Source organism: Mucilaginibacter sp. P2_A4 (assembly GCF_056405015.1).
Genome location: NZ_JBFUCX010000001.1, coordinates 460,869 through 518,539 on the forward strand (window position 1 = coordinate 460,869; position 57,671 = coordinate 518,539).

General features: G+C 41.0%; 57 protein-coding genes (2 of these 57 cut by a window edge). 19 read left to right on the forward strand and 38 right to left on the reverse strand.

The genetic code is table 11. The features are described 5' to 3' along the window. Together AC1DYB_RS01735 and purE are read left to right on the forward strand one after the other, a co-directional pair. Window positions 1-149: the final stretch of a four helix bundle protein gene (locus AC1DYB_RS01735; RefSeq protein WP_477431908.1), read on the forward strand. It extends 202 nt beyond the left edge of the window; the window shows 149 of its 351 coding nt (coding positions 203-351); its start codon lies beyond the left edge, outside the window; the stop codon is at window positions 147-149. Window positions 150-181: 32 nt separating this feature from the next. Then, the gene (purE, locus tag AC1DYB_RS01740; RefSeq protein ID WP_477431910.1) at window positions 182-679 is read left to right on the forward strand and encodes a 5-(carboxyamino)imidazole ribonucleotide mutase; all 498 of its coding nucleotides are present in this window, start codon (window positions 182-184) and stop codon (window positions 677-679) included. 272 nt (window positions 680-951) lie between these two features. On the opposite strand, the gene AC1DYB_RS01745 is transcribed toward purE, so the two are convergent. After that, complete coding sequence (locus tag AC1DYB_RS01745) at window positions 952-1,515, reverse strand: YqgE/AlgH family protein (protein WP_295712968.1); 564 nt, start codon at window positions 1,513-1,515, stop codon at window positions 952-954. A 107-nt stretch (window positions 1,516-1,622) separates the two neighbouring features. Between AC1DYB_RS01745 and pdxH the strand changes: the two genes are divergently transcribed. The 4 genes from pdxH to AC1DYB_RS01765 all read left to right on the forward strand — a co-directional run bounded on the left by pdxH (window position 1,623) and on the right by AC1DYB_RS01765 (window position 5,310). Next, complete coding sequence (pdxH, locus tag AC1DYB_RS01750; protein ID WP_295712971.1) at window positions 1,623-2,270, forward strand: pyridoxamine 5'-phosphate oxidase; 648 nt, start codon at window positions 1,623-1,625, stop codon at window positions 2,268-2,270. Continuing rightward, window positions 2,267-2,764 carry an NADH-quinone oxidoreductase subunit C gene (locus tag AC1DYB_RS01755; protein WP_477431912.1) on the forward strand — a complete coding sequence of 166 codons (498 nt, stop codon included), beginning with the start codon at window positions 2,267-2,269 and terminating at the stop codon, window positions 2,762-2,764. The genes pdxH and AC1DYB_RS01755 overlap by 4 nt, the downstream gene beginning before the upstream one ends. A 228-nt stretch (window positions 2,765-2,992) precedes the next feature. Then, on the forward strand, window positions 2,993-3,349 hold the full coding sequence (locus AC1DYB_RS01760; protein ID WP_477393694.1) for a BlaI/MecI/CopY family transcriptional regulator: 357 nt from the start codon (window positions 2,993-2,995) through the stop codon (window positions 3,347-3,349). Between the two features lie 11 nt (window positions 3,350-3,360). Then, window positions 3,361-5,310: a M56 family metallopeptidase gene (locus tag AC1DYB_RS01765; protein WP_477431914.1), complete on the forward strand. Its 1,950-nt coding sequence runs from the start codon at window positions 3,361-3,363 to the stop codon at window positions 5,308-5,310. 138 nt (window positions 5,311-5,448) lie between these two features. On the opposite strand, the gene AC1DYB_RS01770 is transcribed toward AC1DYB_RS01765, so the two are convergent. The 3 genes from AC1DYB_RS01770 to AC1DYB_RS01780 all read right to left on the reverse strand — a co-directional run bounded on the left by AC1DYB_RS01770 (window position 5,449) and on the right by AC1DYB_RS01780 (window position 7,372). After that, window positions 5,449-6,549 (reverse strand): DNA topoisomerase IB, encoded by a 1,101-nt coding sequence (locus tag AC1DYB_RS01770; RefSeq protein WP_477431916.1) that lies wholly within the window; start codon window positions 6,547-6,549, stop codon window positions 5,449-5,451. Window positions 6,550-6,710: 161 nt separating this feature from the next. Beyond that, window positions 6,711-7,001 (reverse strand): DUF3892 domain-containing protein, encoded by a 291-nt coding sequence (locus AC1DYB_RS01775; protein ID WP_295712983.1) that lies wholly within the window; start codon window positions 6,999-7,001, stop codon window positions 6,711-6,713. A gap of 158 nt (window positions 7,002-7,159) precedes the next feature. Beyond that, window positions 7,160-7,372 carry a hypothetical protein gene (locus tag AC1DYB_RS01780; protein ID WP_477431918.1) on the reverse strand — a complete coding sequence of 71 codons (213 nt, stop codon included), beginning with the start codon at window positions 7,370-7,372 and terminating at the stop codon, window positions 7,160-7,162. A gap of 93 nt (window positions 7,373-7,465) precedes the next feature. On the opposite strand from AC1DYB_RS01780, the gene AC1DYB_RS01785 reads away from it, so the two are divergent. Next, a complete protein-coding gene (locus AC1DYB_RS01785) occupies window positions 7,466-7,852 on the forward strand; it encodes a VOC family protein (RefSeq protein WP_477431920.1) in 387 nt (128 codons plus the stop codon). Between the two features lie 21 nt (window positions 7,853-7,873). On the opposite strand, the gene AC1DYB_RS01790 is transcribed toward AC1DYB_RS01785, so the two are convergent. Next, window positions 7,874-9,127, reverse strand: coding sequence for a metallophosphoesterase (locus AC1DYB_RS01790; protein WP_477431922.1), 1,254 nt, complete (start codon window positions 9,125-9,127; stop codon window positions 7,874-7,876). Window positions 9,128-9,433: 306 nt separating this feature from the next. On the opposite strand from AC1DYB_RS01790, the gene AC1DYB_RS01795 reads away from it, so the two are divergent. Continuing rightward, window positions 9,434-9,634, forward strand: a complete 201-nt coding sequence (locus AC1DYB_RS01795; protein WP_295712994.1) for a hypothetical protein — start codon at window positions 9,434-9,436, stop codon at window positions 9,632-9,634. A gap of 103 nt (window positions 9,635-9,737) precedes the next feature. Here the strand turns inward: AC1DYB_RS01795 and AC1DYB_RS01800 are convergent, their stop codons facing one another. The 3 genes from AC1DYB_RS01800 to AC1DYB_RS01810 all read right to left on the reverse strand — a co-directional run bounded on the left by AC1DYB_RS01800 (window position 9,738) and on the right by AC1DYB_RS01810 (window position 11,602). After that, entirely contained in the window at window positions 9,738-10,007 is a 270-nt protein-coding gene (locus AC1DYB_RS01800) for a hypothetical protein (protein WP_295716615.1), read from the reverse strand. A 305-nt stretch (window positions 10,008-10,312) separates the two neighbouring features. Then, complete coding sequence (locus AC1DYB_RS01805; protein WP_477431924.1) at window positions 10,313-10,987, reverse strand: Pr6Pr family membrane protein; 675 nt, start codon at window positions 10,985-10,987, stop codon at window positions 10,313-10,315. Window positions 10,988-10,999: 12 nt separating this feature from the next. Beyond that, window positions 11,000-11,602 (reverse strand): hypothetical protein, encoded by a 603-nt coding sequence (locus AC1DYB_RS01810; RefSeq protein ID WP_477431926.1) that lies wholly within the window; start codon window positions 11,600-11,602, stop codon window positions 11,000-11,002. A gap of 153 nt (window positions 11,603-11,755) precedes the next feature. Here AC1DYB_RS01810 and AC1DYB_RS01815 point away from each other — a divergent pair, with 153 nt between their 5' ends. Both AC1DYB_RS01815 and AC1DYB_RS01820 read left to right on the forward strand, forming a co-directional pair. Next, complete coding sequence (locus tag AC1DYB_RS01815; protein ID WP_477393679.1) at window positions 11,756-11,986, forward strand: hypothetical protein; 231 nt, start codon at window positions 11,756-11,758, stop codon at window positions 11,984-11,986. Window positions 11,987-12,059: 73 nt separating this feature from the next. Then, window positions 12,060-12,554, forward strand: a complete 495-nt coding sequence (locus AC1DYB_RS01820; RefSeq protein ID WP_477431928.1) for a VOC family protein — start codon at window positions 12,060-12,062, stop codon at window positions 12,552-12,554. A gap of 1 nt (window position 12,555) precedes the next feature. Here the strand turns inward: AC1DYB_RS01820 and AC1DYB_RS01825 are convergent, their stop codons facing one another. The 4 genes from AC1DYB_RS01825 to AC1DYB_RS01840 form a co-directional block, all read right to left on the reverse strand. Further along, window positions 12,556-12,765 carry a hypothetical protein gene (locus AC1DYB_RS01825; protein WP_477431930.1) on the reverse strand — a complete coding sequence of 70 codons (210 nt, stop codon included), beginning with the start codon at window positions 12,763-12,765 and terminating at the stop codon, window positions 12,556-12,558. A 7-nt stretch (window positions 12,766-12,772) separates the two neighbouring features. After that, window positions 12,773-12,988 carry a hypothetical protein gene (locus AC1DYB_RS01830; RefSeq protein ID WP_477393674.1) on the reverse strand — a complete coding sequence of 72 codons (216 nt, stop codon included), beginning with the start codon at window positions 12,986-12,988 and terminating at the stop codon, window positions 12,773-12,775. A gap of 98 nt (window positions 12,989-13,086) precedes the next feature. Then, a complete protein-coding gene (locus tag AC1DYB_RS01835) occupies window positions 13,087-13,488 on the reverse strand; it encodes a hypothetical protein (protein WP_477393672.1) in 402 nt (133 codons plus the stop codon). Between the two features lie 23 nt (window positions 13,489-13,511). After that, window positions 13,512-14,084, reverse strand: a complete 573-nt coding sequence (locus AC1DYB_RS01840; RefSeq protein WP_295716603.1) for an RNA polymerase sigma factor — start codon at window positions 14,082-14,084, stop codon at window positions 13,512-13,514. A gap of 373 nt (window positions 14,085-14,457) precedes the next feature. On the opposite strand from AC1DYB_RS01840, the gene AC1DYB_RS01845 reads away from it, so the two are divergent. From AC1DYB_RS01845 to AC1DYB_RS01855, 3 genes are all read left to right on the forward strand, one after another. After that, window positions 14,458-16,875, forward strand: coding sequence for a glycoside hydrolase family 3 N-terminal domain-containing protein (locus AC1DYB_RS01845; protein WP_477431933.1), 2,418 nt, complete (start codon window positions 14,458-14,460; stop codon window positions 16,873-16,875). Between the two features lie 151 nt (window positions 16,876-17,026). After that, the gene (locus AC1DYB_RS01850) at window positions 17,027-17,452 is read left to right on the forward strand and encodes a VOC family protein (RefSeq protein ID WP_477431935.1); all 426 of its coding nucleotides are present in this window, start codon (window positions 17,027-17,029) and stop codon (window positions 17,450-17,452) included. Window positions 17,453-17,811: 359 nt separating this feature from the next. Beyond that, window positions 17,812-19,044: an ROK family protein gene (locus AC1DYB_RS01855; RefSeq protein WP_477431937.1), complete on the forward strand. Its 1,233-nt coding sequence runs from the start codon at window positions 17,812-17,814 to the stop codon at window positions 19,042-19,044. 409 nt (window positions 19,045-19,453) lie between these two features. Here AC1DYB_RS01855 and AC1DYB_RS01860 read toward each other — a convergent pair whose 3' ends face one another. The 5 genes from AC1DYB_RS01860 to AC1DYB_RS01880 all read right to left on the reverse strand — a co-directional run bounded on the left by AC1DYB_RS01860 (window position 19,454) and on the right by AC1DYB_RS01880 (window position 26,889). Continuing rightward, on the reverse strand, window positions 19,454-20,302 hold the full coding sequence (locus AC1DYB_RS01860; RefSeq protein ID WP_477431939.1) for a hydroxymethylglutaryl-CoA lyase: 849 nt from the start codon (window positions 20,300-20,302) through the stop codon (window positions 19,454-19,456). 157 nt (window positions 20,303-20,459) lie between these two features. Next, on the reverse strand, window positions 20,460-21,773 hold the full coding sequence (locus tag AC1DYB_RS01865) for an NAD(P)/FAD-dependent oxidoreductase (protein ID WP_477431941.1): 1,314 nt from the start codon (window positions 21,771-21,773) through the stop codon (window positions 20,460-20,462). Window positions 21,774-22,091: 318 nt separating this feature from the next. Further along, window positions 22,092-25,091, reverse strand: coding sequence for a protein translocase subunit SecDF (gene secDF, locus AC1DYB_RS01870; protein ID WP_477431943.1), 3,000 nt, complete (start codon window positions 25,089-25,091; stop codon window positions 22,092-22,094). Between the two features lie 115 nt (window positions 25,092-25,206). Continuing rightward, complete coding sequence (locus AC1DYB_RS01875) at window positions 25,207-25,689, reverse strand: dihydrofolate reductase (RefSeq protein WP_477431945.1); 483 nt, start codon at window positions 25,687-25,689, stop codon at window positions 25,207-25,209. Between the two features lie 378 nt (window positions 25,690-26,067). After that, window positions 26,068-26,889 carry a thymidylate synthase gene (locus AC1DYB_RS01880; RefSeq protein ID WP_477431947.1) on the reverse strand — a complete coding sequence of 274 codons (822 nt, stop codon included), beginning with the start codon at window positions 26,887-26,889 and terminating at the stop codon, window positions 26,068-26,070. A gap of 175 nt (window positions 26,890-27,064) precedes the next feature. Here AC1DYB_RS01880 and ispE point away from each other — a divergent pair, with 175 nt between their 5' ends. Continuing rightward, entirely contained in the window at window positions 27,065-27,865 is an 801-nt protein-coding gene (ispE, locus tag AC1DYB_RS01885; protein ID WP_477431949.1) for a 4-(cytidine 5'-diphospho)-2-C-methyl-D-erythritol kinase, read from the forward strand. A 288-nt stretch (window positions 27,866-28,153) separates the two neighbouring features. Here the strand turns inward: ispE and AC1DYB_RS01890 are convergent, their stop codons facing one another. The 9 genes from AC1DYB_RS01890 to AC1DYB_RS01930 all read right to left on the reverse strand — a co-directional run bounded on the left by AC1DYB_RS01890 (window position 28,154) and on the right by AC1DYB_RS01930 (window position 39,424). Continuing rightward, a complete protein-coding gene (locus AC1DYB_RS01890) occupies window positions 28,154-29,041 on the reverse strand; it encodes an NAD(P)-dependent oxidoreductase (protein WP_477431951.1) in 888 nt (295 codons plus the stop codon). A 4-nt stretch (window positions 29,042-29,045) separates the two neighbouring features. Continuing rightward, on the reverse strand, window positions 29,046-29,324 hold the full coding sequence (locus AC1DYB_RS01895; protein WP_477431953.1) for a LapA family protein: 279 nt from the start codon (window positions 29,322-29,324) through the stop codon (window positions 29,046-29,048). A 1,020-nt stretch (window positions 29,325-30,344) separates the two neighbouring features. Further along, window positions 30,345-31,247 carry a DMT family transporter gene (locus tag AC1DYB_RS01900; protein WP_477431955.1) on the reverse strand — a complete coding sequence of 301 codons (903 nt, stop codon included), beginning with the start codon at window positions 31,245-31,247 and terminating at the stop codon, window positions 30,345-30,347. Beyond that, complete coding sequence (locus AC1DYB_RS01905) at window positions 31,247-32,350, reverse strand: LptF/LptG family permease (RefSeq protein ID WP_477431957.1); 1,104 nt, start codon at window positions 32,348-32,350, stop codon at window positions 31,247-31,249. Before AC1DYB_RS01905 ends, AC1DYB_RS01900 begins: the two co-directional genes overlap by 1 nt. A gap of 83 nt (window positions 32,351-32,433) precedes the next feature. After that, the gene (gene tgt, locus AC1DYB_RS01910; RefSeq protein WP_477431959.1) at window positions 32,434-33,564 is read right to left on the reverse strand and encodes a tRNA guanosine(34) transglycosylase Tgt; all 1,131 of its coding nucleotides are present in this window, start codon (window positions 33,562-33,564) and stop codon (window positions 32,434-32,436) included. A gap of 503 nt (window positions 33,565-34,067) precedes the next feature. Then, on the reverse strand, window positions 34,068-34,781 hold the full coding sequence (locus AC1DYB_RS01915; RefSeq protein WP_477431961.1) for a hypothetical protein: 714 nt from the start codon (window positions 34,779-34,781) through the stop codon (window positions 34,068-34,070). A 334-nt stretch (window positions 34,782-35,115) separates the two neighbouring features. Continuing rightward, window positions 35,116-35,829, reverse strand: a complete 714-nt coding sequence (locus tag AC1DYB_RS01920; RefSeq protein ID WP_477431963.1) for a hypothetical protein — start codon at window positions 35,827-35,829, stop codon at window positions 35,116-35,118. Beyond that, a complete protein-coding gene (locus AC1DYB_RS01925; protein ID WP_477431965.1) occupies window positions 35,781-38,168 on the reverse strand; it encodes a hypothetical protein in 2,388 nt (795 codons plus the stop codon). The genes AC1DYB_RS01920 and AC1DYB_RS01925 overlap by 49 nt, the downstream gene beginning before the upstream one ends. An 89-nt stretch (window positions 38,169-38,257) precedes the next feature. Beyond that, on the reverse strand, window positions 38,258-39,424 hold the full coding sequence (locus AC1DYB_RS01930; protein ID WP_477431967.1) for an alpha-xenorhabdolysin family binary toxin subunit A: 1,167 nt from the start codon (window positions 39,422-39,424) through the stop codon (window positions 38,258-38,260). Window positions 39,425-40,284: 860 nt separating this feature from the next. On the opposite strand from AC1DYB_RS01930, the gene AC1DYB_RS01935 reads away from it, so the two are divergent. Genes AC1DYB_RS01935 through rsmG form a run of 3 tightly spaced genes read left to right on the forward strand, consistent with a single transcriptional unit; the run spans window position 40,285 to window position 42,621 of the window. Beyond that, on the forward strand, window positions 40,285-41,403 hold the full coding sequence (locus tag AC1DYB_RS01935; RefSeq protein WP_295716571.1) for a glycosyltransferase: 1,119 nt from the start codon (window positions 40,285-40,287) through the stop codon (window positions 41,401-41,403). Continuing rightward, entirely contained in the window at window positions 41,394-41,999 is a 606-nt protein-coding gene (locus AC1DYB_RS01940) for an RNA polymerase sigma factor (protein WP_295713138.1), read from the forward strand. Before AC1DYB_RS01935 ends, AC1DYB_RS01940 begins: the two co-directional genes overlap by 10 nt. After that, window positions 41,989-42,621, forward strand: coding sequence for a 16S rRNA (guanine(527)-N(7))-methyltransferase RsmG (gene rsmG / locus AC1DYB_RS01945; protein ID WP_477431970.1), 633 nt, complete (start codon window positions 41,989-41,991; stop codon window positions 42,619-42,621). Before AC1DYB_RS01940 ends, rsmG begins: the two co-directional genes overlap by 11 nt. Before the next feature lie 91 nt (window positions 42,622-42,712). Here the strand turns inward: rsmG and AC1DYB_RS01950 are convergent, their stop codons facing one another. The 4 genes from AC1DYB_RS01950 to AC1DYB_RS01965 all read right to left on the reverse strand — a co-directional run bounded on the left by AC1DYB_RS01950 (window position 42,713) and on the right by AC1DYB_RS01965 (window position 47,585). Continuing rightward, window positions 42,713-42,958, reverse strand: a complete 246-nt coding sequence (locus AC1DYB_RS01950; protein ID WP_295713134.1) for a hypothetical protein — start codon at window positions 42,956-42,958, stop codon at window positions 42,713-42,715. A 238-nt stretch (window positions 42,959-43,196) separates the two neighbouring features. Further along, on the reverse strand, window positions 43,197-45,086 hold the full coding sequence (locus tag AC1DYB_RS01955) for a M56 family metallopeptidase (RefSeq protein WP_477431972.1): 1,890 nt from the start codon (window positions 45,084-45,086) through the stop codon (window positions 43,197-43,199). Window positions 45,087-45,132: 46 nt separating this feature from the next. Next, window positions 45,133-47,211 (reverse strand): M56 family metallopeptidase, encoded by a 2,079-nt coding sequence (locus tag AC1DYB_RS01960; RefSeq protein ID WP_477431974.1) that lies wholly within the window; start codon window positions 47,209-47,211, stop codon window positions 45,133-45,135. Next, entirely contained in the window at window positions 47,208-47,585 is a 378-nt protein-coding gene (locus AC1DYB_RS01965) for a BlaI/MecI/CopY family transcriptional regulator (protein WP_477399036.1), read from the reverse strand. The genes AC1DYB_RS01960 and AC1DYB_RS01965 overlap by 4 nt, the downstream gene beginning before the upstream one ends. Before the next feature lie 456 nt (window positions 47,586-48,041). On the opposite strand from AC1DYB_RS01965, the gene dprA reads away from it, so the two are divergent. Then, a complete protein-coding gene (gene dprA, locus AC1DYB_RS01970; RefSeq protein ID WP_295713128.1) occupies window positions 48,042-49,139 on the forward strand; it encodes a DNA-processing protein DprA in 1,098 nt (365 codons plus the stop codon). Window positions 49,140-49,256: 117 nt separating this feature from the next. Here dprA and AC1DYB_RS01975 read toward each other — a convergent pair whose 3' ends face one another. From AC1DYB_RS01975 to AC1DYB_RS02005, 7 genes are all read right to left on the reverse strand, one after another. Further along, window positions 49,257-49,733, reverse strand: a complete 477-nt coding sequence (locus tag AC1DYB_RS01975; RefSeq protein ID WP_295713127.1) for a SixA phosphatase family protein — start codon at window positions 49,731-49,733, stop codon at window positions 49,257-49,259. Between the two features lie 82 nt (window positions 49,734-49,815). After that, on the reverse strand, window positions 49,816-50,502 hold the full coding sequence (locus AC1DYB_RS01980) for a porin family protein (protein ID WP_477431977.1): 687 nt from the start codon (window positions 50,500-50,502) through the stop codon (window positions 49,816-49,818). Window positions 50,503-50,561: 59 nt separating this feature from the next. Then, window positions 50,562-51,527 (reverse strand): glycosyltransferase family 9 protein, encoded by a 966-nt coding sequence (locus AC1DYB_RS01985; protein ID WP_477431979.1) that lies wholly within the window; start codon window positions 51,525-51,527, stop codon window positions 50,562-50,564. A gap of 12 nt (window positions 51,528-51,539) precedes the next feature. Next, window positions 51,540-52,043, reverse strand: a complete 504-nt coding sequence (rfaE2, locus tag AC1DYB_RS01990; protein ID WP_477399160.1) for a D-glycero-beta-D-manno-heptose 1-phosphate adenylyltransferase — start codon at window positions 52,041-52,043, stop codon at window positions 51,540-51,542. 62 nt (window positions 52,044-52,105) lie between these two features. After that, window positions 52,106-52,663, reverse strand: a complete 558-nt coding sequence (gene gmhA, locus AC1DYB_RS01995) for a D-sedoheptulose 7-phosphate isomerase (RefSeq protein WP_477431981.1) — start codon at window positions 52,661-52,663, stop codon at window positions 52,106-52,108. 86 nt (window positions 52,664-52,749) lie between these two features. Next, window positions 52,750-53,727, reverse strand: a complete 978-nt coding sequence (gene rfaE1 / locus AC1DYB_RS02000) for a D-glycero-beta-D-manno-heptose-7-phosphate kinase (protein ID WP_477431983.1) — start codon at window positions 53,725-53,727, stop codon at window positions 52,750-52,752. 42 nt (window positions 53,728-53,769) lie between these two features. Beyond that, window positions 53,770-55,452 carry a helix-hairpin-helix domain-containing protein gene (locus tag AC1DYB_RS02005; RefSeq protein ID WP_477431985.1) on the reverse strand — a complete coding sequence of 561 codons (1,683 nt, stop codon included), beginning with the start codon at window positions 55,450-55,452 and terminating at the stop codon, window positions 53,770-53,772. Between the two features lie 248 nt (window positions 55,453-55,700). Here AC1DYB_RS02005 and AC1DYB_RS02010 point away from each other — a divergent pair, with 248 nt between their 5' ends. Further along, complete coding sequence (locus AC1DYB_RS02010; protein WP_477431987.1) at window positions 55,701-56,447, forward strand: ankyrin repeat domain-containing protein; 747 nt, start codon at window positions 55,701-55,703, stop codon at window positions 56,445-56,447. A 500-nt stretch (window positions 56,448-56,947) separates the two neighbouring features. Here the strand turns inward: AC1DYB_RS02010 and sppA are convergent, their stop codons facing one another. Beyond that, window positions 56,948-57,671 carry the final stretch of a signal peptide peptidase SppA gene (gene sppA, locus AC1DYB_RS02015; protein WP_477431989.1) on the reverse strand. 1,049 nt of this gene lie beyond the right edge of the window, so the window shows 724 of its 1,773 coding nt (coding positions 1,050-1,773); its start codon lies beyond the right edge, outside the window — the gene reads right to left on this strand; it ends in the stop codon at window positions 56,948-56,950.

Below are 57,671 nucleotides of genomic sequence, written 5' to 3' on the forward strand. Positions count from 1 at the left end.
GATACTCGTTACGATCAGCGATAGAAGTAGTAAGTTGTCTTTTTATTGCAAAGAGAAGAGTATATATTGATGAAGATAATTTTAGATTATTATATAATGAATACGAGGTATTGGTAAAGAAAATCACAGCACTTAGAAATTCCATCTAATGCGTTTTACCATGAACCATGAACCATGAACCATGAACAATAAAGAACCAAAAGTAGCCATCATCATGGGCAGCAAATCCGATCTGCATATTATGCAGGATGCGGCCGATGTATTAAAAGAATTAGGTGTTGATTACGAAATTACAGTGGTATCGGCACACCGCACACCAGATAGGATGTTCAGCTACGCACGTGCAGCTGCAGATCGTGGTATAAAGGTGATTATTGCGGGCGCCGGCGGTGCAGCACATTTGCCGGGCATGGTGGCGTCATTAACACACTTGCCTGTTATTGGAGTGCCTGTAAAATCAAGCAACTCCATAGATGGCTGGGATTCTATCCTGTCTATCCTGCAAATGCCCAATGGTATTCCGGTGGCTACGGTAGCGCTGAACGCCGCCAAAAATGCAGGTATACTGGCAGCGCAGATATTGTCAACAGCCGATGAGTACCTTGTTAAGAACCTTATTGATTTTAAAGAAGATCTGAAGAAAAAAGTAGAGGAATCTGCAAAGGAAATGGAAGGTTAGCAGTTAGCAGTTAGCAGTTTGCAGTTAGCAGTTTGCAGTTAGCAGTTAGCAGTTTGCAGTTAGCAGTTAGCAGTTTGCAGTTAGCAGTTAGCAGTTAGCAGTTAGCAGTTTGCAGTTTGCAGTTTGCAGTTTGCAGTTTGCAGTTTGCAGTTTGCAGTTTGCAGTTTGCAGTTTGCAGTTTTTTTGAGAGGCCAACCAAGTTAGTCAAAATTCTGAAAATTCTTTAATTCTGTAAATTCTGGTTCAGACAAAATAGACGTTCAACTATCAACTCAGTTTAAAGCCGGGTTTTCTGGAAAGTTGGCAATATGGGCATATCGGTTACCTAAATTAATTACTACCTCTTTCCAAAGATTATGTTCGTCGTTGCTGAAAAGGCTTTCGGCTTTAAATTTATCAGATACTATCCAACTGTCGGCATTGATCTCTTCGTCCAGCTGCTGCGCGGTCCAGCCAGAGTAGCCTGCAAAAAATTTGATCTCGGATTCATTAAGCTGGTAATTGCCAACCAGTTTTTTTACCACTTCAAAATCGCCACCCCAGAATAAGCCTGGGGCAATCTCGATACCGCCTTCAAGCTTTTCGGGAACACAGTGTATAAAATGCAATGTGTTTTTAGCTACCGGGCCGCCTTCATAAACCGGCATTTCTGAATAGGAAACATCGGGCAATACATCACCAAGCATATATTCGCCCTGGTGGTTTAAAATAAAGCCCATAGCGCCATCGGGTGAAAATTCGGTTAGTATAATAACTGATCTTTTGAAGTTCGGATCCATCATAAATGGTTCCGAAATAAGTAAACGCCCTGCGGCAGCCGAAATAAGACTTAGCATAAAGGTTTATATTTAAATGACACAACAATCATAATAAAAATATGTTCATTTATGAAAATGAATTGTATTCAATGTATACGGATTAATTAATTTGTAAGTTTGCACAAATGGATCAGCAGGAATTACAAAATTTAAGGCAGGATTATTCTGCCGCAACTTTATTGGAAAATAGCACCAAAGCCGACCCGATAAACCAGTTTGAACAATGGTTTAACGAAGCCTTAGCCGCAGAATTGCCAGAACCTAATACAATGATACTGGCTACTGCCACATCTACAGGAAAGCCATCAGCAAGGGTACTTTTATTAAAGGGCTTTAATCATGCGGGCTTTGTGTTTTATACCAATTACTTAAGCCGTAAAGGTAAAGAAATCACCAAAAATCCGCAGGGAGCTATAACTTTTTTCTGGGGCGAATTGGAACGCCAGGTACGTATTGAAGGTACTATCGAAAAACTAAGCAAGGAGGAATCTGAAAGGTATTTCCACTCGCGCCCAAAAGACAGCCAGTTAGGCGCTTTGGTGTCGCCGCAAAGCCAGGAGATTGATGACCGTAGCGCGCTGGAGGAGAAAATGACTCAACTGGAAACTGAATATGAAGGTAAGGAAGTGCCAAAGCCATCATACTGGGGCGGTTATATTTTAAAGCCACAAATGGTAGAGTTTTGGCAGGGAAGGCCAAGCAGATTGCATGACCGTATCCTTTATAAAAGAACCGATAAAAAGACCTGGAAAAAAGTACGTTTGGCTCCATGATGTTTAACGATATCAAATTATTACTCATCCAAAAATTTGGTGAGGCTGTAATTACAGGCGAAGAAACTGGCGGGCTGCAACCCGCCTTGCTTATTAATCCTGATGATATTGACATCGTATGCCTGGAGTTGAGGAACAATCCCGAAACCTACTTTGATTTCCTATCAAGCATTAGTGGGGTACATTATAATGATGAAACTAACCGCTACGGCGTGGTTTATCATTTAACATCAATCCCCTATAAAACACAGCTTACATTAAAAATAAGCAAACCACATGACCGCGAAAGTGATCAACTCCCTGAATTTAAAAGTATAACCAGCGTTTATCGAACTGCCGACTGGCATGAACGCGAAACTTACGACCTTTTAGGTATTTTTTTCACCAATCACCCCGATCTGCGCCGCATATTATTACCCGATGAATGGGAAGGTTTCCCGCTTCGTAAGGATTATAAGGCTGCTGAGTACTATAAGGGGATTAAAATAGATTAGCACACTTTTATAATTCTTCTGACCCAGAGGTTGTGCCGAACTTGTTTCGGCACTCTATACAGTACAGGTAATCATTACCTGTATCTTCTCTATTGCATACTTTGCATGTGGGGTGCCGGGACAAGTTCCATAAGTTAGCTATAACAAAAAGCCCGCCTCGTTAAAAATTGTTAAATTATTTTGTTAATTACGAAATGTTCGTAGCTTTACGAAACAATCGTAATTAGTATGGAAAAATTATCTAAACAGGAAGAGGAAGCTATGCAGGCAGTATGGCAAAGCGGTGCTGGTTTTATAAAAGATTTTCTTGACCAGATGGCCGAGCCCAAGCCACCATATACCACGCTGGCCTCAACCATAAAAAACCTGGAACGCAAAAGTTTTTTGAAGAGTGAAAAAATGGGAAACTCGTTGCGTTACAGCGCTGCCATAAAGGAGGAGGAATATAAAAAGCGCTTTATGAGTGGTTTTGTGAGTGATTACTTCCAAAACTCATATAAAGATTTGGTTACTTTTTTTGCTAAAGAAAAGAAACTGAGCGCCAGTGATCTGCAGGAGATTATTAAACTGATTGAAAAACAATAAACCATAAAGCCATGCCAGCATTGTTTGTTTTTTTGCTTAAAGTAAATGTTGCTTTGTTATTGTTTTGCGCTGGTTATTACCTGGTATTGAGGCATCTTACCTTTTATACCCTTAACCGCTTTTATCTGCTTACGGCTATTCTGTTTGCAAGTATTTACCCCAGGATAAACCTGAACGATTTTGTTCAGCAGCACCAGGCTTTGGCCCGGCCGGTTCAACGGGTTGTAATTAACTGGCAGGCTCCGGCGCAGGCGCTGGTAAAACAGGTTGATAACCCAAACTATTGGTTTTATGTAGAAGTAATATTCTGGGTAGGGGCGGCCTTCCTTGCCGTACGGTTATTTATACAATTGTTTTCTTTATACCGGTTATATAAAAGCTCACAACCGGCCACCATTGGCAACCACCATGTAAGGGTGATGGATCAGGATATAGCGCCATTCTCGTTCTGGCAAAGTATTTTTGTAAACCCTGCCAACCACGAGCCAACTGACCTCAAGGCCATATTGTTACATGAACAGGTGCACGTAAACCAATGGCATACAGCCGATATTTTATTGGCCGAGTTCAGCAGTATTTTTTACTGGTTTAACCCCGGTATCTGGCTCATGAAAAAAGCCATCCGCGAAAATATTGAATTCATAACCGATCAAAAGATCCTTAAAAAAGGCATCGATAGTAAAACTTATCAGTATAGCCTGGTTTCGGTAAGTTTTAATAATACCCAACCTGGCATAGTTAATCATTTCAATTTATCAACCATAAAAAAACGTATCATCATGATGAATGCTAAAAGATCTTCAAAAATAAACCTAACCCGCTATGCTTTTTTAGTGCCGGCAGTTGTTGCACTGTTGCTGGTTTTCAGTATTTCAAAGGCCGATTTTGTGAAACCTATTAAAATTACCCTCGCAAATGCAGTTAAGCCATTTACAAATGCTATACACGTCACTATCGCAAAGAAAGCCGATACACTTAAACTCGTTTCAAAACCGGTAAAAGGGGATACTTCAAAAACAACCTTTACTGTAATAACAGACAGCGATACTTCGGTGTACTATATCAATGGAGTAAAGGGAAACGCAAAAAATGTTGATCCTAATAGTATCACGGGCACTTATGTTTTAGATGGTAAGCAGGCTGCGCAATTCATTAAGGAGAAGTATAAGGAAAATGTGCAGGTTGTGTTTATAACTACCAAAAACTCCGTAGCAGGACAAAAATTAAAGGAAAAGCTGGATAGTTATTTAAAGGTTCACCCAGGTGTGGATGTTGCTACAGCTACTAGCTTTCCTGATGTGGACTTAAAGGGAGATGTACAAAAAGTTATGGTTAGCGACTTTAAAATTGTAAGCGATACATTGAAAGATGGCGCTGGAAAAGCAAAAACCGTTTATTATAATTATAACGTTACACCCCGTGTTCCAGGCGTTTCAGGAAAATCAATTACCAAAGTAATTATTGCTGGTAAAAATAATCAGGTAATTAAATCAGATATCAAAATAAATGGGGTTGTTACCAATTCCGTTACCGCCAACACAATTGAGGATGATAACGCTGAAGGCGATATTGCAAAGGTAGTTGGGACTACAGCCGCTGTTTCCAAAAATGTAACCATTACTAAAAGAATTAACGCCAACGGTACTTCAACGGCAACAGTTAGCGGTTGGAGCACCAGCCCGGCAATTAAAACAATTGTAGTAAACGGCAAAAGCGTTAATGATACCATAATGGCGGCGACCAGCCCTCGTGTAATCTACATTCGTAAAACCGCTGATAGCACAAAGGCAAGTCCGCTGATCCTGATTGATGGTAAAGAAGCTTCATCAAAAGGAATGAAAGACCTTAATCCCAATGATATTGATAACGTGAGTGTTTTAAAAGATGATGCCGCAGTAAAAAAGTATGGCGACAAAGCCAAACAAGGTGTTATCATGATTAGCTTAAAGAAGAAAAAATAAAGATCAGGGAGGGGGCCGACTGGGTTAGATTAAGTTGATTTAGGATCAGTTAATAGTTAATAATGAAAGTTCTTTCTCTAAACTTAATCAACCCAGCTGGCCAAATCTAAATCGACATAACTTATTGTAAACAAGAAATTAACTGGCCACGGCCAGTTTTTCTGTTTCAAGGAGTTTTAATAAGGCTTTTTCGGCCAGGTTAAGCTCGGCGGCTTTTACATCTTCCTGCTCATTAATCTCGCTGATATATTTAAAAATGGTTCCCTCTTCGTAACTTTTTATTACCGTTGGGTGTACATAGTATTTTTTACATACAGTACGGGTATTACCCAGGTTGATGGCTACTTCATCTAATACGCTTACTATTTTTTTACGGCATTCAGTTATGCTGTCAAATTCGCCGGCTTCTTTAAATGCATATAAGGCGCTTACACTACCCGCCCATGTACGGAAATCTTTAGCGGTGAAATCTTGGCCGGTTATTTCTTTCAGATAAGTATTGATATCGCCCGAGCCTATACTGCAGCGTTCACCGGCTTCATTATAATATTGGAAAAGTTCTTTTCCCGGTATGTCGCGGCATTGTTTCACCAGTCGGGCCAGCTTTTTACTTTGCAGGGCAACTTTATGAAAAACGCCTTTTTTGCCTTTAAATTCAAATTTAATGTTCGAACCGCTAATGTCAACATGCCTGTTTTGTAAAGTGGTTAAACCAAACGAGCCATACAATTTTTTATATGATTCGTTACCCACACGGATGCTGGTTAGCTCCATTAATCGTACTACCAGAGCCACCACTTTTTCATGATCAAGCTTGTGCCGGTTAAGATCTTTATCAACCTGTTCACGAATAGCGGGCAGATACTCAGCAAAAGTTTGCAGGCGATGATATTTACTTTGGTTACGGATCTGGTTCCAACCTGCATGATAACGATATTGTTTACGCCCGGCTGCATCAGTACCCGTAAACTGAAGATGCCCATTAACATATGGCGAGATCCATACATTGGTATAAGCAGGAGGGATTACCAGCTTTTTAAAGCGCGAAATTAGTTCCGCATCCTTAACCAACGCGCCATCCGCATCATAAAAACACCACCCTTTGCCGGCTTTTTTGCGGGTATACCCCGGCAAGGAGTCTGATACATATCGCAAGCCAACAGCTTTTGCTGTCACTTTGGGGTCACGACCAATTTTTTCGAGTTTTTGTTGTAAACGATCCATGTTCCTGATAAACACGGTGATGGTAATTTAGTTTTATTGGTCCTGAGGCAAAGCATATAACGTTTTAGGAGATTGAACCTCAAATATCATTGCATAAAAAAACACCCGTCAAAACATGACGGGTGTACATAGGTAAGGTTTAGGTGTAAAAAACGAAGGTTTAGGTTTGTTATTAATTATCTTGGTGCCAAAAAATTTAGCAGTTTGTCTGATTTTGTTTCGTCGAGAACGGTCCTTACGTATTTAAAGCCACTTTTTGTTGTGGCAGTAATAAGATTGAATTTATTGCCTTCATCATCAAGAATGTAAGCCATGCCGTTATCATTTATCCAATCAAAAAGTACGTCCCTTGTGGTAATGCCCCTGTTTTGAGTATTATCATCCACCCACATCAATGAATTGATAGACAGGTATGGATTGTCATACTCATTATTAGTTTTGTGAATACCTGTTATTTGTATGGGCATGTTGTAAATATCAAAGGATTGATGACGTCAAATCTCTGAAATATATGAAGCGTGGTCAACCCGTGAAAACACCGTATTTTACACCGTTAAAATACGGTGTAAAAGGTGAATATACCCCTGTGGAATATCAGATTAATTATTATAGTTTTGAATACAGATTAGATTTTGATGATCTTATTGCTCTTACGTTCAGGTTGTTTGTGGTTATCTGGCTTAGGGATGTTTTTAACAATAGTGATTAATGTACTTGCAATTAATCCGGTAGCTTTTAAACCAAAATGAACAAAGGGTTTCATCACTTCCCATGCAGAATGTACGGTTTGTACTTCTGTTTCCTGTTTCCCTATCTTTTTTACGTTGTGAGTTGCCATAATGTTGATGGTTAATTTATAATTATGGAGATAAGCATAAAAACCTTGCCATAAATTAACTTTGTTATATTTGATCAATAAACCTAACCTAAAATGCCAATAAAAAACCAAATCGGCCGAATCGTTATCCTCGTTAATGATTATGAAGATGCCTTAGAATTTTACCAGTTAAACTTTGATTGTAAAGTGTTGGTTGACTATACCACAACAGAAGGCCAGCGTTTTTTACATGTGGGTTTTGATGATGTTTCTGCAACAGGGATATGGTTCTTAAAGTCTGCAGATAACCGGGTTGGCAATCAAACCAATGGAGAGCCTGTATTTGTAATGTATACCAATGCCCTGAATGCGTTATATCAAAAATTAACGACGAATAACGTTAAAATAAAACAAGCTCCTGTTTATGCTGATGATTATAGCTTTTTTCATTGCTATGATCTTTATGGCAACGAAATTATTGTGGCAGAACTAAAAGGATGATCCTGAAAATTCAGGATTATGTTATGCCTTTTTCCTTAACTCAATAACTGTAACCTCGGGCCAGATGCCGAGCCTGCCGGAGAAAGCCAAAAAGCCAAAGCCGCGGTTTACATACAGGTATCGGTTTTTTTCGTTAGCAAGGCCCGCCCAATCAACGTACTTGTATTTAACGGGGCTCCATTTAAAGCCCGGGATCTCTATGCCAAACTGCGCACCATGCGTATGGCCTGATAATGTAAGATGAATGTTTGTTGGGTTGTAACGCACCTGCTCCTCCCAATGGGTGGGGTCATGTGATAGCAGTACTTTAAAGGCATCAGTTGGTACACCTTGCAAAGCCTTATTAAGGTCGCCAACTTGTGCAAAACCACGGCCCCAGTTTTGGATACCAATAAGTGATATTTTATGACCGTCTTTTTCTATGGTCACGTTTTCGTCCAACAGGAGCCGATACCCTAAAGCTTGGTGGTGTTGCTTTAACTTAACAAGGTTGGCTGCTTTTTCCTGTGCGCTGTTCCATTGAATGTAATCGCCATAATCATGGTTGCCCAATATAGAGAACTGGCCGTACGGGGCTTTTATAGCGCCAAATCTATCAATGTAGGGTTCAATTTCTGTAGCAGAATTGTTTACTAAGTCGCCGGTGAAAACAAAAAGGTCGCTTTTTTGCGCTTTAGCCAAATCGATGCCTTTTTGCATAGCCCCGGTATTATCAAAACTTCCGGAGTGGATATCTGATAGCTGGGTAATGGTAAAGCCGTCGAAAGCATCGGGCAGGTCATCAAAATATAACGTGGTACGGTGCAGTTTATAATCGTATTTACCTTTAAACATCGCGTAAAAAAAAGAGGTAAATGGCACTGCCGCCACCAATACCGCTACCTGGCTAATGAATTTACGCCTGGCAGGGAATGGCGATACGCTACCTTTGGCACTTGCCAGGTTAAACAAACCCACAAAAAAACGGCCTATATCGCCCAAAAACAAAACGATTATGAAAACCAGTTTGGTTACAAAAAAGGTGAGGAATAAACTCAGGATCCATTCATGAAAAGGCCGCATGCCACTTGCTGTGCTAAAGGCGCCGAAGCCAATTAACAGAAGTACGGTTACGCCAACAGACGTTAACAGGTATCCCCATAAAACAATATTACGCCAGAGTAGAGATGCCCAGTTGGCGGTTAGGGTTCTCAGCCCGGCAAAAACATACCAGTCAAACAATAAACTGATAGCCGAAATAATTAGAAATACTTTAATAAAACCACTGCCGTGCATAAATATAGGGTATAGATAGGCAATTTAGTAAATGATAGGCAATTGCGGCGGTAAAATTTAGCTTCGATGCCCCATTTCGGTCTGTTTCAAAAAGAATGGAGAGGGAACTGGTTGAGGGGATAGGCCCCGGTTATTGTTAAAGTTTGTTAAACTCAACAGTAATTAATAATACACTTTAAGCTCGTGGCGTTTATGATTTACATTTTAAAGATAAAAGTTAATCAAATGATTAATTTTTACTTTCATCAAACAAAGCTTTAAATACAAACACATATTTTTGATTATCCATTTTAAACATCAATACCCATGGCAATATTAACAATTCAAATCCCCGACAACGAAGTTATTACTATATCAACCATTGTTGAACGCATTGAAGGCAGCATTATTAAAGTAAACGCCGATGAGGACGTTTATACAAACCATTGCCTGCAAAAAGAGGACGATATATTTATTAAAAATAAACTTGGGCCATCATCGCCGTTTAATCATTTCTGGAACGATTAAGCATTATCACAAAATTTAGGTTTAGCCTGTTAATATACCATAAAAGCAAAAAGCCCTGCGTTTTAAAACGCGGGGCTTTTTGCTTTTATGGGCTTCTTTAAAATTACCTGGTAACGGTACGTACAACTACACGTTTGTGCGGATGGTAATAAGCATGCCTAACCACAACCGGCCTGTGCCTAACTACAACTGCTCTGTGATAACGCGGGCGATGTATGGTTCTGGTTACCACAACAGCTCTGTGGTAAGGGCGGTGATAATAATGGCGATGCACAGGTGCACTTACCCTTGTTTTTACTACAACCTGCGCTTTTGCTCCTTCAAAAGTGAACAAAGCTATGATGGCTATCATTAATACTTTTATGGTTTTCATTTTTTATTGATTTATATAGTTTTAAAATAATTAGTTGTTGATAATTACGCGTTCGTGTACTCGTACTTGTTCTTGATGGCGGTGCCTTCTGTGTTCACGGTTTTCCACAGAGCAACTTGTAAGGCCTATTGCTGCCAATAAAAGCAGTGCTATGGAGTGGGATATTTTAGTTTTCATAAACTGTATTTTAACTTTTTAATAGATATACAGATTAAACACAGGCTGATACTCATAGTTTAATTTGAGCAGGTTCATCTACTAAAATGTTACAATACTGTTTTGAAGGGTTTTTAATTAGGGGGATATTAAACCACAGGGTTATTTGATGCAGCCGATTTGGATGATATACTGTTATTAAGGAAAAAAAACACCAAACCAAAAATCAAAAAAGCAATCATCACAAAAGCGGAATTGATTGCTACATTTTGATAACCCAATTTGTCAACATCCAGGAAAGGGTATGGATAAAAGTGATATAGGGAGCCGCGAATAAGTACATAAACCAGGTATAAGAATGGGAACAAAAGCCATTTTAATCCCTGTAACACAATTAGTTTTTCCTTCGTTACAAAAAACAGCCAAAAAATTACAAACGCCAATGGATTAAAAGCATGTGTTAACTCATCCGTAACTCTGAATAAGCCTTTCGGTAACCATAATCCCCGCAAAACAGTATTGTATACCAATCCAACAATGGTTATATAAAGTGCTGTTGCCGTAATCAAGCTGTTGCTTGTGAAAAACTTTTGAAATGCCGACGTTGATTTCAGTGTTATAGCAAAGAGGCATAATCCAACCAGTATATTGCTCAGGATAGTAAAATAGCTAAATATTTGTACAACGGCTCCTCCAAAGGTTCGGCCGTCATGCAGGTATGCCTGGGTGGAGATAAAAAACTGCAAAATTATAGAAAACCAAACTATCAGGGCCAGAATAACTGTATATATAATGGCCGATTGGTTTGGTTTATGCACGTTCATTGTTTAAGGGTATTATCGCTTATTTACACTATCTAACATAGCTTGTAATGATTGCTTGTTTTTACGGAGGCTTTCAATAATGCCGATGTTTGTTTTTACAAATGCGATCAGTGTATCGGTTGGCTCAGTCGACTTGATTTTTTTTGCTGTTTTGATGTTGCTGATCAATGCCTGTGTTGACCTTATAATGCCCCATGGCAATCCCCACCATCCTAACAAAGCTGTAGTAGAGGTACCGCTTTGGTTTGCCTGCTGTAAACAGGTAGGGCAGGCTATCATTAACTTCTTTTTGTATCGGGTTAGCAGTATGAAGCTTTTTACCGTGCCAATTACTGCCGCATTTAACGGCTGATGAGTATTTTTGCAGGCAGGGCAGGGCTGGTTGCGGATAAGGGAAATGTAATCATCAAATTCCTTACTGCCGGTATCAATCAATTGGGCATTTACACTGTTTACAATGTCATTATCCAAACCGCGGCTTTTAATCTCGGCTTGTAATATTTCAAGTGCTTCGGGCCTTAAGCTGGTTGCTTCGGCAACAGCCAGGCGCATTAGCTTATCATCAGGTAAATTTTTATAAGTAATTTTTAGTTGTTCGGTATCGGGTAGCATCATTATAAATGTAAATAAAAACAATTAATATCAAACCGGCCTATTTAAGTTAATTGACAGGCTACCATTTAGCTGAATAAATGCCAGAACATATTTCTTTATTTAAAGTTGTATTTAGAGCAACCAGATACCAATATTACACGTAAACAATAGTATATGAGGGGTTATATCAACATACCAAAAACCATCTGCTGCAAGTTTTGTAAGATATGTGGGGCACGGCCGGTAATTGAGCCGGCAGCAGATGGATTGTATGTTGTTAAATGCCCCAATGATAATGGCCACTACCAAACCCGCGCAGGCTTAATTGATATTGACGATTGGAACACGAATAACACGGTTAATTTTGTACCCGACCTTAATATAACGCAGCAGGTATCCTACTAAGTAATATTTCTGTGTTATTAATCTTAGTGTTACTTAAACACATATCTTTAAGTTTTTAAAACCAAAAACTTAAATGAGCCTTTTTAGTAATCTCCAAAACTGTAATCCCAAAAAAGTTATACTTGGGTTAACCATGAGTATGTTTTTATTGCCTGTTTTATGCTTTGCCCAATCAGGCTCAGATGTGGTGCCTGTGGTTGATCATATTGCAATTTGTGTAAAAGATCTTAAAAAGAGTACCGCCTTTTATACCAATGTTATGCATTTGCAAAAAGTATCAAATCCATTTGCCGATACTGTGCACCAATGGTATAGCCTGGGTAACCATGTGAAATTACATGCCATACAGGGTAATTGCGCAGGTGCGCATATTAAGGCAGAGCACTTGTGTTTTTCGGTTACATCTGTAGCAGAATTTGCTAAAACATTAGATAAGCTAAACATCCCTTACAGTAACTGGATTGGCGATAGCAAAGAGCCAACCTTACGAAAAGACGGTGTGTTACAGTTGTATTTCCAGGATCCTGATGGGTATTGGATAGAGATTAACAGCCCGGCTAAAAAGTAGATTAGCGCATTGGGTTTTTAAATTTACTTTTTAACCAATGCCCTTTCCACAGCCAAAAGGCAGATAGCACAATCATGGGTAAAAATATCCATTTAACCGGCGTTGTTGCGTATAGTCGGTTTTCAATTGGTCCATAAAAGTATCCAAGCACCGGAACACATAAAATAATGAGCACCCAGCGGATTAGTGCACGTTCTAAAGCAGGAGTCATCGCAAATTTAGTATTCAAGCTCCCGGCAATGGATGCCGGCTCTTATTAACAGCCATTCAATGTAACGGGGAGAGAGTCCATCGGATTCTATCCGCAGTATATTGTCACAATCTTCCAGGTCAAAATTCCATTGGGCAATTGCCGGAACTTTGGTGAGCAGGGTGGTTACCTTGCTCACCTGCTTTTTTTCCTTAACATTTGTTGTAAATACCAGTACATCCATAATAGGTAGTTTTTTAGTATCAAGTAAATGGTATCAAGTATCAGTAAGTAAATGTGAGTGAAGAAGCTTGCTGCCCTCCACTCACCATTTACTACTCATTAGTCCTGTTTTTCTTTGCTTTCCTGCTCCGGGTTAAAATTATCCCATGGGCGGCCAAACCGGCCATGGTTATCCCAACCGCAATTACGATCGCGCATTTTGGCTTTAAATCTTTCCTGTTCTTCGGCACTCATGTTTTTAAAGCGTTCTTCCATCCGTTTACGCATCCATGGGTTACCGCCGCCGCCCCATCCGGGCTTGCCTCCTTTGCCAAAGCCAAACAGTATTTTGCATAAAATGAATATGCCCATGGCCTGCCAAAAAGTAATAGCGCCAACATGTAAAATTCCCGGTAATAAATTGTTCCATAACTGCATCACCACAAAGCTGATGAGCGTTAGGAAAGCGGCTATCCCGATGGGTATAAATATGAACCGCCATTTATAAAATGTTCTTTTCATTGTCTTTTAATGTTTTAAATCTTTTAATATTCTGTAATTTCAAGGTATAGCTGCTTAAGCCGCTTACGGAGGTGAAGCACTGCATAACGTTTCCGGGATACTAAAGTATTAATGTTTTGCCCGGTACGTTTAGCGATCTCTTCAAACGGAACATCTTCCAGTTCCTGCCATATAAAAACTTGTTTCTGCTCGTCAGGCAATTCATCAAGTGCTAAAAATAATTCCTCCCAAAATAGGTTGCGCAAGTATTCTGTTTCGGGGGTATTGGTTTCGGCAAACAGGATAGCTTTAAAGTTTTCTGTTTCCTCCTCGTCCTCATCAGTGGCAAGCATATCATCCAACAGCGTCTCTGTTTTCTTTTTATGTTTATCGGTTATTTTATTGCGTGCAACACGGTATAACCAGGCGCTTGTTTGTTCAATAGGCTCAGAATTAATCACCGAGCTGAACTGGTACCATACATCCTGCAGAATGTCTTCAGCATCAGCATCATTTTTTACCCTCCGGCGGATAAAACTCAACAGGCTTTTACCATACGCTTTTATTGTATGTATAATGTGACTGTTTTTGTCTTCGGGCATTACGGCGGTTATCAATTTATTATTCCTTTAAAGATAGAGACGATTGTGAATTGAAAACATTTTAATTTATTTTAATAAATTGATAAAAGATTATCAGACAAAGGACTAATGGACAAAAGACAGAGGATTAAAAGATAGGCATGCCGTGCATTTGAAGATAGATAGTTTGGCTGTGGCCTTTTTTAAAAAAACGCTGTAGCGCCCCATCCCGTGAAGGGGTGCAAAAGTCTAAGAATAATTTATTGTGCTTTTATACACAACGCCAATTAAAAACTCCCCCTTTAGGGGGTTGGGGGGGGCCTCTACATTTTCTCTACACCTTAGTGTTATTTATACAATGCATTATTATAATCTCCTATATTTGAAATACTAACCGCAATTCATCTACATGAGAAAAAAGTATTACCTGCCACGCATCTGCATGGCATCGGCACTGGCTGCCGGACTTTGCCTGACGGCATCGGCACAACAAAAAAATATTTACCATAAGGGTTGGATAGATTTTAATAAGAATGGTAAGATGGATTTATTTGAAGATGCATCACAACCCATTGATAAACGGGTTGCCGATCTGTTAAGCCAAATGAATGTTGAGGAAAAAACCTGCCAGATGGCTACCCTGTACGGCTACAAGCGCGTACTTAAAGATGAAATGCCCATCCCCAACTGGAAAAACGAGATATGGAAAGATGGCATAGCCAATATTGATGAAGAGTTGAATAACCTTACCTCGCATACTGATGATGCGCCAACACAATATTCATTTCCATTCAGCAAACATGCGTCGGCTATAAATACTATCCAGAAATGGTTTGTTGAAGAAACCCGGATGGGCATTCCGGTAGATTTTACCAATGAAGGTATCCATGGCTTAAATCATGATCGTGCAACACCATTACCGGCACCTATAGGCATAGGCAGCACATTTGATAAGCAACTGGTGCGCCAGGCCGGGCAAACGGTTGGTCGCGAAGCAAAAGCTTTGGGATATACTAATGTTTACGCCCCCATACTTGATCCTGCCCGTGATCAGCGCTGGGGCCGTGTGGTGGAGTGTTACGGAGAGGACCCTTTCCATATTGCCGAAATGGGCAAGCAAATGGTGCTGGGGATCCAGGAAGAAGGCGTTGCATCAACCTTAAAACACTTCGCGGTTTATAGCGTACCCAAGGGAGGGCGCGATGGCAGTGCCCGTACCGATCCGCACGTGGCGCCGAGAGAAATGCACCAGGTATACTTATATCCTTTTCGACGGGTAATCCAGGAAGCGCATCCAATGGGCGTAATGAGCAGTTATAACGATTGGGATGGTGTGCCTGTAACCGGCAGCTATTACTTTTTAACACAGTTACTTCGCCAGCAATTTGGCTTTAACGGCTATGTGGTGAGTGATAGCGAGGCTGTTGAGTTCCTGTACTCTAAACACCACGTAGCTGCCGACTACAAAGAAGCCGTTAGGCAGGCTGTTGAGGCCGGTCTTAATGTGCGCACCAATTTCACGATGCCACAAACGTTTATTTTGCCTCTCCGGGAGCTGATCAAAGAAAATAAGATCTCGATGAAGATCATCGATTCCAGGGTTGGGGATGTACTACGGGTAAAATTTCGGTTGGGTTTGTTTGATAGCCCTTATGTGAAAGACCCAAAGGCGGCTGATAAAATTGTACACACTGCAGATGATGCTGCGATGTCGCTTAAAATGAACCGGGAGTCTATGGTGTTGTTAAAAAATGCAGGCGATTTGTTGCCCTTGGATAAAAGTAAGCTTAAAAATATACTGGTGACCGGTCCGCTGGCTACCGAAACTAATTATGCCATTAGCAGGTACGGTCCCTCACATAACCCGGTAACTAACGTATTAAATGGGATTAAAAACTATGTTGGCGCAGGGGTAAAGGTAAACTATACCAAAGGCTGCGATATGATTGATGCCACTTGGCCCGAAAGCGAGATCATTGAAACACCGTTAACCCCGCAGGAGCAGGCAAGTATAGATTCTGCTGTAGTCCAGGCAAAACAATCCGACGTTATTATAGCCGTTGTGGGCGAGGATGTAGATAGGGTAGGCGAAAGTCTGTCGCGCACAGGATTGAACCTTCCGGGCCGTCAGTTGAAGCTGATACAGGCCTTACAGGCTACCGGCAAACCAGTGGTAATGGTGATGATAAACGGGCAGCCGCTTACCATCAACTGGGAGAATAAATATGTGCCGGCTATTTTGGAGGCCTGGTTTCCAAGCGTACAAAGTGGGCAGGTAATTGCCGAAACCCTTTTTGGCGATAACAACCCGGGCGGTAAGCTTCCTATTACGTTCCCTAAAACCACGGGGCAAATTGAGTTTAATTTTCCGTTTAAGCCAAACGCCCAGGCTGGGCAGGGTGGCCAGAACAGCTGGGGCAAAACCAGTGTAAATGGTGCTTTGTACCCTTATGGCTATGGCTTAAGCTACACTAAATTTGAATACAGTAACATTGTAGTATCTCCCGAAAAAGAAAACGCGCAGGGCGATGTGCAGGTAAGTGTAGATGTAACCAACACCGGTGCCCGCGCCGGCGATGATGTGGTACAGCTATATCTTAAAGATGAGATAAGCAGCGTAACCACTTACGAATACGATCTGCGCGGCTTTGAGCGCATCAATCTTAAACCCGGCGAAAAAAAGACAGTGCAATTCACCCTGCACCCGGATGATCTGGCCCTGCTGGATAAAAACATGAACTGGACAGTTGAACCAGGTAAGTTTATGGTGATGATAGGCAGTTCATCGGAAGATATTAAGCTGAAAAAGGAGTTTGAGGTGGAATAGGGCAGATGGTAAAAAGTAAAACACTTTTAGCATCAAATAATGCAGCTTCCTTTTTTATCACTGTGATGAAAAAGGAAGTTGTTATAAAGTGATTCGTGATTTGAAAAGGGGCGGCTAAAAGAAGAAGAAAATGACTTAATTTAAAGTAATAATGAGCACACCAAACCAACAAATAATACCTATGCTGGCCTATGAGGATGGCATAGCCGCCATGGAATGGTTATGCAAGGTTTTTGGTTTTACTGAAGTAACCCGGATGGTGGACGAGAACGGTAGGCTGAGCCATGGTGAGATAGCCATGAGCGACAGTATAATTATGCTGGCCGAACCAACTCCCGATTACCAAAGCCCGAAACATCATATTCAAAATTGCGGTATAGCTGCTAAAGCTTACGGCGTTCCTTACATTATTAACGGTGTATTGGTTTATGTAGATGATGTAAAACAGCATTATGAACATGCTGAAAGCAATGGAGCAACCATTTTATCTGTATTGGAAGAAGGTTACCCCGGCACCCGTTACCGCGCCGCCGATTTGGAGGGCCAGCGGTGGATGTTTATGCAAAAGGAAAAATAAGCTGATGGACAAAATATATAACCTTGAGGATTTGTAAGGTACGAAGCAATCTCTACATAGTTAGAGCGACCTTGTAGAGCCCCTCTGTACAGCTTTGAGATTGCTTCGTACCTCGCAATGACGCACAAATATGTGTTAATGAATCAAATTTAGACAGCCTCTTAGAACAGCTCGAACATGCTTGTATGTAAATTATGAGCGACCAATATCTCCAATTTATTTCATTTGATTATTTTTGCCGGCTAATCAGTTTTACTAACTGTGATATTTACAGTTGTACTATGATACTTTATTTATATTTTTATAAACTTTAATTACTTAGGCTTGGCCTTTTAAAATCATTAACTATTACTTATTGAATGGAACCCGAAAATAAAGGTGTGAGGGGCAGTCAGCTAAAAAACATGATTATCAAAAAGCTTTACTTTAATAAAGCAATGTCATGTGCCGGACTGAGCGAGTTATTTGATAAAAGCATTCCGTCAATAGCTAAAGCTATAAATGAATTGATGCACGAAGGCTTTGTAGTTGAAGACGGTTACGCCCCGTCAAGCGGTGGTCGCAGGCCATTGATGTATTCGGTAAAAGCTAATGCCATGTATATACTGGCAATAGCGCTTGATCAGCTTACGGCGCGTATCCAGCTTTTTGATCTGCTCAACAACCCGGTAGCCGATATGCTTACTTTTGAGTTGAAGCTCCTGAATAATAGTGAGGCTTTGGGACAATTGCTTGAGCAAATCAATATTTATATTAAACAAACAGATATCGCAAAAGATAAAATAGCCGGGATAGGTATAGGAATGCCGGGCTTTGTAAATGTAACCGAAGGTATCAATTACACCTATCTTGATGCCGGTGGACAAAGCCTTACTGAATATTTTACCGATCAAACAGGGATAGATACTTACATCGATAATGATTCGAGCCTGATAGCTCTTGCCGAACAAAAGTTTGGTATTGCCAAAGCTCAAAAAGAAGTAATGGTTATTAACCTGGGCTGGGGGATAGGTCTTGGGATGATCGTGAACGGAAAGTTGTTCAGGGGCCATAATGGTTTTGCCGGTGAGTTAAGCCATATCCCGGTAACTGAGGATGGAGCACTTTGCGAATGTGGCAAGCGCGGTTGCCTGGAGGCTGAAGCATCATTGCTGGTAGTGGCCCAAAAGGCAGTTGCCGGTATTAAACAAGGACGCATTACCAGTTTGAAATACAATATTAATGATCACTCTAAATTGATGGGTGATGCTATACTGGAAGCAGCCAACAATGGTGATCAGTTTGCTATTGAACTGTTATCAGATGCAGGTTATAAAATAGGGAAGGCCCTTGCCATCCTGGTGCATATTATGAACCCCGCTATTATTGTATTAAGCGGTCGTGGTGCAAAGGTTGCCAAAATATTAATGGCGCCTATACAACAGGCTATTCATAAATATTGTATCCCAAGGCTTTCGGCCGGTACAGAACTGCTGGTATCCGAGCTCGGTTTTGATGCCGAACTGATTGGCGCATCGGTACTGGTTATGGAAAATTTTGATAAATCGGTAAAAGCTAAAGTTTCAAAAGCGAAAAAAGCGATTGCGAAATAGGTACGCGGATTTCAGATTCCAGGTGTGCTCCACTAACCGTCATTGCATCGTGCCTACCTATGACAAGTTGTTGAATCCCAGACTTACGAAGTTTTAAAAACTTCGTAAGTCTTTCGCCGCTTGTCATTTCCACCTTCAGAGTCCCTGGATTTCACAACTACCTATGACGTTTTGTAAAAACGGTTGTCATCCTGAACGCAGTGAAGGATCTTTTTCACTATAAAAGTCGGCGAAGAGCAGGGCGAAGAAGATCCTTCGTTCCTCAGGATGACAAACTTTTCAAACGTCATTTTCCTTTCAGTGTTGCCCGGATAGTAAAACTCGCAATGATGGGGGCAGAGAGTTCCAGTAATAAAAAAGCTATTACCCATTTTTTCATCTGCATATCTGCACATCTAATAAATCGTATCTACAAAAACACCTTCCCCGAATAATCCAGGGCTTCCTGTAATTTATCAAAATTAAGCCCCAGGAGCTCGTTTTGTGATTTAAGATATCCAATTAAGTTTTCCGTGGCAATATTGCCTGTAAGGTCATCTTTGGCCATAGGGCAGCCGCCATAGCCTTTTAAGGCTGTATCAAAACGATTGCAACCACTTTCATAAGCTGCTGCTACTTTGGGTTGCCAGGTATCAGGAGTGCTGTGCAGGTGAATGCCAAACTCTGCTTTAGGAAATTGACGGCATAATTCCGGGTAAATACTGCTGATCTGTGTTGCATTAGCAATGCCTATAGTATCAGCGAGGGCTATGTTATAAATCCCTTCGTTTACTAATTTATCAGTCCACTCGTGAATAATGGTGGTGTTCCACTCGTCGCCATAAGGGTTACCAAAACCCATGGAAAGGTAAACCAGCAGTTTTTTATTATTGGCGGTACTCAATTCCTGCATGCGCTTCACGTTATCAAATGCTTGCGATAGCGTGGTATTGGTATTGCGCAGCTGAAAAGTTTCAGATATAGAAAACGGATAGCCCAAATAAGTGATCTCGGGATGCTTTACGGCCTCTTCCGCCCCACGATAGTTGGCCACTATCGCAAGCAGTTTTGACCCGGTATTGTTTAAATCAAGCTTACTTAATACCTCAGCGGTATCCTGCAATTGAGGGATGGCTTTGGCCGATACAAAACTCCCAAAGTCTATCGTATCAAAACCCACCTGTAAAAGCAGGTTGATATAAGCAGCTTTTACAGCTGTGGGGATAAAATGTACAATTCCCTGCATCGCGTCGCGGGGACATTCGGTTATTTTGATCATTTCGGGTTCGTGTTGTGTGGCTCGTGTTGCGGGTAACAAAACATCAATTAATTTAATACAAGATTAAAACTTTTACCGGCAACTCGCAACCGGCGACACGAACCATCAATTTACATTAAAGCTTTTACCGGCAACTCGCAACCGGCAACACAAACCATCAATCTACTGTCTCGGGCAAATGGATGGTGTTAGTAATGCCTTCACGCTCAAACTTGCGGATAATAAGCCTTGTACCACCGTTGTAGTTTACATAGCTAAATACCCAGTTTATAAATACAATCACTTTGTTACGCCCGCCCAAAAGCGATATAAGGTGCACAAACATCCATACCAGCCAGGCAAAAAATCCCTGGAATTTGATCTTACCCAAATCTGCAACCGCTTTATTGCGGCCAATGGTTGCCAATGAACCTTTATCAAAATATTTAAATGGGGCGGTTGGCTCATGGTTAATAAGCTGCACAATTGTTTTACCCACGTGCGCGCCCATTTGAATGGCTACCTGTGCCACGCCAGGGTGGCCTTTAGGTGTTTCATCGGTGATCATGGCGGCCACATCGCCAATGGCGAAGATGTTGGTACTGCCAATCATCCGGCAAATACTATCTACCCTAATCCTGTTGCCTCGTTCAATGTTGTCTTCTTCTATACCTTCAGGAACTACACCCATTACACCCGCGCTCCAGATCACATTTTTAGTGCGGATGGTTTTACCTCCTTCAAATTTTATTTCATCTCCATCGTAGCTTTCAACCTTTACACCCAGCAGCACCTCAACTCCCATACCGGTCAGGAAATCTTTAGCGGCTTTTGAGGCCTGGTCAGAAAAAGGGCCCAATACCTTTGGCAAAAAGTCCACAAGGTATACTTTCATTTCTTCCTTTTTAAGCTCGGGATAGTCTTTGGTCAGTACGTGATTGCGTAACTCGGCCAATGAGCCCGAAAGCTCAACACCGGTTGGTCCGGCACCTACTAATACAAAAGTGAGCAGGGCTTCCCGCTCTTGTTTGTTCGGTTTAAGCAGGGCTTCTTCAATATTTTGCAAAATAGAATATCGCAGGTTTAATGCCTCAGGAATGGATTTCATCGGCATTGAGAATTTTTCAATCTCTTTGTTCCCGAAAAAATTGGTGGTTGATCCTGTGGCTATCACCAGGTAATCATAGGCTATTTCGCCTATGGTGGTATCTAATGTATTGCTTTCGGCATTTATTTTTAATACCTCGGCAATCCTAAAACGGAAGTTTTTTTGACCCGAAAAGTTTTTTCGCAATGAAAAGGCAATCGACTCGGATTCGAGGCTACCCATGGTTACCTGGTATAGCAGTGGCTGAAAGGTATGGTAATTATGCTTATCAAGCATTAAAATGTCAACAGGTTTATCTTTCAGCTTTTTGGCTACCTGCAGGCCGCCAAAGCCGCCACCTATTATAACTACTAATGGAAATTTTGCGCTATCTGATGTGTTCATATACAGATTATTAGTGTTTTGTAGAGACGCCTGTTTGCGCGCCCGTGATTATCTATAGGAAACGCAAGCGTGCGTCTCCTCTTGTATACCATAGCACAATACCTATGCCGATGGCAGTGTTTGTTGTTTTATTTTACAATGCAATTATACCTTTTTGTTATCTATCAGCAACCCCGTCTGTCGGTGATTTTGAGGCTTTTAACAATCTGCCAAAAGGGCTCAACATCCTTTTTCTTTGGAGCCTCACGGGCGATGCGCCTGTAAAACAAAAAAGGCCCCAAATGTTCTTTGGAGCCTTTTAATAATTCAGATTATTTTTTATTTGAGGTCTTTTTTTCCAAAGTCAACTATCACCGGTGTTGCCACGCAGATAGACGAATATGTACCGAAAATAACACCGATCAATAATGCGAACGAGAAGCCCTTGATCACATCACCACCAAATATGAACAATACAATCAGTACGAAAATTACTGTCAGAGCGGTGATAATGGTACGGCTTAATGTACTGTTGATGGCCTGGTTGATAACTTCTTCCTGCTTGTCATCTTTTGAATGATGGAGATTAAGGAACTCACGGATCCTATCAAACACTACCACGGTATCATTAATAGAGTAACCAATAACGGTAAGGATAGCCGCAATAAATGCTTGGTCAATATCCAGTGAGAAAGGTAATATTCCCTGGAATAAAGAGAAGAATGATAATACCAATAACGCATCATGCGCCGTGGCAATCATCGCTCCTAAGCTAAATTGCCATCTTCGGAAACGGATAAAGATGTACGCCGAAATTACTAATATGGCAATCAATACCGTATATACTGCCGAAGTCTTTAACTCATCGGCAATAGTAGCACTTACTTTCGCGCCACCTAAAATATCACTATCGGCAATTTTGGTTTCTGCTTTAGTACCCAAAGCCTCAATAAGGGTGGTTCTTACCTTGGCATCAGCCGCGGTGGTATTCTCCCTGATCAGGTAGTTGGTAGTAATGCTGATCTTATCGGCACCCAATGTTTTAACCTCGGTACCACGACCTAAAGTAGCATCAATGGCATTGTGAATAGCGTCGGTAGTTACTGTTGTGTTAGGGAACTTAACGATATAGTTACGGCCGCCTTCAAAGTCAACACCATAACTAAAGCCACGCACTACAATTGATATTATGCCGGCAGTAATAAACAAACCAGAGAAAATGTAAAACTTAAAACGGTTTTTTACGAACGCGTAGTTTGCATTTTTAAAAGTATGTGAACTCCATGGGTTGCTGAATTTAATATCCCATCCTTTATCAAGCATCCACTCAAATATAACCCTTGAGATAAGCAATGAGCAGAATAATGAAGTTATGATACCGATCATCAACGTAGTTGCGAAACCTTGTATCGGTCCAGATCCGAAGATGAACAGAATTAAACCTGTTAAGAAGGTACTGATCTGTGAATCGAGGATAGACGGCAGCGCGTGTTTAAAACCATCGGCTACGGCTATCTTTAATGATTTACCTAAAGCAAGCTCTTCACGTACGCGCTCATATACCAATACGTTGGCATCAACCGCAATACCCAACGTAAGCACGATACCCGCAACACCAGGAACTGTAAGTACAGCACCTAAGCTGGTAAGTACGCCCATTAAAAAGAATATGTTGATAACAACGGCAACCACCGCAACTGTACCTGCACGGTTGTAGTAAGCGATCATAAAGATAAGCACTACTACTAAACCCAGCACACATGACAGTAAACTTGCGCTAATAGCTTCTTTTCCTAAGGATGGACCTACAATTTCTTCAGACACAATATGCGCAGGAGCAGGTAAACGACCGGCCTTTAACACATTGGCTAAATCCCGTGTATCTTCCTGGGTAAAGCTACCTTCAATTGATGATACACCACCAGAAATTTCGTTTTGAACGTTAGGAGCAGAGTATACATTGTCATCAAGAACAATAGCGATAGCTCTCTTGTTGGTTGCAGCAGCTGCCTCGGCAGTAACTGTACGCCATTTTTGAGCACCTTCTGAGTTCATGATCATCACAACCTCAGGACTGCCTTTTTGATTTACATCAGCACGGGCATCGGTAATTACATCACCGGCAAGTACAGGGCCGTTTTCGGCACCGCTCAATTTAATGGCGTATAATGCAAATGCTTTAACCTTGGCATCCTTTAAAGGTTTTACATCCCAAAGGAATTTCATGTTGCGCGGTATAATTGATTTTACAATTGCACTGTGCAGGTATGAATTAACTTTAGCAGTATCTTTTAATGCGGCATAACCAACAACCGGGCCCTGGCCTAATTGCGGCTGACCACTTTGGTCGCGACCAATGTTTGGTTCTAATACAGCGAACAACGGGTGTAATGACGCCTGTTGTGCTTTGCTGCTTAAAGCTGCAGCCGAAGTATCTTTTTCTGCATTTTTTTGAACCTTGCTCAATAATGATCCGGCTTTGGCAGCGGTATCAGCTTTGGCAGGAGCTGTTTTAGTAGCAGCAGTTGCAGTCGTTTTTGACGTGTCTGTTTTTGCTGTTTTGTTTTTAGCAGCAAACAGGTTGTCAATACTACCAAGGTATTGGTAAGCTTCGCTGTTATCAAAAGTTTGATAAAATTCCAGCTTGGCTGATCCTGATAATAACTTACGAACGCGTTCTGGTTCTTTAACACCAGGAAGCTCAACCAGGATACGGTTTGAACTTGCCTCTAACTGGATGTTAGGTTGGGTTACACCAAACTGGTTGATACGGGTGTTTAAAACGGTGAACGATTGTTTTACCGCGGTGTTGGCCAAATCTTTCAAATAAGATTCAACTTCGCTGTTTGAGGCGTTGAACTTTAAGTGATCCTGGTTATCTTTTGTTGAAAAGATAGCGGCCAGTTTACCATCCGGATTTAGTTTCTCATACTCACTTACAAATAACGCGATGTAATCTTTCTGACTGGTTTTTGCATCAGCCTGTAATTTGTCGGCATTTGCTAAAGCCTGGTTGAACACAACATCAGGATTGTTGTTAGAGATTTTCTTCACTAACTCATCAAGCTGAATTTGCATGGTAACGTTCATACCACCTTTAAGGTCGAGACCCAGTGCAAGTTCCCTTTGCTTTACGTAAGCATAAGTGTGTTTTAATAACGGATATACCGGTTGTGTAGACATTGAGTCCAGGTAAGCCTTTTCTTTATCTGTGCTTCCCTTTGCGTATGCCTTGGCATCACTCTCAACTTTTTGGGCCACCCATGTAAAAGACAGTTGGTATAAGCATACAACTGCCAGCAGAATGGCGAAAAATTTAATAACCCCTTTACCTTGCATCGAATTTGTAATATGTAATTAATTAGTTTATAAGCTATTTTTAATAAGACGGCAAATCTAATAAAATTTCGCAAGGAGAAAATTTTAAATTAAAACAAATTGATGACAAAAAATGTTAGCGGCGTTCAAGCGTAATGAACGAATAGCTGTACTTGTTTTTCTCATCAGGTTCAAAATTTTCTCGCTCTGTTTCTTTCCACTCCGCTGGGTTTAATTCAGGGAAAAAGGTGTCGCCATCAAAATCCTGATCAATGAGTGTTAGATAAATGCGATTGGTGAGATGTAAGGCCTGTCTGTAAATCTCGGCACCGCCAACAATAAAAACTTCTGCTTCATCTGCGCAAAGTGCTAAAGCGGCCTCAATGGTGCTTACTACCTCGCAACCCTCAATAGTGATAGCTTGTCTTGTAATCACAATATTGCGGCGCCTTGGTAAAGGCTTGCCCACAGAATCAAAAGTTTTACGGCCCATGATTACCGTATGCCCGCTGGTAACATCTTTAAAGTGCTTAAGGTCATTAGGCAGGTACCAGAGTAATTTGTTGTCTTTGCCGATAGCGTGGTTTTTGGCAGTTGCCACTATTATTGATGTTGTCATTGTTTTTAATTGTCTGAACCGGAATTCATCGAATTAATGAATTTTTTGAATTCAGGCTGTAAAATATTCATAAACCGTCATTTCTAGTACGAAGCAATCTCTAATTATACAGAGCGGATCCGCTTATCGGGGATTGCTTCGTGCCTTATATGTCGTACTTGCTAAAGCCCCTTTTGTCATCCTGAGGAACGAAGGATCTACTCTCCAGCATGCTTCTTCGTCCTGTACAGTTTGCGAATAGATCCTTCGTTCCTCAGGATGACAAACCTTTTAACGTCATCTCTCCTTCAGAGTACCCCGGGTTTTATCACTCGCAATGACGCGTGGTGTTTGTTTTGTAAGATTAGTGAAATTTTAATCCTTCGGAAAATTTCTGGTTCAGACAGCCACAGCTGCTTTAATGTGCGGCCAGGGTTCATAGTTTTCCAAAGTGAAATCTTCAAACTTAAATGCGAAGATATCTTTAACTTCCGGATTAATTTTCATGGTAGGCAGCGGGCGAGGCTCACGACTTAATTGCAGGCGAGTTTGGTCCATGTGGTTATTGTACAGGTGGGCATCGCCAAAGGTGTGGATAAAGTCGCCGTAATCCAGATCGCAAACCTGGGCCATCATCATCGTGAGCAGCGCGTAGGACGCGATGTTGAAAGGGACCCCCAAAAATATATCGGCACTGCGTTGATAAAGCTGACAAGATAATTTGCCTTTGGTTTCTCCCTTTGCCGGGTTGGCTGGCTCCACGTAAAACTGAAACAAGCTATGGCAAGGTGGCAGGGCCATCTCGTTTACATCGGCAACATTCCAGGCCGATACGATCATGCGGCGCGAGTCGGGGTTGTTTTTGATCTGATTAACCACCTGGGTTATCTGGTCAATGTGCCCTCCATCTGGTTTTGGCCATGAGCGCCACTGGTAACCATACACCGGGCCAAGGTTGCCTTCGGCATCGGCCCACTCATCCCAGATGCGTACGCCGTTTTCTTTCAGATAGCGGATGTTGGTATCGCCGCTTAAAAACCATATCAGCTCGTGGATGATAGATTTGAGGTGCAGCTTTTTTGTGGTCACCATCGGGAAGCCATCTTTCAGGTCGAAACGCATCTGGTAGCCAAACACACTTACGGTACCGGTTCCTGTCCTGTCGTGCTTTTGCGCGCCGGTTTCCAATACATGTCTCATCAAATCGAGATACTGTTTCATTTTGTTATTTAAGTTGATTTGGTTGATCGGGTTGAATTGAGTTGATTGAGCCCGAAGAGGCTAATGAACCAATGAACTAATGAACCAGTGAACATTTTCAAAAGGCAAAGAAAAATAATCTAATTTTGGTATCCTAACAGATGTGTAAAAATACAAGCAGTGTTAGCTTTTAATTATGATCATTTTTCCGAACGCAAAAATAAACATTGGCCTCAACATTACCGAACGCCGCCCTGATGGTTATCATAATCTGGAAACCATTTTTTATCCCATCAATTTAAAAGATGCATTGGAAGTGGTGGCGAGCGATAAGCTGAGCTTTACTTCTTCGGGACTTGACATACCGGGGACGGAGGAGGATAACCTTTGCGTTAAAGGTTATCATTTGCTAAAAAAAGATTTTGACCTCCCACCCGTAAATATCCACCTGCACAAAAATATTCCGATAGGCGCGGGCCTGGGCGGAGGCTCTGCCGATGCTGCTTTTTTTATCAGGCTGATGAACGAAGAATTTAAACTCGGTATCTCTATTGATGACATGACTGACTACGCGCGCCGCCTTGGTGCCGACTGCGCTTTCTTCATCGAAAATAAACCCGTCTTTGCTTTTGAAAGAGGGGATGAGTTTGAAACGATAAAGCTCGATCTGACGGCCTACAAAATTGTGTTGGTAATGCCCGATATTCATATCTCCACTTCTGAGGCTTTCGGCGGTATAAAACCTACCCCGGTAAAAGACTCTCTGCTGGAGCTCATCACCGAGCCGATCACCGAATGGAAGAAGCATATCAAAAATGATTTTGAAACATCGGTATTCAAAAACCATGTAGAAATCCGCGGCGTTAAAGCAGCCCTGTACCAGGCCGGTGCAATCTACGCCAGCATGAGCGGGAGCGGGGCATCAGTGTTTGGGATTTTTGACCACACCCCCGACCTGGGATTTTTGGAAGGAGAGAACGAAGTTTTCTATTTATAATTTCGGATGTGCCAACTTGATGTCATTGCGATCCGTTAGCCAACGGAGGCAATCGCGAACCATACAAGTCCGCCCGGTATAGTTCGCGATTGCTTCGTGATTAACTATGACGCTTTAAAAAAAAAAACTTTTTGTCATCCTGAACGCAGTGAAGGATCTATTATTCGCCATGTTTCTTCGCCCTGTAAATCTGCGAATAGATCCTTCACTGCGTTCAGGATGACAAATCTTTTAAAACATCAATTCTTCTTCAGAGTTCACAGATTTTATACCTCAATGACATGGTGACTAAACTCCCGCGTCTTCACTCACCCCTCTGCCAAAACCCTCCACCCAGTCCCTGTCACCCATTCCCTTTGCAACGGCGCTTAACAAGCGGCTGTGTACGGCGTTTACGAGTGGTAAGGGTGTTTCACTCGCCTGCGATAGTTTAAATGCAAGGCGCGCGTCCTTATAGCCTAATTTGGCTTTGAAACCCACCGGCTCGTATTGCTTGTTGGCAATTAGCTTCCCGTAGTTTTGATAGATGGGAGCATTGAATAAAGTCGAGCCAAAAAAGTTGGCTACCTGTACGCGGTCCAGCCCACTTTTTTCTGCAAGGGTGTAGGCCTCTGCCATCATTTCCATTGAAGCCATGATCATGAAGTTGCCGGTTATTTTCACCACGTTGGCAGCGCCTGTTTCTTCGCCAAAATCATGAATTGCCTGGCCCAGGCAATCAAGCACAGGTTTGGCCAAATCTTTTATATGCTGTGGACCGGAAACGCAGATGAAAAGTTTCTTAGCAGCAGCAGCCTCTGGCCTGCCAAACACGGGGGAGGCCAGGTAATGGCTGCCCGCTTTTTGGTGCGCTGTAGCTAACTCCACAGCCAGCTCTGGCGAGATAGTGCTCATGGATATGTGCACAGCATTTGGCTGTAGCGTTTTTAAAATTCCGTTGTCGCCTGTAACCGATTCTCGCAGGATCTCATCTTCTGATAGCATGCTCACCACAATGGATACCCCAACGGCGGCATCGGCCGGGGTTAGGCATTTGGTGATGTGGCTTGGGTCGAGCCCGTCGGCTTTTGAAAGGGTGCGGTTATAAACTTGTAAATGGTAGCCTTCGCTGATGAGGTTTTTGGCCATGTTGATGCCCATGTTGCCAAGGCCGATAAATCCGATTTTCTTTTCCATAGTGTTAGCTGATGTAGTCTCTGTCTTCGTCACTTAGTGTATTATTGTCTTCCTTTTTTTGAATGCTGTCGTGATAGCCGCCAATATCATATTTTGGCTTTTTGGGCCGGCCTACCATGAAACCTAAAATAAAACCGATCACGGTCATCGTGATCATGAGGGCAAGTTTGGAGACTCTGAAATTCATGAATAAAAATGCAAATGTAACCTCGTCGGTATTTTGGGCGAGCGCTGCGGTAAGCAAAATTGTGATGACGATTATGGTGATGGTTTTTATGCTCATGGTGATTTGATTTAACAGTTGATACAATATGAGGTTTTTAAATGTTTATTAAAAATACATTTTGATGGAAGCATTCGTGAGACCAAAAAAAGAGAGGGGATTGCATTTGAAAATGATTGATAAAAATCATAGCGGCGGATGTAAATTCTTCCCATTATAATTTCCCGATTTCCTAAATCAATAACTGTTCATCAGACCAACTCCCAGGGCTTGTAGAAATGATGCCGACGTGCCAATCTTAAAAAGTGAAATCATTTGATTTTTAAAACCCATTTATAAAAATCAGGATGCCATGTTTTTTTTCGAGAATAGTTTTTGAGGCTGAAAAATGTGGGGATTTGCTTTTGTGAGAATCAAATTTTTTCACTCATTTTTTTGGTCCTGTATACAAAGGCGCTGGTTGCCGCCATTTAATTACAATTCTCATTTTTTAACTCAATACACTTTGAGTTGACTGCTCATGAAGATTGCTTAAATGTATTTTTGCATTAATTAATAACTTCTATTTGCCTGAATTATAGTAATTTATATATGTATATTTTTATCTATATCTAATCGTGCTAATTTTTTTAGTTTTTTACGTTTTTAGTTAGCCCGATTTTGTTTGATTTTTACTTTTGGTAATCTTTATAAATATCAGATTTTTAGGTAAATAAAATTGTTATTTAAATTGATATTTTGACTTTTTTTATTCAAAATAAATCAGGTTTTAGAGGGTGTTTGGTATTTTAACCTGGTTTATGAAAATGTTAATTTGATACACTAACTAAAAATTGAATTTTGGCTCTGTTTGGCGCAAATGCGCGGAAAGGTATCGGAGCACCCCTAAAATTTAAAGTGGCTCACAGGGCTTAAAAGCGGTTTGTTTTGAGGTGGGTTTTTATCCCCTATTCAGCACCCAATTTGATATGGGCAAATGAAACGGTGGGTAGATTTAATGAGATAAGGGGAAATTGTCATCACCGATAAATGGTAAAACAAATCGCTACCAGGAAGAGAGATTAGAAAAAATGAAGAATATTAAGCCCGGTTTTTGCGCCTGGAAATTTGTTTACGCGCCACAGGATACAGGAAGATTGTTGATAGAATGAGGACAGATCCTGCCCAGAAACCTACAGACATTTTCTTCATATCGCCAAAGAAAATAAAAGCCATGATGATGCCGTATACAGGTTCAAGATTAGTGATGAGCGCTACGCGGAAGGCCGAAAGCTCGCGCATTACAGATACCCCTGCAACGTAGGCAAGGGATGTGCATACGGTTCCAAGTAGTACCAGGTAGCCAATGTCGGCAGGCTTTAATATCAGTTTATCGTTATATCCATTGGTTGCAAAAAGGTATATGGATATCCATAAAAACGCGCCGCTTAGTTCATAAAAGGCAATGATAGGAGCTTCACTTTTTTGTACAAACCTGGAGTTGATAATAGAAAAAAGACTGGCGCAAACTGCGCTTACCAGGCCGGCTATGATACCCTTAGTGTATTGTGTTTCGAATTTGAAAATTAAAACGATGCCGCTGATGATTAATAATCCGGCCAGGATCTCGAGTTTGGAGATTTTGGTTTTGTTGATAATGGGCTCAAAAATTGCCGTAAATAAAGTGATGCTGGATAAGCAAACTAACGCTACCGGAACGGTTGAAAGCTTGATAGAAGCAAAGAAAAGAATCCAGTGACCGCCTACAAGAGCGCCTGTAAAAAGCATTTTTAGCAATGTTTTATGGTCAACTTTAAAGTCGGTTTTGCTGAATCTGAAGTATAAAAATAATGAAACAAAGGCAATAAGGACCCTATACCACACCAATTGCACGGCAGAAATGGTGATTAATTGACCTAAAATGCCCGTAAAACCCCAAATAAACACCGTAAAATGTAGTATAATCAGGTTTTTATTTAAGGTATTTGAGGGATTTTGAGCCATTATTTTGGTGCTTTTAAAAGTAAGTAATAGCCAACTATGCCAAATATGGTGTTAGGAATCATTACCGTTAATAGGGGCGGTACGCCCCCTTTTATGGAGAATACAATGGAAAATTTCTCTAAAATTATATAGGTAAAACAAAGCAAAATACCTATCCCCAACGGTAAGCCCACGCCTCCGCGCACCTTGCGGGAGGACAATGCTACCCCCAAAATGGTTAAAACATAGGCAGACAAAGGGTACACAAAACGGTGAAATTTTTCATAATAAAGGTTGTTTAAAACCTCTGGCCGGCGTAGTTTTTCCTTGTCAATATTCTTGTTCAGGTCCTTTAATGACATGGCTGCATATACGTTATCATACACAATAAAGTCGCTTGGATGCATATCCAAAACCGTGTCTTTTTGGCCCAGATTATGGATGAATTGCTCCTTTAAGCCCCTTACATATTTTACTGAATAATCCTTTAATGACCATATTTTTTTCACGGAATCATAGGTTACCTGCTGGGCAATTAGCTTCTCGCGGAGGGTATCACCATTGAATTTCTCCATGATAAAAGTATAACCTGTGTGGTTTGTGGGGTCGTAATTTGACAGGTAAACAAAGGTATGCTTATCAATTTGCATGTGAACCTGGCTCTTGGTAGGGTCATTATCTGTTATACCATTGGCGTTTTCAAAGTCGTTTTTTAGGCGATTTGTATAGGGTATCAGGTACACATTGGCAAAAAAAGAAACCACGAATATTAAAGAGGCAGCTATAAAATAGGGTCTTAAAAATCTGTTGAAACTTGCTTTGCCACTTAAAATAGGTACAATTTCTGTTTGGTTGGCCATCTTGGCCGTAAAGAATATTACCGCTAAAAAGTTGATGAGCGGCGACAGTAAATTGAGATAAAAAGGAATAAAACCGGCATAATACCTGAATACGATATCATGCAAAGTTGCATGTTTATTGGTGAAATTATCCAGCTTTTCTGATACATCAAACACAACGGATATCACTGCAAAAATTGCCATTGTGAATGCAAAAGTGCCCAGGTATTTTTTAATAATAAACCTGTCGATAACCATCAGGTACCGGTGTATAAAAGTCCTCATCGGCAGATTATTTGTTTTTTAAAGCCACGGTTTATATTATGTAAGCAACGCTTATATCCTTTATTTATTTGATTGCAGGAGTATTATAATCGTTGCCCCAGGCGGCCAACCATCATGTTTTTCCATGCATAAAATTCACCGGAAATGATCTTTTTACGGGCTTCTTTTACCAGCCAAATATAAAAATGGAGGTTATGAAGAGTGGCAATTTGCGCTCCCAGCATCTCGCCGGAGTGGATTAAATGGCGCAAATAAGCCTTGCTATAATCTCTATCTGCAAACAATTCACTATCATCTTCAATGGCCGAAAAGTCGTTTTTCCACTTTTCGTTCTTGATATTAATGATGCCGTTTTTTGTAAATAGCATTCCATTGCGGGCGTTGCGGGTAGGCATTACGCAGTCAAACATGTCAATTCCTAACGCTATATTTTCCAATAGATTAATAGGAGTGCCTACGCCCATTAAATAACGTGGCTTTTGTTCTGGCAAAATATTGCACACAATCTCTGTCATGGCGTACATTTCTTCGGCCGGTTCGCCTACAGACAGTCCGCCTATGGCATTGCCTTCACGCTCAAAAGAAGCGATAGCTTCTGCCGATTTCATACGCAAATCCTTGTAAACAGACCCCTGTACAATAGGGAAAAGCGTTTGGTTATAACCGTATTTTGGCTCGGTGCTATCAAACCTGTCGCAGCAGCGTTTAAGCCAGCGATGTGTCATTTCTATAGAACGGCGCGCGTAGTTATAATCGCATGGATAGGGGGTACACTCATCAAAAGCCATGATAATATCGGCCCCAATAATGCGCTGTATGTCCATCACGTTCTCTGGTGTAAACAGGTGTTTTGAGCCATCAATGTGCGATCGGAAGGTAACACCTTCCTCCTTTATCTTGCGTACTTCGGTTAATGAATATACCTGGTAACCGCCGCTATCTGTTAAAATAGGACCCTCCCAACCGTTAAATTTGTGCAGGCCACCGGCGCTTTCCAGCGTGTTGAGGCCTGGTCTTAAATATAAATGATAGGTATTTCCTAAGATGATTTGCGCCTCTACATCACTTTTAAGCTCCCGTTGGTGTACTGCTTTTACTGTGCCGGCTGTACCAACAGGCATAAATATAGGGGTTTGTATGGTGCCGTGATCTGTAGTAATTTCACCTGCGCGGGCTTTTGAAAGCGGATCTTGTGTTGTTAATTTAAATTTCATTTCGAAGGGGCAAAATTAACAAAAAAAGGCTCATCCGGGCCCTCTCCAAAGGAGACGGAGGTAAAAAAGATACAAAAGATCTAAATTTTTCGGAATCAATAAGCTGAACATTCAGGGAATCGCATTTAAAAGAAAACCAGAAGGTTATGACGTCCGCTTTTATAGGCATTAATGAGCTCCTTTTAGTCGGGCTGTCTTTGTATCATTTAATGGTGTTGTTGTAAGTGGTTTATTATCAATATACTTTAATGTTTTATGCCTTATGTTATTGTGAGTGAGCACCAGCAAGCTGAAAAAAACAGTAATGGCATAATTTTAAACGCCAATTTGTAGAGATGTATAATCGCGTCTACCGCAGGACAATCAGGATTTGGAGGCCGATTTGCAAGGTCGATTTGCAGGCGGGAGACGCAATTATGCGTCTCTACATTAAAAAATTCAAAAAAATAGTGGGCGAAGGCCTCTGTGCGATACTCAGCAACGACTCACAGATCTATGTCAGCTCATCTTCCCATCAATGCATTGAGGAAAGCTAAGTCAATAGTTTCGTTCACTTTTTTAGATATGTCGGCAAACGAAACAGGCCGTTTAACATCCTCATCGTCAATATAAATAATCTCACCATCCTTCTGGCGAAGCTTGTCAATAACTGTATCGATGAACCAAACGCAATTGGCGTTGATAGCGGGGTTATTTTTTTGATCTTCGGTAAAAAAGGTTAATATGCCAACGTTTAGCCCAAGTATCTGTACCGATTCTGTGGTAGTGGCCAGGTACAAATTATCAGCATTTTTTAAATAAAAAAAGCAGGGACTCTGTTCTACATAGGTTAAAGTGAACTGATTACCCCGGTTCACATCTTCCGTATTAACAGGAAGATCAAAGTTATTTACTTTAACTGTTTGGCAAATGTTCGGGTACTCGCTACAAGTCATTACATGGGTTTTGCCTGTTCGCGGGCTATTGCAGGTTAGCATAAATTTATTATCAGTTAGCTTGATAAACGACCATTGTATACAATCGCGAATTATATTATTGCTGATAATATCTGTAATCCTATCTATCCTGAGATCTACCCGTTCTACGGGCGGTATATAACCAGGCCTGGGCCGCCAAATGATAACAGCATCCTGAAAAAAACCACTTAAACTGCCTTTGCCTTGTGCCAGTGAAAATAGTTTTCCCTGCATGGGATTAGCATAGTTAATTGAGGCCATGATTTTGTAGATTGAATTGGTTTGTGAAAGTGAAATGTGGTTGTAATACGTAAAGTTTTTCGAGTTTAGCGGCATTCAGCTTTGTAACATGAAATCGATTTTAATAAATTGATAACCATTTGATTAGTTTTTAAATTAAAAGCAAATAGGAGGCACCTACGGAGCCCGGCTTTTGGTTTTATTGTGCTATAAACACGTGACTCCTACGGAGTCAATGATACAGAACCCATTTTCAACTCCAGCGGAGTTACGTGTTTATAGCGAAAAAAATGTCTCGTTTTTGGCTCTGTAGGTGCCTTCTTTTTAAAAGCGATTTCCCTGGCTTGATAACCGTTTATTGTGATTTCAAAAACGCATCACACTCTGTTTGAAGCTGATCCCATGCCGCTATGGCTGCAGAAAGGTTTAGGTCGGCAATGAAGGGGAAAGTAAAATCAACCGGGCTTGTTTTTGCAATGGCTTCCAGATCATCGGCAAGTGCCGACCATGCCCCCCGGATACTTCCGGTGGCATGGTCAAGCACGGCTATGCTTGCGGTTATTTCTTTCATAAAACCAAATTCACTACAGGCAATATCACTATCAAGTTCTTGGTTGGCTTTATTAAAGACCTGGATCTGATTTACAATATTGATAAAAGAAGCAGAAAGAACCTGGGTTGATTTATTTAAAGCTGCTACCACTACTGTTGCCTGTTGCTGCACTGTAAGTGTTATATCTTGCTGATTGTTAACTAATTGCTGTACTGCAATATACAGTTCCGAAAAATCAGTCCTGGCTTTTGCGGCATACCCCATCAGTAAATTACATTGAACCTTCATTTGCGGCGCAATATTAAGGTCCCAGAGGTACGCGGCAGCAAGCGCATCAGAAAAATGAGGAAGGTGCTGCTTGATGGTGTCCTCAATAGCTGCTCCCTGTTTGCAGGTTTTTACACGGGCTTTAATGGCATCCATATCCGTTTGGGGTATGGTAAACAACGCACCCATATTAAACACTATCAATGATCTTCCTGTAGTTCCCATGTTTTTAGGTGATTTTTTTTCCATGATTTTGTAAATATGGCAGAGCCTGCAAATGACAGCGTTATTTTGTTCACCTGGTTTCGGGGCACCTTTTTATCTACTGAGATAGTCCATTCTGTAAAAGGAGTGGGCTTAAAGTAAGCGGCTTTTAGTTCTTCGGTTATGGCGCCTTCGGTATCTATGATGATTTTGCCATCCTCATTATGGTACGCGAATGTCAGTTTTGTAGGGTTGCTGCTAAAACTAAAATTCTCTTTTTGGTACTCATCGGCATATATACCAGAAGTGCGGATGCTTACTTTAAGCATTTTAGCAACGTTGATGCCATGTATCCAAGCCCGTACTTTAGTTATCCTAACCCGTTCCAAATCCTGAAACACCTCGGTATCCTTGTCAACAAGTACAGTAAGTTGTCCGTCTTCGATAAACGACTTAATCGCATCCGGATCGGTAATATTTACACTGAAACCTTCATCTGATATTTCAAAATCCTGTGGCTTCGGTTCAAATTTTTTCAAGGCATCAGCATAATCGGTTTTCATCGTGGCCACATCTTCTGTAAGCTCCGCTGCTGATTTTAAAATTGATGGAGTGACTAAGGATTTACTCATGGCCCAGTATTTATAAGCCCGGGTATAATTCCTGATGGCCATGTACATATAGGTTTTCATATTCATTTGCAATACATAAACGTTATGCAGGGTGTTTTTATCTATTGCGATATCTCCTTCAAGCGCTTTAAGGTAATCTTTATAGGAGTTGATCATATTTATGCTCACCTTTTTTTGCATGTATAGCCTTGCCAATTCCTGCGTTACCTGTACCATAGTAGCCTGCGCGGTTGATTGCGCTTTTCCGTATATAGATAAGATATCCAGCTGTTGCCTGTAGTCTGCCGCGCCGGCAATGTTTTCACTTTCTGCGCCCTTCATCATATCATCCACCTGTAAGCGAAAAATATCCCACTCAGCCTGGCCCGAAATGTCGCCGGCATCCGGTATCTCAAAATCTGTAACAGCCTTGGTATAGTCCATTTTTTTAGCAGCATCCCTGAGTGCACTCATGAATTTAAAAGTGTTCTGCAGCATTTTGGCTATGTTTTCGAGTTTTGACATAGCCTTGGATAGGTTACCTATTGCTGTTGCAAATTTTGATACGGTTGTTGCGGAATCTGCGGCGGCGCTGGCGGCTGCTCCCGCTTTGGCTACCGCGCCGGCGGCCGCACCCGCAGCCGCTGCATCGCCAACACACATAGCACCTATAGATGCTGCAAAAGTGCCAACGGCCATACAAATCTCAAAAGCGGCTTTTAATGCCTGGTCCTGCTTCCATATCGCGACGCCGATCTCGAAATCGGTAGCAGCCCGCATACAGGCTATGCTTGTGAAGGTCATATTGGCTTGCGCCTGCCCATAGGCATTTGTTGCGGCATCCAGATTTGATACAGCCTGCGCTATCAAACTATCTGTAAATGCAGCGGTATTGTTAAAATAAGTAAGCATTTGATTCCCGGCCTTTATCTGATCGGCTTTGCTGGTTGAATCCCGGGTTATCAGATTGTATTGGGTTTCATAATTACCAACAGCGGCTAAATAGGCTCCTGCAACTGTTTCGTAAATGACCGGACTAAGCAGCGGCACAAAATTTAAATTACTTGCTTCAAGAGTAAGTTCACCCAACAAGGCCGAACTTTGATAATAAAGATCTGCAAGTACAACATTATTTTGGGATGCAGCCTTAACCCAGCCAAGTATAGCTCTTGCCGCGGCCGGTTCTGAATCTACCAGTCGTGTACTAAACTGGTAAAGAGAGGAAAGCGTGAGCTGTAGCTCTACACCAGGTAGGGGATGCACCGGATTATTTGTAATAAGTTTAAGGTGCTCTGAGTTCAGGTTAACCAATTCGGTTTTAAAATCCACGTGTTTAACATGAATACCTAAGCCCGGAAAATCTGTCAAGGCAAATTTCTTTGCTTCTTCCTGTGGGCCGCAGGTGTTTATTTTTAGTTCGCCGCTAATTTCTGTGGCAAACAGCATAAAAGTTGCCGCATTATTTGATTTAAAATCCATGGTAACCACGGATGAACTGCAAACCAGCCTGCGGCTGATGATAAATATCCCACGGTTAAAGAGCTGAATATCTGCAATGGGCATATTTACAATATCCGCAATGATGTATACAATAGCCGATTTGTGCTTATCCGCAGTTGCCAATACTTCATCCATATCCACAACCAGGTCGCGGAAAATAAGCTGACCGTTAAAGGGTATCGTAGCGGTGGTGCATGGTATTTTATTGGAGGTATTCTGGGCGCTTTTATAATAATCGGCCCAGTCTTTTTTGTCATTTACTGAAATTGCCATTTTGAGGGAATTAAAAAGTGAAGTGTAGATTAACGTTTACAGGCCGGATGTTTCATCCGGCCTGTATTTATGAGGCTTCTTGTTCTTTATTATGCTAACACAGGCTCGGGTTGGTGTATACTCACCCTGTTTTTCCGGTCCAGCGCTATTTTAAGTTCATTTGTAGCTTGGATAGCCACTGTTGGGTTGGGTACAATAGTAATATAGGCGTTAATGCGATAATCATTAGCCTCATCAGCTACTTTTTGCCATAATACAATAGCCTCCTCAATTCCGAGGCCTGCAATAAATGATGGCATATCTGCAATTTCGCCATTAATAGTGGTCAGGATGCTGGAAAGGTCATCCTTTAGCGCATTCCACATACCTTGTATTTTCTGAATGGCGGGAAGGGCGCCATCTATTTTTTTGGTAATGCCGGTGATATCGGTATTAATGCGGGTTAAGTCAAGCACAAGTGTGGCGTCGGCGGCAATTTTAGCCTCAAGGTTGTTCACCAATTCGCCAAGCGCCTCTATTCTTGCTTTTGCCTCGGTTGCTTTTTTGCCATAAATTCCAGCCACAATGCCTGCGGCAACAGTACCACATGGCCAAATCCAGGCGTAGCTTGCTGATGTGGCGGCTACAATAACGTCATGCTTATATTCGTCTTCCGCGTCAGAAAGGTCAGCCTTATCCTGTGCCAGTTGGGCTTGCATCGTTTTAATTGTTCCGCTTGTTCCTGATATCTTGTCGCTATAAGTTTTAAACAATGTGCCGATAGCAGCTTCATTAACTGATGTATCTAAAGAAAATTTTTGCATCGCCGTTGCAACATTGGTAGCATGGGTTGAAAAAGCCTGCGCTTTGTTTATCATTACCTGCAGCGTTTGTTTAAGCTGATTAATTGATACGGTATCTGCTGGGTTTGCCTCAATTTTTAACAGCAATGCCAAAATAGCCCGGTAAAATATCGGGACTGAAACATTGTAAGCAATCAAATCTGAAGCGCACTTTACGCTGTCGGGTTTGGTAACGGTGTCGAATTTATCGCAAATATCATATAAACTTTTGTACCCATTAACCAGAGGCTCAAATTGCTCAATTCCACCGGATGGCACGCCAGGCAGGGTTTTCTGCAATAGCGCCGTGGTAGTTGGCAATAACATGGCACCGGTAACAAATACCTGTATTGATAACCATTCATTGGATGATAATGCGAAAGTGGTGCCTTTGGCCAGATCGCGCGGTGTAAGATCGATTTTTGTGTTTGACATAAAATTGTAGGTTAAATTTGATTTTAAAATAGATATGGTTTATTGATTATATTAATTGTTGTGTTGAAAATGCTTACCAAGACCTGCTGCTAAAAACAATACTCAACAGACCAGACAATGCCCGAGCCCTTTGAATTATTTGTTTATAACCCCGATATTGGGAGTGATTTCGTTACGCAAGTTCAAGTATTTGCTAAAAGGAAAGCAGGGTTAAAAAGGCTTTTGTTTGAGGGGCTTTTTAGCTGAGAAAACCTATATAACCAGGTGGGATTTTTGAATATTTCAGGGGTGTTTAATAGGAGGATATCGGTGATGTTATCTCAGAGGCTGTCTGAAAATAAATAAACCGATTGTTATTGCTTCGTGCCTACACATGACAAGTTATAAAAACGGAAGTCGTTCCGAACTTGTTTCGGAATCCCACAGGACAGGTGACCAGCTGGAAGTCTACTTAGCAAGTGGGGTGCCGAAACAAGTTCGGCATGACTTTGGGATAAATCGTTTGTCATTTCCCTCTTCAGGGCCCTCCGGTTTTTAAAACTCGCAATGACGCGTGGATATGCACTTCATTAGAATTATAAAAAATTAATAAATCAAATTTAGACAGCCTCTTAAGTATAACCTTGTATTTATAATCTGTTGGCGTTTTGTATTTAAAAACAAGCTAAAATCTGTTGTGGTAGACGCTTAGTTTTATTTTGGTTACCATCTATCTGAGTGAAGCGTTATCCACACAAATCCCCTTCATCCTAAAAGTGTGGAAAAATACCTTATGCTATGTCCTCTAAATCTTAAATTTACGCCAATTAAGGTCTTTAAATTCGTGTAATTTTAACAACTTTGCTGATTATTACTGTTCATTGGAAACTTATATACAAGACATACTCTTTCTGCTTTTTCAGCTTTGTTTTATTGTTCAGCTGTACTATCTGGTTAGCAACCACAGTCGCCTTGCCGGCTATCATCCCCTGGAGGAATTGCCCAAAGTGCTGATTCCTGTTTCTGTAGTAATTAGCGCGCGTAACGAGGCGCAAAATCTGCAGGAAAATCTCCCATCTATATTAGCGCAAAACTATCCCGATTTTGAAGTTGTGGTGATAAATGATTGCTCATATGATGCATCGAATGAGGTACTGGAAGATATGCAGCGCCAGTATCCACACCTTAAAGTGGTTACCATTACCGAGCATGACCGGTTTAAAACCGGGAAGAAATTTGCCCTTACGCTGGGAATAAAGGCATCAAAAAACGAATATTTAATATTCACTGACGCCGATTGTAAACCGGCTTCGGTAAACTGGATAACCCGTATGGCCGCTAATTTTGGTACCGGCGCCGAGATAGTTTTGGGTTATTCGCCCTATTATAAAACCAGCAATTTTTTAAATAGGTTTACCCGGTTCGAAACCGTTAAAACCGGGATGAACTATTTGTCATGTGCTTTAAACGGCGATCCGTATATGGGTATCGGCCGTAACCTGGCTTACACAAAATCGTTGTTTTTTAGCGCTAAGGGTTTTGCATCGCACATGCATGTAATATCTGGTGATGATGACCTGTTTGTAAATCAACATGCCACTGCAGACAATACGATAATAGAAATTCATCCGGAAACCTTTACTTATACCAGTGCAAAAACTACGTTATCATCATGGTACAGGCAAAAGAAAAGGCATGCAGGTGTGGGTAAATTATACAAGAATAAGCACCGCCAAATGCTTAGCTTTGATGCCGTGAGCGGGTTTTTGTTTTACCTGTTGCTCGTACTTTGCCTGGTTTTAAAGTTTGAGCCCTTATTGGCATTGGGGTTGTTCATTTTTAGGTTGATTGTGCAGTTGATAATATATAGTAAGGTATTTAAAAAATTAGATGGTAAAGACCTTATTTGGTATTTGCCATTTTTTGACATAGTATATTATATGTATTTAAATGTATTTGGCTTAGTTGGGGCCTTTTTTAAAACCACCCAATGGAAATAAACGCGAATTTTACCGAGAACGCTAAAAATGATTTTCACCTGGTGGTGAGGGCGCGTACAGGCGACCAAAAAGCGTATGCCGATTTGATGCACCGTTATAAAGATTCTATCTATTTTATGGTGTTAAAAATGGTGAATAATAAGGAAGACGCCATGGACCTGACCGTAGAAACCTTTGCCAAAGCATTTGAAAAACTGGAGAAATACCAGCCGGATTATGCGTTTAGCACCTGGCTTTTTAGGGTAGCCACCAATAATTGTATAGATTTTATCCGAAAGAAAAAGCTTAATACACAATCTATCCACGGGATGACAGACGAGGATGGCGACGAAAAACCGCTGCAAATAAAGGCAGATGTATTAAACCCGGAAGAAACATCTATCAAAAAACAACAAACCCAGGAACTTAAATTACTCATAGAAAGCTTGCCACCACGTTACCGTAACTTAATCACTTTACGTTATTTTGACGAATTATCCTACGAAGAAATAGCCCAGCAGCTTGATTTACCATTAGGTACTGTTAAGGCACAATTGTTTAGGGCCAGGTATTTATTGGGCAACATCATAAACCGTTTTAACAGGGATGACATCTGATATCGTTTTTAAATATTTTCCAGATCTGACAGATCAGCAACGTTCCCAGGTGGAGCAGCTGCCAGAATTATATAATTTATGGAACAGCCAGATCAACGTAATATCACGTAAAGATATTGATCTGTTATATGAGCGCCATGTATTACACTCCCTGGGTATAGCCAAAATAATGTCTTTTTTACCTGGCGAAACTGTGCTTGATGTAGGTACAGGAGGTGGGTTTCCGGGCATTCCGCTGGCTATTTTATTCCCAAAAACACAGTTTCATTTGGTTGATTCCATTGGTAAAAAGATAAAAGTAGTGCAGGAAGTTGCCAAAGCTTTAGGCTTAACCAATGTAGAAGCAACGCATGCCCATGCAGAGCAGATTGACGAAAAGTTTGATTTCGTGGTATCTCGTGCTGTAACTCAGTTGAAAGATTTTTATCCATGGGTACGTACCAAATTCAAAAAGCAATCTGGCAATACGTTACCCAATGGTATCCTATACCTTAAGGGGGGCGACCTTGATCAGGAGATCAAAGAATCGGGCCTAAAAGTGCAACAATATCACCTGACAGATCATTTCAGTGAAGAGTTTTTTGAAACCAAGCAGGTGATATATGTAAAAGCTGTGGTTTAATATCACTGATTTGAATTGATTTTGCCCGGTTTTTCCCTTTTTACATTCTGCAAGACTAACCGTTCATCATACATAAAACAGCTTATTGCTGTTATATAGCATGGTGATCATGGCTTTGGTTATTTGTGCGCGATGCTGCGTAAAAAACCAAACCGATAGCAAATAAGGCACCTCCCCAAAAAACTGGTAGCTTAAATGTCCAGCTGCCTTTAGGGCCGGTTACAATTGTGCTACTGCCAGAGCTATCTACAGCATTAACAGTTTTTTTGTAAAAGAAGTTACTTGTAATAAAAAGAGCAATACCCACAATAATTAAGGTAATTCCAAACTTTTTCATGATAATTGATTTAAATGAGACACCCAATTGGTATTATGGCGCTGTATATCAATTGAGTAATTGGTTTATAACAAATTTAACAAACAATATGTTCATATGTTAGTATATAAACCAATTATTTAAAAATAGTTTTTGGAACAATTGGGGGGATTAAAAAAGAGAAGGGTTTTACACAGAAAAATGCCGAAGCGGGTTTAAGCCGTTCAGCAATTTTATCTCAATTGGGATTTGAGATAATTTAATTGATGGTTATTTTGTTTGCTCCGGATATTTCAACAACACCGTTTTTGGCTCTATCCCCCGATCGGTTAATTTGTGTTGCATTGTCGCCCTGGTAAAATAGGATTTTATTTGCTGCTATATTTAAGTGTTCGCCTTTGTTGAGGTGCTTTGTAATTGGTTGATTATTAACAATTAAAACAGGCAGGTTATCATTGCCGCTACCGGCAGTGATAGACATGTTTGTAGATTGGATAACATTTGCCCCTTTGTAAAACTTACCTGTTGAACTTTTCATCACTATAGAATTACGCTGAGCCGGTGATGGGTTTTGCTCCTGTGTAGTAGGCTTTACATTAGCAGGAGCAACAGCCGGCGCAGGAGTTGCCTGGGTTTTAGGCTCTCCGATAATAAAAACATCAACTGCTTTTACGGGTGCCGTTTTCAAATTTAACTTTTTAAGCTGTTTTGCAGAAACCGGGCGTGCGGGCACTGGCATTGCAACAAGGTCTTTTGAGCCAATAGGTTGAGCGGGTGGTGGTGGTGGCGGCATTTTGTTAATGTCTTCTGCACCAATTGGTGACGCAGGCGGCGGTGGCGTTTTGTCGATGTCCTCTGAACCAATTGGAGGTGCAGGCGGTGGCATTCTATGAAGCTTTTTGGCGCCCTTTTTTGGTGCGGCTGGTGGAGGAGGAGGCATTTTATCTATATAGGTCTGCAATCCAGGGCCCTTTGGTGGTGGTGGTGGTGGAAGTTTAGGGAATATCACCATTTTAGGAAATGAATAGCCGTATTTTTCTTTTAGCATCGCTATTTCCCCGGGTTTTGCTTTGCTTTTATAGTACTCTTTTTGCTCGCCGTTCTTCTCGGTAATAATCACTCTGAAATCGCTTTTCTTATTAATAAGGTAGCCGGTTTCTTCATATTTATAACCTTTCGCGGTTATTGCTTTTGCTTTGATCTGTGTTTTGGCCGAGGTGTCAGCAGCCAGATTTGCAGATTTGCTATTGGCGGTGGGCACTAATTTGTGCTTTGGCGCAAGGTCAACCCAGCCATAATTTTTACTGAAAGCTAATGTAGATGCGCAAAGCATCCCCGCACAAATGGGTACGGCCACCAGGTATTTTAGCCTTGCTAAATTTCCCGAACGTTTTTGGTTTAACATAATGATCCTCTTTTTTAACAAATTATAATTGAAAAATGAATGTGTAATGGATGAGCCATTAAGGCCATATGCATTATTAACAAGGAAGGCAGAGTAGGCGAGGGTGTCGTTTTCAAGCGCTGCAGTTTGCTCATCGGCTATATATTCATGTACGGTTTTAAGGCTTATCTGCATCAAGTAAATAATTGGATTAAACCAATTGATGATCCTGATCAGTTCCAAAAAAAGAATGTCAACAGAGTGTTTCTGCCTGATATGCACCAACTCGTGCCTGATGATGGTATCATTACCCGCGGTATTTTTACCTATAAATAGGTAATTGAAAAATGAAAATGCCGTGTTTGAGCCATCAATATTTATCAGTTTATACTTATTACCCACAAGTGTTTTACTACTACCAGTCATTTTTATGAGCCTGGATAGTTTTATAAGTAGAATTATAGCCAAAACAATAACTCCCACCAGGTAAGCATACATTAATACGTCATTAACTGTTGTTGTATCCGTAGTTGCTTGTGTTACAATGTTTTCAGGAGTAATGATCACAATTGACCCGCCGGGCTCCTCCACCGGTTTTAAGACACCGACCTGGATAACAGGTAAAGCAAACGATAGTAAACAGCTCAACAACAGGTAGGCCCGGTTAAGTGTATAGTAGGTTTCCTTATTTAAAAACAGGCAATATCCGGCATAAAATACAGCGAGGTATATGTTTGCTTCGAGGAGGTAATGCAGCCAGTTCATTGGTTTTTGATTTAATGGGTGGGCATTTTAAAAATCGGGCTATGTTTTAATCTTTTATGTAACTAACTATCACAACTTCATCCAAACTAAGCGATGTTGAAAATCCGGTAGATTGTTTGATAGGTTTATCGGCTGTTGATTTTTGGTTATCATTAGTTTGATTTTCAGGAAGATGGACAACCTGATTGTTTTTAGAATCAATTAGCTGAAATGATACCGGCATTGAATAATGGCCTGCTGCTAAATCAAGGCTGCCATCATAGGCCTTAAGTACACGTAAAAGTTCGCCGTCCATAACAGGTTCAACGCCGCGTACAATTTTAGGATCGATAATTTTACCATCAATTATATCAAGGGTTGCAATTACCCTGCCGCCGATAAGGTTTTTGCGGTCAATTGCAGGGTATCTTACAGATTTAGCTATGTATTTATAAAAAGCGGTAAAATCTGGCAGGGTTGGTTTTTGAACGGCAGTCTGAATGTTAAGGGCAGGAGCCGGTGGCGGTGGGGGCGGAAGTTGAGCAATTGGGTTTGGAACAGCAGGCGGCGCTATTGCGTTGGCTGCTTTCAGATCTTTTGCGCCTTTGGCCATCGGTGGGTATTTACCTGCGCGATAGATCAGCATACTTAAATCATAAGATGGATCATTTATGATGGCAGCTTCCTGAGTTTTAATAAACTTATAATAATCGGTACAAAAATAAACAAGTATTTTATGCTGGCCTGCAGAGGCATTAACTGTACCATTAAAGGACTGAATTGATTTTAAAACTGCTTTATTAAATTCATCTCCACCGTTGTTAATTATCCTGGCATCAGATATTTTGTGGTCGTTTTTTACTTTAATGCTAAGGCCTACCACACCGTATTTATTGTTTTTTAAAGCCTCTGCAGGATAATTGACCGTATTATTTAAATGATTAAATAACGCAACATAATCGTCTTTAACAACTATAGGTGGCGGCGGAATATCCATTGGGATTTTTTTAACCTTTAATCCTGCCGGAAATTTATAACCGTAAACGTCATACAGCATCGACTCGCCGGATACACTGCATTTGCTGGCGTCAGCTATAAGTTTTTTGCCTTTCTTATCGGTAATGGTGGCAATAAATCCCAGGTGGCCGTTAGCTGTGAAACTTTTTTCATCAATTATATAACCCTTTGCGTTAACATAAGGCTTAGAAACATGTTGCACTATCGTATCTGTAAGCACTCTTTTTGGCGCAAGGTCAACCAGTGCATAGTTTTTACTGAAAGCTAATGTGGATGCGCAAAGCATCCCCGCGCAAATGGGTAAGGCTACCAGGTATTTTAGTCTTGCTAAGTTTCCCGAACGTTTTTGGTTTAACATAATGATTCTCTTTTTTAACAGGTTATAATTGAAAAATGAATGCGTAATAGATGAGCCGTTAAGGCCATAAGCATTATTAACAAGGAAAGCAGAGTAGGCAAGGGTATCGTTTTCAAGGGTGGCGGTTTGCTCATCGGCTATATATTCATGCAGGGTTTTAAGGCTTATCTGCATCAAATAAATAATGGGATTAAACCAGTTGATGATCCTGATCAGTTCCAAAAAAAGGATATCGACGGAGTGTTTTTGCCGGATATGTACCAGCTCATGCCTGATGATGGTATCATTACCCGCGGTATTTTTGCCAATAAAAAGGTAATTGAAAAACGAAAATGCGGTGTTTGAACTATCAATATCAATCAATTTATACTTGTTCCCAATAATAGTTTTGGCACCGGTGGTCATTTTGATCAGCCTATATATCTTGATGATTAATATCAAAGTGAGTATCGCAATACCAATAAGGTAACCATACCAAATAACATCCTGAAAGTTAAAATGGCTTAGCTCCGGCTGATAATTTACTGGCCCCGGAGCATTAGTGGTATGCACATTTTGCATCACCGTAGTATATGTTTGGGTAGCCGGTTCTTCGGTTGATTTTAAGGAGCCAATCTGGAAAAAAGGTAAAATAAACGATATGATACAGCTTAGCAGCAGGTAAATCCGGTTAAGCGTATAGTAAGTTTCCTTATTTAAAAACAGGCAATACCCGGCATAGAATACCGCAAGGTAGATGTTTGCTTCGACGAGGTAGTGCAGCCAGTTCATTGATTTTTGTTTTTAAGGTTATCAATCAGGGAGGTTAATTCATCCAATTCTTTTACCCCAAGCTTCTTCTCGTCAACAATAAATGATACCAGGCTTTGGTAGGAGTTGCTGAAATAGTTTTTCATCATTTTATCAAAAGTGAATTTTTTGTATTGATCATCACTAATGAGGGGGAAGTATACATGTGAATTGCCATAGGCCTTATGATCAATGAAACCCTTACCTTCCAGTACCCGTACCACGGTTGATACCGTATTGTAGGCGGGTTTAGGATCGGGCATTTGTTCAATAATATCTTTTACAATAGCTTCTTTTAACTGCCACAGTATCTGCATTATCTGTTCTTCGGCTTTGGTGAGTTCTTTAAGATTCATAGCAAACTATTTTTATAGTTATATAAAGGTAGAACTATTTTTATAGTTTGCAAACTATTTTTGTAGTTTTTTATTTAGATGTGGGAGGATGTGCAAATGAGGGGAGGTTTTTGTGGTTGAATTTGAAAATGTAATCTCAGAGGCTGTCTAAAAATGATTTATTAAATGTTTTAGGCTTCTAATGAAGTACATAGCCACGCGTCATTGCGAGGTACGAAGCAATCCCCGCCTTACAGAGTAGCTTTGCAAATCGGATCTGTAGAGTTCGGGATTGCTTCGTACCTCGCAATGACGACCTGTTTTTTATTTTTAGACAGATCCTTAGTAAAGATGCTTGGATCTGCACATCTATAATCTGCACATTTGAAATCTAAATATATTTGCTAATATTTTTAGGATTTTGTATGTTCGTGTCATAAAGGGATTGCAGCTAAACTGCATATCTGCACATCTAATATGTCCTTACTTCATAAAACCGCTTTATCATTTGTTAAAAATTTAGGTCCGGTGGCGGCTAAATCGTTAATGGCTTATTTAGGGAGTGCGGAGGAAATTTTCAGGTCTTCGCCGGCTAAAATGATGGCGATACCGGGTATTGGGGAAAAGAGGATTGCTCAGTGGAATTTTGAAGATGCCTTAAGGCAAGCCGAAAAAGAGCTGGCTTTTGTAGATAAACAGGGGATTGAGGTGATATTTTATACTGATGCCCGATATCCCAAACGTTTAAAAAACTGCGCCGATTCGCCCATATTATTGTATGCGAAGGGGAAAATGGAACTAAACCAACCGCAAGTGATAAGCATTGTAGGTACCCGTAACGCTACAGATTATGGCCGCCAATTATGCCGCCAGCTTATAGAGGAACTACAACAATACAACGTTTTAATAGTAAGTGGCCTTGCTTTGGGCATTGATGTAACCGCTCATAAAGAATGTTTACGACTAAATGTGCCTACAGTAGGAGTGCTGGGGCATGGGCTGGACAGATTATATCCCAGTCAAAATCGGGCAACAGCCGATAAAATGTTAGAAAACGGGGGTTTACTTACCGAATATCCGTCTGGAACAGTGCCGGATAGGGAGAATTTTCCGCAGCGTAATCGTATTGTAGCCGGCATGGCTGACGCTACTGTAGTAATTGAGGCCAGTTTAAAAGGGGGCGCATTGATAACTGCCGAAATTGCCAATTCTTATAACAGGGATGTATTTGCATTCCCCGGCCGGTTGGATGACGTTTATTCTGAAGGCTGTAACTTCCTCATCCGCAACAACAAAGCTGCTTTGCTCACCTGCATGGCCGATCTGGCTTTCAGCCTTGGCTGGGAAAAGGCTGATAATGCCAAACCCGTTGAACAGTTTATGTTACCACTGGATTTATCAACAGATGAACGCTTCATTTTTGATATTTTACAGGAAAATAAAACGCCTTTAGCTATAGATGAGCTTACTATAAAAGCCAATATGCCTATGAGTATGCTTGCCATGAACTTGCTTAATATGGAAATGCAGGGCTACATCAGGTCGTTACCTGGGAAGACTTATAAGGTGAGTTAATTGCGGGTTGTTTGCGTGTTTCGTGTTACGAGGTTCGTGTTGGGTGTTGGATTGCGAAAATGCGGAAAATATGTTTGCCCAAAAAATCTTAACTTGATCTCTACAGCCCGCCACAGATCATCCTTTTGGTGAATCAAAAAAGCTTAAATGTCCGTCTTCTTCGCTGATGGATTGCCAGTCTTCGTTATCCAAAGTGATGAGTGCAACCGCACAAGTAGGCATATCGCGAATTTGGCCAGTAAGGTAGTATAAAGCCTGGCTAATGCCGGGATTATGGCCCACAATTCCGATAAAATCGTATTTATTTGGCAGGTCGTTAATCACTTTTATCCATCCTTGTTCGCCGGCTTCATATATTTTTTTGTCGGTATCTACTTTGGGTAGTTGCAGATGTTTGGCGAAAATTTTAGCGGTTGTAAGCGTACGCAATGCCGGACTGCTGATGATGATTTGAGGAATAATAGATTGCCCTTTTATAACTGAGGCCATTAATTCAGCATCATCTTTGCCTGATTGTTTTAGTGGGCGTTCAAAATCTACGTAACTGCTTTCGTGGGTTGCTTTTGCGTGGCGAATTAAGAGTAATTTTTTCATAACCGAGATAAAAGAGATACTTTATATTCTTTTTAAAATTAAGTTTATAATGATGTTTTTGTTTCTTTATCTAAACAAAAAGTTAAAAAATAAATCCCGCCGAAGCTCCAAAAACATGAGTTTTAAATTTGTTGCCCAAGGCATCGGGTGCAATATTCGATAGCCCGAGGTCGTAGTTTAAATTAAAAAGCAAGCCGCCTTTTAATTTTATTCCCGCAATTGCGCCAGCTCCATATTCGTCAGACCGGATATCGCCATCATCGCCAAACGTAATTTTATTATTTGATGTAACCATGGTATGGATGCCATTATTGTTGTTATCGGCTGATGATTTCTTTTTCCCATACACGCCCATACCCACAAAGGGACCGGCGCCAATATAAAAATCACCTACGATAACAGGAACGTGATAAACCATATTCACAGGCACCTGTATATAATATAAATTATATTTGGTGTTTACCTCGCTTGTGGATCCATTAGGAAACGTACCGGTGGGGCCATAAAATGTGCCTCCTTTACCGGTAAAGTTAATAGCGGGTTGCAGCGAAAAGTGCCCGAGTTTTACATCTGCAAAAACGCAGACATTAAACGATGTTACTGACCCCGAATGAGCATAAACATTTGAACCTGAGATCATATTTGAAGGGGTGCCGGATGTACTCATTGTTGCAAAATTTATTCCCCCTTTTACACCTAAACCCGGTAATTGTGCAAAAGATACTATTGGAGAGATAGTTAAAAGCAACAGGAGCAATAGTTTTGTCATTGAACTAAGGTTAGGGAATTGGTAAAACAAATGTAAGCAATTTTAATAGTCAGAAATCCCTACCTGTTTGCAAATTCAATAATTCCACCTTCTGGCATATTATTCATGCATTTAAAATGCCCGAGCGGGCATTTCTCTAACCCGAATTTTGAGCATGGCCGGCAATCAAGCTCAATACCTGCAACCAGCACATCTTTAACCATATAGGGTTGTACACCCAATAATTCAGGTACCGTGCCTCCCCAAATTGAAACAATGGGTTTATTAAAAGCTTCGGCAATGTGGGTAAGGCCTGTATCAAAACCTATAATACTTTCGGCCTTTGAAACCAGGAAAACAGATTCATCAAGCGAGGTTTTACCGCAGGCATTGTAAACAGATGTGCCAACTGCGTCCGCAATTACATCGCCATTAGCTTTAACATCACCACCGCCTAACAATATAATGGGGAGTTTTAGTTTACTGCATATGCTGATAATCTTTTCATTTGGCATCCGTTTGGTAAAATGTGTTGCCCCAATGATAAAGGCGATATACCGGTTTTGGTGTGATGCAGGGAGCAGCTTATCAAGCTGATGTTCGGCTTTAATGTAGTAATCAATAGGCTTTCCATCGTTTACAATACCTAAAGATTTTGTGGCTTCAAGGTACCGGTCAACTAAATGAGTAGGGGCAATCAGTTTTAATTTGAATTTTAAACTAAGCCACTTTTTTATGGGTTGCTTTTTATAAGTGCTTGATTTTATGCCTGTACGTAGTTTAATAAGCGTGGTGCGCAGGTTGTTATGCAAATCAACTATATGATCATATTGCTCTGCCTTTATCTCGTTAATAGTATCAGTGAGTGAAGGTTTTAGCAGCAGCAGCTTATCTACATAAGGGTTGTTATCATAGATATATTTAAAGGCAGGCTTGGTTAAAAAGTGAACTTCGGCATTTGGGATCTGTTTTTTGAGACAGCGAACAACGGGGGTAGTATAAATAATATCGCCCATCGAGCTAAAACGGATCACCAGTATCTTCATGTTGTTGTGCTATCAGGTAATTTGGTTCCTGATTTTATTAATTATAGATGTTGAGGAATAGCCCTCCACAAAATTAATGGTTTTTACCTCGCCTCCATTAGCTATTACTTCTTTTGCACCTACTATGTTTTCAACGGAGTAATCCGCACCTTTCACCAAATAGTCGGGTAGTAAAGTGCTGATCACATTCAGTGGGGTATCCTCCTCAAATACAACAATAGCATCCACAAAAAATAGGGCAGCTAATATAGCCGCACGGCTATTCTGGTCATTAACCGGCCTGTTTTCGCCCTTGATGCGCCTTACCGAGCTATCGGCATTTAAGCCGATAACCAGCTTGTCGCCAAGTTCGGCCGCTTTTGCCAGGTAAGTGATATGACCAATATGCAAAAGATCGAAAACACCATTGGTAAAAACTACTTTCTTACCCTCAATTGTCCAGTTTTTCATCTTCGCCTTCAATGAAGGCAAATCGCTGATTTTATCGGTGATTGTTTTTTCGAGGTCGATTCTCATTGAAATTTTTTGTAGCGACGCCTATTTGCGTCTCTCGTTTTGGTATGTTTTATAAGCGGTTTTTAATCAAAAAGATCATCAACTGCCTGGCACATAATATGACCTATGAGTATATGCATTTCCTGGATGCGGGCTGTTGCATTCGATGGAACTACAATATTAAGATCGCACAAGCCATTCATTTTACCGCCATCCCTGCCCGAAAGGCCTAATGTTTTACAGCCCAGTTTGGTTGCGGTTTCAAATGCGTTCAAAATGCCCTGGCTATTGCCACTTGTCGAGATCCCGATAAACAGATCGCCCGGCCGGGCGAATGCTTCCACCTGGCGCGAAAACACTCTATCGTAATGGTAATCATTTGCAATAGCTGTAAGTGCCGAGGTATCAACCGTTAAAGCAATACCGGGAAGAGCTTGTCTTTCTTTCACAAATCTGCCTGTTAATTCGGCTGCAAGGTGCTGGGCATCTGCCGCGCTGCCCCCATTACCCGCAAACAAAACTTTATTGCCGCTTTTTAAGGTAGTGGTCATCATTTCGCATGCCGTTTCAATATCGCCGGTAAGCTGGTCAATTACCAGCTGTATAGTATTTTGATGATCTTTAAGTTCGTCTAAAACCATTTTATAGTTCTAAGTTTCTTGTTATAAGTAGTGATTACGTTTTGCTGCCCGGCTTTTCCTTCACCCTAAAGCTAAACCTTTTATCACTAACCTATTTGCATGTCTTTTATTATCTCGTCAACAGTAGTGGTAGCGCTACCAACTTGCCTTATAACTATGGCTGCAGCATGGTTGGCCAGGTCGCAGGCCTCTTCAATGCTTAGCCCGCAAGCTATAAAATAAGCCATCGTTGCCAGTACTGTATCGCCGGCACCTGTTACATCAAATACTTCGGTGGCTTTTACAGGTAATAGCTTGTGGGTTAACTCGCTTAGTATCACCATGCCTTCTTCGGATAAGGTAACTACTATATACTCCGTACCGGTTTGCTCAAATATAAACTTCGCGGCTTGTTGTAAGCTTTCCAGCGAATTGATCTTTTCGGTTTTGGCAGCTTCTGCCAGTTCTTTGCGGTTTGGTTTAATGATGAAAGCGCCTTTATACTTTTCGTAATTTAAGCCCTTAGGGTCTATTACTACTTTTTTACCGTGTTTATTAGCTTCAATGATAACCTTTTGGGTTAACGACGGCGAAAACAAACCTTTATTATAATCGGATAATACCACCATATCCGCCTGCGCAATGTAGGCGGATAATTTACCAATCAGTTCATCTTCAATAGCTAAAGAAACAGGATCGGTTACCTCCCTATCCACTCTTACCAACTGGTGACTGCCCGCCAAAACCCTGGTTTTAACAGTGGTTGGGCGACTGCTATCTTTAATTATGGTATGCGTTTCTACACCTTCTTCTGTTAATATATCTATCACCTGTAATGCAGAAGCATCATCGCCAATAACGCCGGCAACGGTTACTTTTGCACCCAATGATACCAGGTTTTGTACCACATTACCAGCACCACCGAGGGTATAAGTTTCCTTTTTGACGTTTACAATAGGCACCGGCGCCTCGGGCGAAAGGCGGGTGGCGCCACCTATTATATAGTGGTCTATCATCAAATCTCCTATTACCAGTATGGTAGGTTTGGTATTTAATGATTGTATGGCACGTATTTTATCTATCATTCTTTTTAGTTCGATGTGGGATATAATTTTTAGTCCCTTATTCTATTTTACTGCCGACCTTTTCTTTTCAAATACTTTTGTTATTTCTGGCAGTGATAATGCGTTTAGGCACATTTCCTTATTTAGTCCACCTTTACGGGCGGCCAAAACACCATAATGCATATCCAGATGTCCTTCCAAACGGTGTGCATCTGGATTTATTGACAGCCAAACGCCCTTATCCAAAGCGTACTGGTGCCAGCGCCAGTCAAGATCAAGTCTTAACGGGTTGGCATTAATCTCGATGATTACATTGTTTGCCGCGCATGCGTCAATAACTTTTTTATAATTGATAGGGTAGCCGCCACGGCTCAGCAATAGCCTGCCGGTAGGGTGGCCCAATATGGTAGTGTATGGATTTTCGATAGCAGTGATCAGCCTTGACGTAGCCTTAGCCTCATCCATTTTAAGTATTGAATGTACAGACGCAACAATGAAATCAAATTTTTTCAATATCTCATCAGGGTAATCCAGTGAACCATCATATAATATATCCGATTCTATACCTTTAAAAATATGAAAGCCATTAAGCTTTTTATTCAGGCTGTCAATTTCCTCCTGTTGTTGCAGTACCCGTTCAATACTTAAACCCTTGGCATAAAAGGCACTCTTGCTATGATCACACATGCCCAGGTATTCCAGTTTCAGGTTGTCGCGGCAGTAAAGGGCCATTTCTTCAACGGTGTTTACACCATCGCTCCAGGTACTGTGGTTATGTAAACTGCCTTTCAAATCATGTGTGATGATAAGGGTTGGCAATTCATTCTTTTCGGCTTTTTCAATAAACGTGGTACCCTCACGCAGTTCGGGCTGCATCCAGGTTAAACCGGCTTGGGTATAAATAAGTTCCTCAGTTTCCGGTTCTTCTATTGGTTCTGTAATACGGGCGAGTACAGCCTGCACATGTTCATCATTGCCTGTATTTATAAATAATTCCTTGTAGTATTCGCCGTTTGATGTGCAGATAATATCAACCAAAAGTCCATTGCCCAATTCTCCTGAAATATGGTTTTCATTTTGAGCTACATTTTTCAGGATGTTTGATTGCAGAAAAGTATTGTAGGCAATCTCCGGGTCAATGCTGCCTATCACAACTACTATCTCCGTAATGATGTCATTCGATCTGCGAAATTCACCTGCGAAATGTTTCAAAGCGCTTGGGAATACCGCTTTTATTTCATCCATCAGTTCATTGGCTTCTTTTTCTACCTGTGCAAACAGGAATTTACCATTGCTGGCCATCCTGAACTCGATAGCTTTGCGGATCTCTTCCTGCGTTTTTAACCCGAAGCCTTTGGCCTCTATCAGTCGGTTTTCGTTACAGGCATAAAAAAGCTCACCGGTGTTTTCAATCCCTAATTCCTTCCATATAATGGCCACCTTTTTTGGGCCAATGCCCTTGATGCCCATCATTTCTACCACTCCATCAGGGGTGTTGGCCAGCAGTTCTTCCATCTCGGCGATAGTGCCTGTATCAAAAAGTTCAATGACTTTTGCGGCGATGCTTTTGCCAATGCCATCCACTTTTTCCAGTTCCTGCAGTGTTTTGCCGGCGATAGGGAAGGGGAGTTTATCAACCTTGAAAGCTGCATTAGCTATCGACTTAATTTTAAAGGGATTAACCTCATGCAGTTCCATGAGTTGCGATAGTAAGCGAAGCGTGCGGGCTATGGGTTTGTTTTCCATTATAAAATTGAAGCTGTAAAAATACAAAAAGCCATTGTAAAGACAGTGCAGTAGAAGGGTTTGTTTTGTGGTGTGTTGATTAAATTAACGAATGTTTCTAAATCTAATTGAGAGAAATCAGGGGGAGCGATTTTTGATTAAAATACGTATAGTTGTTAAGTTGAAAAATTGGCGCGTTTTTATACCTAACTTTAGGTTGATATCCTTCAGGGAAAATACACTCATCAAGGTAGGTTAAACTGAACATTATGCCCGATTACATCCAGCTCCTTTACAGCATTGAGGTTCATGCTGTAGAAGATATTCAACGGTATTTTCTCGATGGCGGCAGCCCGAATGAGGTTCATGACGGTATTCCTCTTTTTACCACCATGGTGGAGATGTATTATCGCAGCCCCGAATTTAAAGATTGCGTTAGGGCTTTTATTGATGCGGGCTTGGTATATCCTGATCAGTCTTTGTTGGCTGTATTGGCCCATGATGCCGAAAAGTTAAACGCCTACATCAGCGATGATCCTGCAATTGTTTCCAAAACATATACCTTATATAATAACACTTATACCCCGTTAACCGGTGGAACGCTCATGCATTTTTGTGCAGAATATAACAGCCTGGACTGTGCTCAAATCCTTTTACAGCATGGAGCGGATGTAAACGCAAAAGCTGCTCTTGACGAATATGGATTTGGAGGGCATACACCTATATTTCACACTGTAAATCAAAATGGTAATAGTTCCATCGATATGCTTCATTTCCTGTTGCAAAATGGAGCCGAGCTGTTAATCACCGTTAAAGGCCTTATCTGGGGTAAGGGTTACGAATGGGAAACGTTTATCCCGGCTGTTAACCCAATAAGTTATGCCATGATGGGTTCATTACCCCAAATGCACCGGAAAGAAAAAACGGTGATGGAGGTTGTATCCTTATTAATAAAACACGCTTTTGGGATTGATTATGTGCCTAAGAATGTGCCGAACGCTTATTTGAAAGGGTGATTTATGATTGCTGAGATGTATTAGTGATATAGGTATCCTTAAAATATAAAAGCCATCTATCCTTGCCTACCGCACAACTCAAATAAAAAAGTGATGAATTTAAAGCATGTTTGTGGCTCTGTGGCTTTGCAGAGTCGGGATTATTTTTGAGAAAATCAATATTATTCTTTTAAATAAATCAGTGGCGTAGCCACGGCTAATATTGTAACAACTGATTTTAATCAGTTGAAATAAAAACAGCATACAAAAAGAACCATAGGTTCGGCCCATATGCTCAGCTGGTTAATTGTTACTTAGCATATATAATCAATGTGGGGATTCTTTTAAAAGCAAGATGCGCCGTGCCTATGGCACTCATTTTTATTTGGTTTAACATCAACGGATTAAAATCCGTTGCTACAAAATGTTCGAGCCAATGGCTCTATAAAGAAAATGATAATTAGCCTAAAATAAAAAAGCCATCCATCCGGACAGCTATTTTATCAAAATATAAATAAAACTTACTTGATCACAATATCATAAGGCAACCTTGCCTGCGGAATCCGCATCATTTGGGTGATGCCTTTTATTTGTTCGTAAACCCGGTAGCTGTCGCCCAGTTCCGATTTCATCATTTTGGTTTTCATTTGGCTGGTTACATCGCCATCCAGTTGTTTAAAGAAACTTTTTTGTTCGGGATAGCTAACCAGGTTATAATTTGTAAGCTTAGCTTTTTTCGCTGCCGACGCAATAGCATCGTTGATGTTGCCTAAGCGGTCAACCAAACCTAATTTTACGGCTTGGGAACCTGTGTATACACGGCCCTGGCCAATGCTATTAATGTAGGCCTGTGTTTTACCACGCCCGGCGGCTACAGCTTTGGTAAAATCATCGTAACCATGGTTAACGTTGTTTTGCAAAATGGCTCTTTCTTCTGCACTTAGCGGGCGGCTGATATCGCCCAGATCAGCATATTTGCCGGTTTTTACTCCATCAAAAGTAACACCTAACTTATCATTAAACAGCTTTTGCATGTTGGGCAATATGGCAAAAATGCCTATTGATCCTGTTATCGTATTCGGTTCGGCAATAATGGAATCTGCAGCACAGCTAATATAATATCCACCCGATGCAGCATAATCGCCCATAGAAACGATGATAGGTTTTACCTTTTTTGTCATTGCAACTTCGCGCCAGATTACATCAGATGCAAGCGAACTACCTCCCGGTGAGTTTACACGGAGT

Coding starts and splice junctions, on each gene's coding strand:
- purE (WP_477431910.1), top strand. CDS start 182: ATGAACAATAAAGAACCAAAAGTAGCCATCATCATGGGCAGCAAATCC.
- AC1DYB_RS01745 (WP_295712968.1), bottom strand. CDS start 1,515: ATGCTAAGTCTTATTTCGGCTGCCGCAGGGCGTTTACTTATTTCGGAA.
- pdxH (WP_295712971.1), top strand. CDS start 1,623: ATGGATCAGCAGGAATTACAAAATTTAAGGCAGGATTATTCTGCCGCA.
- AC1DYB_RS01755 (WP_477431912.1), top strand. CDS start 2,267: ATGATGTTTAACGATATCAAATTATTACTCATCCAAAAATTTGGTGAG.
- AC1DYB_RS01760 (WP_477393694.1), top strand. CDS start 2,993: ATGGAAAAATTATCTAAACAGGAAGAGGAAGCTATGCAGGCAGTATGG.
- AC1DYB_RS01765 (WP_477431914.1), top strand. CDS start 3,361: ATGCCAGCATTGTTTGTTTTTTTGCTTAAAGTAAATGTTGCTTTGTTA.
- AC1DYB_RS01775 (WP_295712983.1), bottom strand. CDS start 7,001: ATGCCCATACAAATAACAGGTATTCACAAAACTAATAATGAGTATGAC.
- AC1DYB_RS01780 (WP_477431918.1), bottom strand. CDS start 7,372: ATGGCAACTCACAACGTAAAAAAGATAGGGAAACAGGAAACAGAAGTA.
- AC1DYB_RS01785 (WP_477431920.1), top strand. CDS start 7,466: ATGCCAATAAAAAACCAAATCGGCCGAATCGTTATCCTCGTTAATGAT.
- AC1DYB_RS01790 (WP_477431922.1), bottom strand. CDS start 9,127: ATGCACGGCAGTGGTTTTATTAAAGTATTTCTAATTATTTCGGCTATC.
- AC1DYB_RS01795 (WP_295712994.1), top strand. CDS start 9,434: ATGGCAATATTAACAATTCAAATCCCCGACAACGAAGTTATTACTATA.
- AC1DYB_RS01800 (WP_295716615.1), bottom strand. CDS start 10,007: ATGAAAACCATAAAAGTATTAATGATAGCCATCATAGCTTTGTTCACT.
- AC1DYB_RS01805 (WP_477431924.1), bottom strand. CDS start 10,987: ATGAACGTGCATAAACCAAACCAATCGGCCATTATATATACAGTTATT.
- AC1DYB_RS01810 (WP_477431926.1), bottom strand. CDS start 11,602: ATGATGCTACCCGATACCGAACAACTAAAAATTACTTATAAAAATTTA.
- AC1DYB_RS01815 (WP_477393679.1), top strand. CDS start 11,756: ATGAGGGGTTATATCAACATACCAAAAACCATCTGCTGCAAGTTTTGT.
- AC1DYB_RS01820 (WP_477431928.1), top strand. CDS start 12,060: ATGAGCCTTTTTAGTAATCTCCAAAACTGTAATCCCAAAAAAGTTATA.
- AC1DYB_RS01825 (WP_477431930.1), bottom strand. CDS start 12,765: ATGACTCCTGCTTTAGAACGTGCACTAATCCGCTGGGTGCTCATTATT.
- AC1DYB_RS01830 (WP_477393674.1), bottom strand. CDS start 12,988: ATGGATGTACTGGTATTTACAACAAATGTTAAGGAAAAAAAGCAGGTG.
- AC1DYB_RS01835 (WP_477393672.1), bottom strand. CDS start 13,488: ATGAAAAGAACATTTTATAAATGGCGGTTCATATTTATACCCATCGGG.
- AC1DYB_RS01845 (WP_477431933.1), top strand. CDS start 14,458: ATGAGAAAAAAGTATTACCTGCCACGCATCTGCATGGCATCGGCACTG.
- AC1DYB_RS01850 (WP_477431935.1), top strand. CDS start 17,027: ATGAGCACACCAAACCAACAAATAATACCTATGCTGGCCTATGAGGAT.
- AC1DYB_RS01855 (WP_477431937.1), top strand. CDS start 17,812: ATGGAACCCGAAAATAAAGGTGTGAGGGGCAGTCAGCTAAAAAACATG.
- AC1DYB_RS01860 (WP_477431939.1), bottom strand. CDS start 20,302: ATGATCAAAATAACCGAATGTCCCCGCGACGCGATGCAGGGAATTGTA.
- AC1DYB_RS01865 (WP_477431941.1), bottom strand. CDS start 21,773: ATGAACACATCAGATAGCGCAAAATTTCCATTAGTAGTTATAATAGGT.
- secDF (WP_477431943.1), bottom strand. CDS start 25,091: ATGCAAGGTAAAGGGGTTATTAAATTTTTCGCCATTCTGCTGGCAGTT.
- AC1DYB_RS01875 (WP_477431945.1), bottom strand. CDS start 25,689: ATGACAACATCAATAATAGTGGCAACTGCCAAAAACCACGCTATCGGC.
- AC1DYB_RS01880 (WP_477431947.1), bottom strand. CDS start 26,889: ATGAAACAGTATCTCGATTTGATGAGACATGTATTGGAAACCGGCGCG.
- ispE (WP_477431949.1), top strand. CDS start 27,065: ATGATCATTTTTCCGAACGCAAAAATAAACATTGGCCTCAACATTACC.
- AC1DYB_RS01890 (WP_477431951.1), bottom strand. CDS start 29,041: ATGGAAAAGAAAATCGGATTTATCGGCCTTGGCAACATGGGCATCAAC.
- AC1DYB_RS01895 (WP_477431953.1), bottom strand. CDS start 29,324: ATGAGCATAAAAACCATCACCATAATCGTCATCACAATTTTGCTTACC.
- AC1DYB_RS01900 (WP_477431955.1), bottom strand. CDS start 31,247: ATGGCTCAAAATCCCTCAAATACCTTAAATAAAAACCTGATTATACTA.
- AC1DYB_RS01905 (WP_477431957.1), bottom strand. CDS start 32,350: ATGAGGACTTTTATACACCGGTACCTGATGGTTATCGACAGGTTTATT.
- tgt (WP_477431959.1), bottom strand. CDS start 33,564: ATGAAATTTAAATTAACAACACAAGATCCGCTTTCAAAAGCCCGCGCA.
- AC1DYB_RS01915 (WP_477431961.1), bottom strand. CDS start 34,781: ATGGCCTCAATTAACTATGCTAATCCCATGCAGGGAAAACTATTTTCA.
- AC1DYB_RS01920 (WP_477431963.1), bottom strand. CDS start 35,829: ATGGAAAAAAAATCACCTAAAAACATGGGAACTACAGGAAGATCATTG.
- AC1DYB_RS01925 (WP_477431965.1), bottom strand. CDS start 38,168: ATGGCAATTTCAGTAAATGACAAAAAAGACTGGGCCGATTATTATAAA.
- AC1DYB_RS01930 (WP_477431967.1), bottom strand. CDS start 39,424: ATGTCAAACACAAAAATCGATCTTACACCGCGCGATCTGGCCAAAGGC.
- AC1DYB_RS01940 (WP_295713138.1), top strand. CDS start 41,394: ATGGAAATAAACGCGAATTTTACCGAGAACGCTAAAAATGATTTTCAC.
- rsmG (WP_477431970.1), top strand. CDS start 41,989: ATGACATCTGATATCGTTTTTAAATATTTTCCAGATCTGACAGATCAG.
- AC1DYB_RS01950 (WP_295713134.1), bottom strand. CDS start 42,958: ATGAAAAAGTTTGGAATTACCTTAATTATTGTGGGTATTGCTCTTTTT.
- AC1DYB_RS01955 (WP_477431972.1), bottom strand. CDS start 45,086: ATGAACTGGCTGCATTACCTCCTCGAAGCAAACATATACCTCGCTGTA.
- AC1DYB_RS01960 (WP_477431974.1), bottom strand. CDS start 47,211: ATGAACTGGCTGCACTACCTCGTCGAAGCAAACATCTACCTTGCGGTA.
- AC1DYB_RS01965 (WP_477399036.1), bottom strand. CDS start 47,585: ATGAATCTTAAAGAACTCACCAAAGCCGAAGAACAGATAATGCAGATA.
- dprA (WP_295713128.1), top strand. CDS start 48,042: ATGTCCTTACTTCATAAAACCGCTTTATCATTTGTTAAAAATTTAGGT.
- AC1DYB_RS01975 (WP_295713127.1), bottom strand. CDS start 49,733: ATGAAAAAATTACTCTTAATTCGCCACGCAAAAGCAACCCACGAAAGC.
- AC1DYB_RS01980 (WP_477431977.1), bottom strand. CDS start 50,502: ATGACAAAACTATTGCTCCTGTTGCTTTTAACTATCTCTCCAATAGTA.
- AC1DYB_RS01985 (WP_477431979.1), bottom strand. CDS start 51,527: ATGAAGATACTGGTGATCCGTTTTAGCTCGATGGGCGATATTATTTAT.
- rfaE2 (WP_477399160.1), bottom strand. CDS start 52,043: ATGAGAATCGACCTCGAAAAAACAATCACCGATAAAATCAGCGATTTG.
- gmhA (WP_477431981.1), bottom strand. CDS start 52,663: ATGGTTTTAGACGAACTTAAAGATCATCAAAATACTATACAGCTGGTA.
- rfaE1 (WP_477431983.1), bottom strand. CDS start 53,727: ATGATAGATAAAATACGTGCCATACAATCATTAAATACCAAACCTACC.
- AC1DYB_RS02005 (WP_477431985.1), bottom strand. CDS start 55,452: ATGGAAAACAAACCCATAGCCCGCACGCTTCGCTTACTATCGCAACTC.
- AC1DYB_RS02010 (WP_477431987.1), top strand. CDS start 55,701: ATGCCCGATTACATCCAGCTCCTTTACAGCATTGAGGTTCATGCTGTA.